This window comes from Pseudomonas sp. CFBP 13711, from assembly GCF_014842265.1.
GTDB lineage: Bacteria > Pseudomonadota > Gammaproteobacteria > Pseudomonadales > Pseudomonadaceae > Aquipseudomonas.
The window spans coordinates 1-55,558 of the sequence record NZ_JACYVI010000020.1 but is presented as its reverse complement, the minus strand read 5'-3'; the positions used below and the strand labels follow the sequence as shown (position 1 = coordinate 55,558).

Genomic DNA, 55,558 nt, shown 5'->3' with positions numbered 1-55,558 from the left:
GCCGCCACTCGGGTTGCTGACCGCTTGATGGGTCTGGTTCAGCACCTTCAACGCCAGGCTGTAGACGAGCTCCTGAAAACTCGGATCGTCTTTATAGCTGGAGAGAATCCGGCTGATCGGAAACTTCGCGCTCAGGTCTTCCAGCGCGGCCATGTCAGCGGCTTCGGCGTCCTTGAGCTGTTTAAGCTGACCCATCAGTTCGTAGGCTTGGTCGTCGTCGAATCGGTCATGGGCGGCGCGTATGGCCAGGCGCAGATCGCGAATCTGGTCGCTTTCCTTCGCGCTCTGGAAGGCGTCGAGCACCATCTCGCTGATGGTTTTGGCCTGTGGCACGTGTTGTGAAAGGTTGATGGCTTCTTCGTAGGCTTGCTTCGACGACACGGCGTTTGCCGCCGGATCGGTATGGGAATCAGACATTGAACATCCACTGCTTCGTTAACTGGGGTTGAGGCGCGAAAAGCTCGGGGCGTTTCGAGGGGCGTAATCTATTGGACGAGGGCGCGGTTGTCACGGATTGCCGCTTGTGCCCGGACCACAGGAAGATTGGCGTTGGACGCCTCAGACCAGACCACAGCATCAAAAAGCCCGGCAATTGCCGGGCTGGTCTTATACGCAGGTCCCGCCTTTGTGGTGAGAGCCCGTCCCGCCTGTCGGATGGGTGCCTTTCGGACACGCCGACGCGGAGAGTGAAACGATGGAAAGCAGAGCGACCAGTCCAGCGATAGCGATCTTCTTCATATTGCCTCCGTGCACTGCGAGATGCAGTACAGGGCTATCGGCGTATTGGGATCCCACTTTAGCCACGGAAAGCCAGAAACAACAAAGCCCGCACAAGGCGGGCTTTGTTGAGGTACTTGGTGGCTACACAGGGACTTGAACCCCGGACCCCAGCATTATGAATGCTATGCTCTAACCAACTGAGCTATGTAGCCAAGTGGCGCGCATTATTCGCTCAGACGGGATATGTGTCAAGCGTCTCTTTGAAAAAATTTATCCACACGATCAATCGGTTAGCCTCGCGGCCCTTCAGCCATTCCTCATCCCTGCACGTCGGTGACAGTTTCTGACTCGGCGCTGAGTGCTTTTGCCCCACTTTCGCGCACCTATCCTGCACCGTCCCCGGGCTCGTGCCCGGTTTGATGGCTTCGTGCTATCGGTCCGGTTCTTGCTTATGCCTGCCGCAACGCTGCCGTTATAGATGAAAGCGGCAGCAGATTTCGATAGGCCCCAACGCTTCCCTTGTTCAAAAGATGGGCGGTTATCGTTTTCAAAACAAAGACATGGCATTTTGCCGGTAAGAATGTAAGGCAGCGCAGCGACGATCATTTGTCATGCAGCGTTTGTCGGTGAGGAGTAGTCGGCTATGCAGAGTCTTTTGTCGCCAGGCATCCGCCTGCTCGGACGTCTCGGGTTCGCACGCAAGTTTCAGGTGCTCTTCTTTCTGTTTATTTTGCCGCTTGCCGGCAGCCTGTGGATGATTGGCCAGGATTACCGCAGCAAGCTGGCGGTGATTTCTCAGGAGCAAGCCGGCGTGCGCCAGCTCATGGCGCTTGATGCGCTGGATGTGCAGCTGACGGCCCAGCGCAACCGCGCCGCGCGCTGGAAGGCCGCTGACATTCTTCATGATCCAACGCCGGCCGCGAAGGCAGCCATGGGCGCGCTGGATGCTGCGAACCCTGACCTGAGCCGATCCCTGGCGTCCCTTGGCGATGAGCTCAAGGCACAGAATGCCAGCGCGGACATCATGACCCGCTATCAAGCGCTGCAGGCGTTGGTCAAAGGCATGGATTCGGAATCCTTGCGGACGGTCGGCTGGTGGCCGGACGGCTACGACCGTTTTACCTCCGCCCTCACGGCGCTGCAGAGTCTGCGTGAACAGATCGCCATGGACAGCGGCTTGATCCTAGACCCCTGGCTTGAAACCTACTTGCTGATGCAGATCGCGACGCAGCAGGCGCCGGACCTTGTCGAGCGGGTAGGGCGCATGGCGAGTATCGGCCAGTCGTCGATCGCGTCCGGACAGTTCTCGTTGCAAAGCCGTCTTCAGATGCGCGACCTGCGCAGTCGCATCGGCGACGCCCGCGATCAGTTGGTCAAAGCAGTAGGCTCGCTAAAAGCAAAGGCTTACCCGGGTATGGAGGTCTGGACGCGTCAGTATGAAGACAGTCTTCAGCGCCTCGATACCGAACTGAAAGTGCTCGACGACGGTGTGTTCGGCGGCAGCATCAAGCTCGACCCGGCCGGTTTCGAACGCAGCGTCGATAACGTCAGCGACGGACTGGCGGCCCTGCGCAAGCAGTCACTGTCTTCACTCACCGGCCGGCTCGATTATTACCATGAACAGGCTACTCAGCAGTTTGTGCCGGTGGCCGCGATATTCAGCATTCTCGCGCTCGCGGCGCTGTACCTCTTCATGTGCCTCCAGGCGTCGATTCAGCGCAGCGCCAAAGGCATCACGACCTTGGCCGAGTCCCTGCGTGACGGCAACTTGTGCGTCGAGGTCGCCGTTGAAGGGCGTGACGAACTGGCTGCGATTAGCACCGCGCTCAACGTTGCCGTGGTGCAACTGCGCACCAGTCTGCTAGGCGTCAACCACGAAACCCAGCAATTGGGCTCTGCGGTGCTGACCCTTAATGCGCAGTCCGGCAGCACGCTCAACGAAGTCGAAGATCAACAACAGCAGATCAGCCAGATTGCAGCGGCGGCTACTGAGCTCGCCGCGACGTCCATGGGCGTCGCCCGCAGCTGTGAAGCCGCATCCGGCAGCGCCCAGGCCACCCGACGCATCGCTGAGGACAGCAGTCGCGACAGCCAGCGCACCACCGCGAGCATTCAGCAACTGAACCAGAAACTGACCGATACCGCCAACGCGCTGGGCAAGGTCAGTGAGCAGGGGCAGCAGATCCAGTCTGTGGTCGACACCATTCGCGGCATCGCCGAACAGACCAACCTGCTGGCGCTCAATGCCGCCATCGAGGCGGCGCGTGCGGGCGAGCAGGGCCGTGGCTTCGCCGTGGTCGCTGACGAAGTGCGCAGTTTGTCCCAGCGGACCCAGGCGTCGACCGCGCAAATTGCCGGGACCGTGGACAGCTTGCGCTCGACCGTCAGCCAAGCCGTCAGCCTGATGGAAGCGGCGTGTGGCCAGGCGGTGAGTGATGCGCAGTCGGTGACCGGGCTGGGCGAGCGGCTGGAAGAGATTGCCAGCGCCGTGCAGATCGTCACCGACACGCTGGCGCAGATCGCCACCGCGGTTGAAGAGCAGGCCGCAACAGCGGACGAGGTCAGTGGCAACATCCAACAGGTGGATCAGGCTGCAGGCCGTCTGCTGGACGGCGCGCGTGCGGTCAATCAGGCTGCAGACACGTTGACCAAAGGCAGCCGGGCCTTGAGCGACAACACCGCGAGATTCCAGCTGGGGTAAGCCGAGCAAGCAAGGCACGAGGGCGATCAGCGAGCACGTTTTCACGGGTGCGCATGGGGTGTGGGTTGAAAGACGAAAGCCAGGCGACGTATAAGATTTGTCGCTTTCTCACCGTATTTCGATACCCATCGCCGTAGGGATTTTTCCATGACCGACAGCAGTGCCGCGGGTGCGGCGGTTTATTCGCCCCTGACGTTAGCGTTGTACGACGCGTGGGTGCTGGGCATTTCCAACCGGTATGCCTGGCGTTGCCCGACCGATGACGTGCTGTTGCCGTTCTTCCGCGCCAACGTACGTGCTCATCATCTGGATATTGGCGTCGGCACGGGTTACTACCTGGCGAAAGCCAAGCTGCCGCCGAACACCCGAATCACCCTGATGGACCTCAACCCGAGCAGCCTCGCCGCCGCCAAGCGCAGGATCGGCCGGCCAGACACGCGCACCCTCCAGCATGACGTGATGACGCCGATACCCGGAAACGAGCGCTTCGATTCGATATCGCTGTTTTACCTGCTGCATTGCCTGCCGGGCCCGCTGGACGCCAAGGCGGCGATCTTCGCTCACCTCAAGCACAACCTGAACCCGGACGGCGTGTTGTTTGGCGCGACTATTCTGGGGGACGAGGCGGGTCACAATGGCTTTGGCCGCAAGCTGATGGCGGTCTACAACAAGAAAGGCATCTTCGGAAACAGCCACGACACCCAGGCCGGTTTCGAAGCGCATTTGCGCATGCATTTTCGCGATGTGACGCTCAGGCTCGAAGGCGTCGTTCTGCTGTTCCGCGCAGCACAGCCGATTGTCTGAGCTGCACCGAGGCAGGCGGGCGTTGCTGACAGATACAAAGCGCTGAAAGCAAAAAGCCCGCGAATCACTGAGTGATACGCGGGCTTTGATGTTCAACGGGGGTCGTGGAGGTCCACGCGCGCGTTAGACGTTGAAACGGAAGTGCAGAACGTCACCGTCCTTGACGATGTAATCCTTGCCTTCCAGGCGCCATTTGCCCGCTTCCTTGGCACCGGCCTCACCCTTGTACTGGATGAAGTCGTTGTAGGCGATGCACTCGGCGCGGATGAAGCCTTTTTCGAAATCGGTGTGGATCACACCCGCAGCCTGTGGCGCGGTAGCGCCGACGCGGACGGTCCATGCACGCACTTCTTCGACGCCGGCCGTGAAGTAGGTCTGCAGGTGCAGCATCTCGTAGCCGGCACGGATCACGCGGTTCAGGCCAGGCTCTTCAAGGCCCAGGGCCTCCAGGAACATGTCCTTTTCTTCGCCGTCGTCGAGTTCGGCGATTTCCGCTTCGATCTTGTTGCAGACCGGCACCAGCATGGCGCCTTCTTCTTCAGCGATGGCGCGAACCACGTCCAGGTGCGGGTTGTTGTCGAAACCGTCTTCAGCGACGTTGGCGATGTACATGACCGGTTTGGTGGTCAGCAGATGAAAGCCCTTGATGACGGCTTTCTCATCGGCGCTCATGCTCTTCATCAGGCTGCGCGCAGGTTTGCCCAGTGTGAAGTGAGCGATGAGTTGCTCCAGCAAGCCTTTCTGGACCACTGCGTCCTTGTCGCCGCCCTTGGCGTTGCGCGTGACTTTCTGCAGTTGTTTCTCGCAGCTGTCGAGGTCAGCGAAAATCAGTTCCAGATCAATGATCTCGATGTCGCGTTTCGGGTCGACGCTGTTGGAGACGTGAATCACGTTCTCGTCTTCGAAGCAGCGCACGACGTGAGCAATGGCGTCAGTCTCGCGGATGTTGGCGAGGAACTTGTTGCCCAGGCCTTCACCTTTGGAGGCACCGGCTACCAGCCCGGCGATGTCGACGAACTCCATCGTGGTCGGCAGGATGCGCTTCGGGTTGACGATGTCGGCCAGGGCCTGCAGGCGCGGATCCGGCATGGGCACGATGCCGGTGTTCGGTTCGATGGTGCAGAAGGGAAAGTTCTCCGCCGCAATACCTGATTTGGTCAGGGCGTTGAACAGGGTGGACTTGCCGACGTTGGGCAGGCCGACGATGCCGCAGTTGAATCCCATGGTGTTTCCCCTCGAGTGATGTCAGGCCTTCTGGCTGTGCAGGACGCGCATCGCCTTGGCGAAGTCGCCAGCGAGTACATCCGGCAGCACGCCGAGGGCAAAGTCGATGCTGGCGTCCAGTTTTTCCTGCTCGGCGCGTGGCGCACGACCCAGTACGAAATTGGATACCAGACTGGCGTCGCCCGGGTGGCCGATGCCAAGCCGCAGGCGGTGGAAGCCGTTCTGGTTGCCGAGCTGCGCAATAATGTCGCGCAGCCCGTTATGCCCGCCGTGCCCGCCACCCAGTTTGAGTTTGGCGACGCCCGGAGGCAGGTCGAGTTCGTCGTGGGCCACCAGAATGGCTTGCGGAGGAATCCGGAAGAAACCCGCCAGAGCTGCGACGGACTGGCCGCTGCGGTTCATGTAGGTGGTGGGAATCAGCAGACGAACGTCCTGGCCTTGATGACTGAACTTAGCCGTCAGGCCGAAATATTTGCGGTCAGCGGTCAGATTGACACGCTGTGCGCTGGCAATGCGCTCAACGAAAAGAGCCCCTGCGTTATGCCGGGTCTGTTCGTATTCGGGGCCTGGATTTCCCAGGCCGACGATCAGTTGGATGGCGGTCACGTCAGGGGCTCTTCCTTGGGTCGAGTGTGATGATGGCGAGCATCATCACGGGTTCAACCGGCTAGCGAGTAATGATTACTCTGCTTCGCCTTCTGCGGTGCCTTCTTCTTCGTCCTGGACGATGCGAGGAGCGTGGACGTTTGCGATGTCCAGGTCCTTGCCGTGCGCCAGAGCAACGAATTCAACACCTTTAGGTGCTTTAACGTCGGACAGGTGAACGTTGTCGCCGATTTCCAGCGCGCCCAGGTCAACTTCGATGAACTCAGGCAGGTCTTTCGGCAGGCAGGTCACTTCCAGCTCAGTGGTGGTGTGCGAGATCTCGCCGCCTTTCTTGACCGGTGCTTCTTCGTTGATGAAGTGCACTGGAACGATAGCGGTCAGTTTCTGGCCAGCCACGACGCGGATGAAGTCGGCGTGCATGATGAACTGCTTGGCAGGGTGACGCTGCATCGCTTTAACGATGACGTTCTGCTTGGCGCCAGCAATGTTCAGCTCGATAACGTGGCTGTAGGCAGCTTCGTTTTCAAACATCTTGGCCAGTTCTTTGGCTTCGATGGTGATCGAAGTTGCTTCCTGGCCACCACCGTAGACAACGGCTGGGACGGAGGCGGCGAGACGACGCAGGCGGCGGCTCGCACCTTTCCCCAGGTCAGTACGCGCTTGGGCGTTCAGAGTAAATTCGTTCATTTTGTATCTCCAAAATAGCCATGACCGAGCGGCGTTTGCGACCAGCGCCTGACACGGTATGGGCAAAAAAGCCCCGCCCCGGCATTGAGTGTCGGGGCGGGGCGCTTTTCGTCAACGGATGGTTCGGCAGGGCAGGACCCTTATCGGAACATCGCGCTGATCGATTCTTCGTTGCTGATGCGACGCATCGCCTCAGCGACTACCGGTGCGATATCCAGTTGGCGGATACGGTCACAGGCCTGTGCAGCAGCGGACAACGGGATGGTGTTCGTCACCACCAGTTCGTCCAGCACGGAATTTTCGATGTTCTCGATCGCACGGCCCGACAGAACAGGGTGCGTGCAGTACGCGAAGACCTTGGCAGCGCCGTGTTCTTTCAGCGCCTTGGCCGCATGGCACAGAGTGCCCGCGGTATCGACCATGTCGTCGACGAGAATACAGGTACGGCCTTCAACGTCACCGATGATGTGCATCACTTCGGAGTGGTTGGCCTTCTCGCGGCGCTTGTCGATGATGCCCAGATCGACGCCCAGGGATTTGGCAACAGCACGTGCACGCACGACGCCGCCGATATCCGGGGAGACAATCATCAAGTTTTCGAAGCGTTGGTCTTCGATGTCATCCACCAGAACCGGGGAGCCGTAGATGTTATCTACCGGAATATCGAAGAAGCCTTGAATCTGGTCAGCGTGCAGGTCGACAGTCAGCACACGGTCGATACCGACGACGGTGAGCATGTCCGCAACCACTTTAGCGCTGATAGCCACACGGGCAGAACGCGGACGGCGATCCTGGCGGGCATAACCAAAGTAAGGGATCACAGCAGTGATACGAGTGGCCGAGGAGCGACGGAAGGCGTCTGCCATCACGACGAGTTCCATCAGGTTATCGTTGGTCGGAGCGCAGGTCGGCTGAATAATGAAGACGTCTTTACCGCGAACGTTTTCATTGATCTCAGCGGTAATCTCACCGTCGGAGAACTTTCCAACAGAGATGTCACCGAGAGGGATATGCAGCTGACGTACGACACGCCGAGCCAGATCGGGGTTGGCGTTCCCCGTAAAGACCATCATCTTGGACACGCGCAGTACCTGGAGGCTTAGGGTATGCCTGGATGACTATAGGAAAATGGCAGGGGCGGCTGGATTCGAACCAACGCATGGCAGGATCAAAACCTGCTGCCTTACCGCTTGGCGACGCCCCTGTATCTGTTGCACGAGTGCCTGGCACTCGGTTCCTTTTAGAGCAGCGCCTGTAACTTCCGGTGCAACATCGAGATGTTTGCGCCTTTTGCTACAAACCCTGTAAGGGTCTCTGTAAGAAGGGCCGAGACTTTATCAGCTTCAGCTTTGCTTGGGAAGGCCCCAAACACACAACTTCCAGTTCCGGTTAATTTTGCTTCGGTAAATTTACCTAACAAATTCAAAGCGTTACCAACTTTTGGATACCGCCTCGTTACAACCGGTAAGCAGTCATTTCGACTGTTTCCCTTGGGAACGGGGCGCACTTTAATGGGAGGAGTGTCACGTGTCAACAGTGGATCTGAAAAAATTTCTGCTGTACTTACAGATACTTGCGGCACTAGCACCAGATACCAAGGTTCTTCGGGGGTTACGGGGGTCAGGATCTCGCCGATGCCTTCGGCAAAAGCAGCATGTCCGCGCACGAAAACCGGCACGTCAGCCCCAAGCAGCAGGCCCAGCGCCGCCAGCCGATCCTCATCCCAACCCAGTTGCCAAAGGTGATTCAGGCCCAGCAGTGTGGTTGCCGCGTCGGAACTTCCGCCGCCGATGCCGCCACCCATGGGCAGGACTTTTTTCAGCCAGATATCAACGCCAAGCGGGCAACCCGATTGTTGCTTGAGGGCGCGAGCCGCTCTGACAATCAGATTACTGTCGTGGGGGACGTCGGCAATTTCCGTCTGCAGTCGCACTTCGCCGTCGTCACGAAGCGCGAAGCTGAGCTCGTCGCCGTAATCGAGAAACTGGAACAGCGTCTGCAGTTCGTGATAACCGTCGGCGCGGCGTCCGGTGATGTGCAGCATCAGATTCAGTTTGGCAGGGGCGGGCAGTGTCAGTCGTGGTTGCGACATGCTCATTGCCCCAGTTTGCGTGGTTGCCAGTCCTTGATGACCAGCGTGACGTCCAGATCCTGCCCGTGCAGCTTCATGCGTTCAGGTAGCCAGAAACCTTTTTGCTGGGTGTAGCTCAGGTATTCGATCTGCCAGCCATCCTGCGCAAGACTGGCCAGGCGACTGTCACCGTCAAGGGTCAGGTTGCTTTTGCTGTCCGGCGCGGGCAAACCGCGCACCCACCAGACCAGATGCGACACCGGCAATTTCCAGCCGAGCTGATCCTTAAGCAGGGTTTCCGGGTCCGGCGCGTCGTAGCGGCCCTGATTGGCGACTTCCAGCGACACAGCGCCAGGTCGACCCGTCAGGCGGGCAGCACCGCGACCGAGCGGGCCCGACAGGCGAATGTCGTAGTAATCCTGGCGTTGCAGCCAGAACAGCGTGCCGCTGCCGGAATCCTTTGGCGCGCGGATGCCGACCTTGCCGTTGATCTGCCAGCCATCGAGGCTGCTGAGTTGTTCTTTGTTCACACGCCATTGATTGGCGTCCCCCTTGCCTTGCACGGCTTCGCGGGAGGACATGCCGGCACAGCCGGCGAGCACGGCGATCAGACTGAATACGAGTACGTGGCGCAATTGCATAAATTCAAAGGGTCTCGGCGCCGGTCAGGCGTTTGATGGTGCTGCGCAGAACCGGGCTGTCAGGTTGTTGTTCAAGGGCCTTGCCCCATACTTTGCGAGCTTCACGCTGCTCGCCTTTGGCCCACAGGACTTCGCCCAGGTGCGCGGCAACTTCGTGATCCGGGAAGCGCTCCAGCGCCTGGCGCAGCAGACGCTCGGCTTCATCCAGATTGCCCAGGCGGTAGTTGACCCAGCCGAGGCTGTCGAGCACCGCCGGGTCTTCCGGATTGAGCTGGTGCGCGCGCTCGATCAATTCCTTGGCCTCGGCGTAGCGTGTGGTGCGGTCCGAGAGGGTATAGCCCAAAGCGTTCAGCGCCATGGCGTTGTCCGGCTCGCGCTTGAGAATGGCCCGCAGGTCACTCTCCATCTGTTTCAGATCGTTGCGTTTCTCGGCCAGCATTGAGCGGGTGTAGAGCAGATTCAGATCATCCGGGTACTGCTTGAGCGCTTGACTCAACACTTGCCAGCCGCGGTCGCTCTGGTTGTTGTTGGCCAGGGTCTCGGCTTCGATCAGGTACAGCTGAATGGCGTAATCGGGTTGATCGGCACGTGCCTGGGCCAGCCGCTTCGACGCTTCTGCAGTGTTGCCGTTGCTCATCAGGATATCGGCCTGACGCAGCTGCGCAGGCAGGAAGTCGTTGCCGGGGCCCACTTGAGCGTATTCGGCGAGCGCGGTTTGCGGATCGTCGCGCTCTTCGTAGATGCGGCCGAGGTTTACGTGGGCCGAGTCGACGTGACTGCCGCGTGCAACGAGGTCTTCGAGATAACCCTGCGCTTCATCCCATGCCTTGTTTTCCAGGCAGACGAGGGCAAGCGAATAACGCAGCTCGTCGTCATCCGGGTACTGCTGAACCAGGCTGGAGAACTGCACTTTGGCGTCTTCCATGCGGTTCTGTTCCACTAGCATGCGCGCATAGGTCAGGCGCAGGCGCTTGTCATCCGGGTATTTTTTGATGCTTTTTTCGAGCAGCGGGATCGCTTCCTTGCCGCGGTTCATGCTTTGCAGCAGTCGGGCACGCAACAGGATCGGCGCCACCTCACCTTCACCCGGCGGATTGTCTTCGAGCAGTTTCAGCGAGGCGGCGCTGTCGCCTTCCTGCTGAAGCAACAGCGCCTTGCCGAAGATCAGTTGGCCGTTTTTCGGATACTTCATCAGAAGGCGATCGAAGCTGGTGATGAGCCCTTTGCGCGTATTGGAATCGGTTTCCGACGCAGACAACGCGAGGAAATCAAAATGCGTGTCGCCCTGGCCCTGAAGAACCTTCTCCATATAGCGCATGGAATCGTCGTAGCGCCCGGCCCGCGCCAGCTGGATGGCTGCCGCGCGCTGTGCCTCGAGATTGCTCGGGTCGTTTTTCGCCCAGATCATTGAGGTGTCGAGGGCGGCCTGATCGGCCCCCAGGTATTCGGCGATGCGGAAGGCGCGCTCGGAAATCCCCGGATCCTGGGTCTGGATCGCCTGGGTCACGTAGTTGTCCAGCGCGATGTCGAAGCGGTTGCGCTGGCCGGCAAGCTCGGCGGTCAGCAGGCTGACGACGGTTTCCTGAGTAAACGAGCCGTACACCTGAGGTTTGGCCTCGGGTGCGGGCGGCGCTTCTTTCGCGGGAGCAGAAGGCTCCGTAGAAACGGAGGCCGTAGACTGGCAGCCACTCAGAGCGACAAGGGCAAGGAACAACGCGGAGGATTTATTCATATAGAGGAGGGGCGGCTTACCTGCGGTTTGGAAGCATCATGACACAAGGCCGGGAGCAAACCCACAGCCCGCGCGAAATCTGGATATGCTTAATCTACAGCCTGTGCGTGGACATTTTGTCGCAGGCCAGAGGCGGTGATAAGCAACCTGTATAGGGACAATAGTGTGCTGCGGACGTTCTGAATGTATTGCGGTGGTTGTCCTGACTCTATCGAAGTAGGACAATTGCCGGCTTCACGTCACCATCAGCGACCTTGAATGGCCTTTCTTGCTCTGGGTATCAACCATAAGACTGCATCAGTTGATGTCCGCGAGCGCGTGGCATTTACGCCTGAGCAGCTGGTTGAGGCGCTACAGCAGCTCTGCCGCCTGACCCGCAGCCGGGAAGCGGCCATTCTCTCCACCTGCAATCGCAGCGAACTTTATATCGAACAGGATCAGCTGACCGCCGACGTCGTGTTGCGCTGGCTGGCGGATTATCACCACCTGAATGTCGATGAGCTGCGCGCCAGTGCCTATGTGCATGAAGACGACGCGGCAGTGCGACACATGATGCGCGTGGCGTCGGGCCTGGACTCACTGGTGCTCGGCGAGCCGCAGATCCTGGGTCAGATGAAATCGGCCTATGCCGTTGCCCGGGAGGCCGGCACCGTCGGCCCACTGCTCGGGCGTCTTTTTCAGGCCACTTTCAGCGCTGCCAAACAGGTACGCACCGACACCGCCATCGGCGAGAACCCGGTGTCCGTCGCCTTTGCCGCCGTCAGCCTGGCCAAGCAGATTTTCAGCGACCTGCAGCGCAGCCAGGCGCTGTTGATCGGGGCGGGGGAGACCATCACGCTTGTCGCGCGTCACCTGCATGATCTCGGGGTCAAGCGTATCGTTGTTGCCAACCGCACCCTCGAACGCGCGAATATTCTGGCCGAGCAGTTCGGGGCTCATGCGGTGCTGTTGGCCGACATCCCGGCCGAGCTGGTCAACAGCGACATCGTCATCAGCTCCACGGCCAGTCAGTTGCCGATTCTGGGCAAGGGCGCCGTGGAAAGCGCGCTGAAACTGCGCAAGCACAAGCCGATCTTCATGGTCGACATCGCCGTGCCGCGCGACATCGAGCCTGAGGTCGGCGAGCTGGACGACGTCTACCTCTACACCGTCGACGATTTGCACGAAGTCGTCGCTGAAAACCTCAAAAGCCGCCAGGGCGCGGCGCAGGCGGCCGAAGAACTGGTCAGCATGGGCGTCGACGATTTCATGTCGCGGCTGCGCGAACTGGCGGCGGTCGACGTGCTCAAGGCGTATCGTCAGCAGAGCGAACGCCTGCGTGACGAAGAATTGCAGAAAGCCCAGCGCATGCTGGCCAATGGCAGCAACGCCGAAGATGTATTGATGGCGCTGGCACGTGGCCTGACGAACAAAATGATGCACGCCCCCAGCGTGCAGCTCAAAAAGCTCTCCGCTGAAGGCCGCGTCGATGCGCTGGCCATGGCCCAGGAACTCTTTGCCCTCAACGAGGGCTCCACGGATAAATCCCCGCAATGAAAGCTTCACTGCTTAATAAGCTGGACGTGCTCAGCGACCGTTTCGAGGAATTGACCGCGCTGCTCGGCGATGGCGAAGTCATCTCCGACCAGACCAAATTTCGCGCGTATTCCCGTGAGTACGCCGAAGTCGAGCCAGTGATTCAGGTGTACCGGCAGCTGCAGAAAGTGCAGAGCGACCTCGAAGGCGCGCAGGCGCTGCTCAAGGACAGCGACCCCGACATGCGCGAAATGGCAGTCGAGGAAGTGCGCGAAGCCAAGGATCAGTTGCTGGTCCTTGAAGCTGACCTGCAAAAAATGCTGCTGCCCAAAGACCCGAACGATGGCCGTAACGTGTTTCTGGAAATCCGCGCCGGCACGGGCGGTGACGAAGCCGCGATCTTTGCCGGCGACCTTTTCCGCATGTATTCCCGTTATGCCGAGCGGCGTGGCTGGCGTGTCGAGATCCTGTCGGAGAACGTGGGCGAGCATGGCGGCTACAAGGAAGTCATTGCGCGGGTCGAAGGCGAGCACGTCTACGGCAAGCTGAAATTCGAGTCGGGTGTGCATCGCGTTCAGCGCGTGCCGGAAACCGAATCCCAGGGCCGCATTCATACGTCTGCGTGTACCGTCGCGGTGTTGCCAGAGCCTGACGAACAGCAGACCATCGAGATCAACCCGTCCGACTTGCGCGTTGACACCTATCGCTCGTCCGGCGCCGGTGGTCAGCACGTCAACAAGACCGATTCGGCCATCCGCATTACGCACTTGCCGTCCGGCATTGTGGTGGAGTGTCAGGAAGAACGCTCGCAGCACAAGAACCGTGCGCGGGCCATGTCCTGGCTGTCGGCCAAGCTCAACGATCAGCAGACCGCTGCGGCGGCCAACGCCATCGCCAGTGAGCGTAAATTGCTGGTCGGTTCCGGGGATCGCTCGGAACGCATTCGTACTTACAATTTCCCACAGGGGCGAGTCACGGATCACCGCGTGAACCTGACGCTCTACTCCCTTGATGAAGTTCTGGCCGGCGGGGTCGATGCAGTGATAGAACCGTTACTTGCCGAGTATCAGGCAGACCAACTTGCGGCACTGGGTGATTAAATGACCATCATCGCCAGCTTGTTAAGAAGCGCCGAGTTGCCGGATTCTCCGACAGCGCGTCTGGATGCAGAATTGTTGCTGGCCGCTGCCCTGGGCAAGCCACGTAGCTTTTTGCATACCTGGCCCGAGCGTATTGTCAGCACCGAAGCGGCGCACGCTTTCGACGGCTATCTCAAGCGTCGTCGAACCGGCGAACCCGTCGCGTACATCCTGGGCCTGCAAGGGTTCTGGAACATCGACCTGGAAGTCGCTCCCCATACGCTGATCCCTCGGCCCGAAACCGAGATGTTGGTGGAAACAGCGCTGGAGCTTCTGCCTGGTGCGATTCCTCACACGCTGCTCGACCTCGGCACGGGCACCGGCGCCATTGCTCTGTCGCTGGCCAAGGATCGTCCGCAGTGGAGCGTCACGGCGGTGGATCGCGTTGAAGAGGCGGTCGAGCTTGCCGAACGCAATCGTCAGCGCCTGCATCTGGACAACGCGAAGGTCTTGCACAGCCACTGGTTCAGTGCCGTCGAAGGTCAGCGTTTTGACCTGATCCTGAGCAACCCGCCCTACATTGCCTCCAATGACCCGCATCTGGTCGAAGGCGATGTGCGCTTCGAGCCAAGCAGTGCGCTGGTCTCCGGCGCCGATGGCCTGGACGACCTGCGCCTGATTGTGTCGCAAGCGCCCGCGTACCTTGAAGCTGGCGGCTGGCTGTTGCTGGAGCATGGCTACGATCAAGGCGCAGCGGTTCGCGAGTTGTTGCTTGCGCACGGATTCGAAGAGATCAAGACCCGCCGCGACCTGGGCGACCACGAGCGCATTACCTTCGGGCGAGTGCCGTGCTGACGGACGAAGAGCTGCTGCGCTATAGCCGGCAGATCCTTCTTCAACAGGTCGACATCGACGGTCAGTTGCGCCTCAAGCAGAGCCGCGTGTTGATCGTCGGCCTCGGCGGGCTGGGTTCGCCGGTGGCGTTGTACCTGGCGGCGGCCGGCGTCGGCGAACTGCATCTGGCGGATTTCGACAGCGTCGATCTCACCAACCTGCAACGCCAGATCATTCACGACACCCAGAGCGTGGGGCTGAGTAAGGTTGATTCAGCCATTGCGCGGCTGACTGCGATCAATCCGTTGATCACACTGGTGCCCCATCGCGCCGCCCTTGATGTTGACTCCCTGGCCGCAGCAGTTGCCGGAGTAGACCTCGTGCTGGACTGCTCGGACAATTTTACGACGCGTGAAGCCGTCAATGCCGCCTGCGTCGCCGCCTGCAAACCATTGGTTAGCGGCGCTGCGATTCGCCTGGAGGCGCAGTTGTCGGTGTTCGATCCGCGTCGTCCGGAGAGCCCTTGTTACCACTGCCTGTACGGGCACGGCAGCGAGACCGAACTGACCTGCAGCGAGGCCGGCGTGATCGGCCCGTTGGTAGGATTGGTTGGCAGTTTGCAGGCCCTCGAAGCCCTGAAGCTGCTGGCCGGATTTGGCGAGCCGATGGTAGGGCGACTGCTGCTGATTGATGTCATGAGCACGCGATTCCGCGAATTGAAAGTCAAACGCGACCCTGGCTGCAGTGTGTGCGGTACCGGGCCCCGAGTTACCGCCGAGCATGAATAGAGACAGCGATGCGCCGGTGGCGGTGTTTGATTCCGGCGTCGGCGGGTTGTCGGTGCTGGCGGAAATACAGCAGTTGCTGCCACGGGAATCGTTGCTCTACGTCGCCGATTGCGGCCACATTCCCTACGGCGAGAAAACCCCGGAATTCATTCGCGAACGTTGCGCGACGATTGCCGAGTTTTTCCACAGCCAGCGCGCCAAGGCCCTGGTGATCGCCTGCAATACGGCAACAGTGGCCGGCATCGCCGACTTACGCGTCCGCTACCCTGACTGGCCACTTGTGGGCATGGAGCCGGCGGTCAAGCCTGCAGCTGCGGCGACGCGGACCGGCGTCGTCGGCGTGCTGGCGACCACCGGCACTTTGCAAAGCGCCAAGTTCGCCGCGTTGCTCGATCGCTTTGCGGCAGATGTGCAAGTCATCACGCAGCCGTGTCCGGGCCTGGTGGAGCTGATCGAAACGGGCGATCTGGTTAGCCCGGCGATTCGCCAGTTGCTTCAGGGTTACGTCGCGCCGTTACTCGCGGCGGGTTGCGACACCATCATTCTGGGCTGCACCCATTACCCGTTTCTCAAGCCATTGCTGCGGGAAATGATCCCTGCCTCCATCACGCTGATCGACACCGGTGCCGCTGTAGCCCGGCAGTTGCAGCGGTTACTGGGCGAGCGCGAGCTGCTGGCGAGCGGTCATCCTCGGACTGCTCAGTTCTGGACGACCGGTGATCCAGAAGATTTCAGAAACGTCCTACGCGTGCTTTGTATCAACTCCGACAATGTGCGAAGCTTCGTTTCGTGAAAAAAACGTGAATCGCTTCGGCTGTGGGTGAACTAAAGTTCAGCCGCCGGCTTCTACAGCACTTCTGTCGATATAAAAAATTTTTAACTGCTTTCGAAAATAGGATGTTTCAGATGAAGCGACTGTTTTGTTTGGCTGCGATTGCGGCTGCGTTGTTGGGGCAAAGCGCAATTGCTCAAGCTGATGGGGTCGAGTTTTCCGTAGGACACACTGGCGAATCCACGATGACTTATCGTCTGGGCGCGCAATTTGATTGGGATCAAAGCTGGTGGCAAACCGGTGTCGGTCGCCTGACCGGTTACTGGAGCGGCGCTTACACCTACTGGGAAGGCGACAAGAGCTCCAGCAACAACAGCCTGTCGTTCTCTCCGGTATTCGTTTATGAGTTTTCGGGTGAGAGCGTCAAGCCTTACATTGAAGCCGGTATCGGCGCCGCTGTATTCCAGCGCACCGAAGTGGAAGGCAACAAGCTGGGCAGCGCGTTCCAGTTTGAAGACCGTCTGGGTTTCGGTCTGCGCTTTGCCGGTGGACATGAAGTTGGCCTGCGCGCCACTCACTACTCCAACGGCGGCATGACCACCAATAACGACGGTATCGAAAGCTACGCGATTCACTACACGATGCCGTTCTAAGCGTTTGATTGCGTTATTGCACAAGCGGATTTAACCGCACCTGCAATGCACTACCCGCTTCTTCCCGGCTAAAGCCGGTCCTACTGAAAAACCACCTCGTAGGACCGGCTTTAGCCGGGAACGTGTCAGCCAAAGCAGCTGATCCAGGCAAACATTAAATCCCGTGCTTCCTGCTTGCCGCGACCATCACAGATAAGCGGTCGCGATTCCTTCTCGCTCGGCAATACACTCCGGCGCACCCATTTCGAACTCCCTGCAAATCAACGGTCGACGGTCGTAGATCGTGCACATCATCGTGTCGCGATCCAGTGCCGCGCACCAGCCATCGTCCAGGCGCAGCATCACTTCGCCGCCCCAGTCATCGGTGTCGATGTAACGTTCGGGCACGCCGGTGTCGGTAATCAACATGACTTCCAGCTGACAGCAGCAGGCCGCGCAGGTGGAACACGTGATTGCGGGTTCGTCAGGGAGTTGCAGCGAAGGGATCACAGTCGTCATGGGCGGCAGTTTAAATCACCGCGCAGTAGACCGCTAACCGGCGTGACGAATGCTCACCCATTCTCCTGCGTCTCGGCTTGCCGCTGGGGCAGCGACTTGAACGCTTGCAGGGCGCGTTCGCGGCTGGCTTTCAAATCGACGATGGGCGCGGGGTAACCTTCCACGCCGAACAGCCCGCCCAGCGCGGACGGGTTATGAATGTCGCGCTTGTTCAACTCAGCCAGTTCAGGCACCCATTGCTTGATGAATCGACCTTCAGGGTCGAAGCGCTCCGACTGACTTTGCGGATTGAAAATCCGGAAGTAGGGCGATGCGTCGGTACCGGTCGATGAGCTCCACTGCCAGCCGCCATTGTTCGACGCAAGATCGCCGTCGATCAGGTGCTGCATGAAATAGCGTTCACCCTCGCGCCAGTCGATCAGCAGATTCTTGGTCAGGAACATCGCCGAGATCATCCGCAGGCGGTTGTGCATCCAGCCGTTTTCAAGCAGCTGGCGCATGGCTGCATCGACAATCGGCAGCCCGGTACGACCCTGTTGCCAGGCTTCCAGATCCTTCGGCGCATTGCGCCATTTCAGCGCTTCGGTTTCCGGGCGGAAGGCGCGGTGACGGGAGACACGGGGGAAGCCCACCAGCACGTGCTTGTAGAATTCACGCCAGAGCAGCTCGTTGATCCAGGTGACTGAGCCCGGATTACCGGTCTCGAATTCGCCGTTGTTGCTGCGCAGTGCTGAATGCAGGCATTGGCGGGGCGAGATCACCCCGGCCGCCAGGTACGCAGACAGCTGGCTGGTCCCGGGCTTGGCGGGGAAGTCGCGCTCTTGATCGTAGTAATGCACTTGCTCGTCGGTGAAGTGTTGCAAGCGATCACGCGCCTCATCTTCGCCGGCCGGCCAGAGCGAGCGCAGGGTCTCGGTCGGCGCGGCGAAACCCTTGACCGCATCCGGCACGACATCGCTTTTGACGGACAACTTCTGTTGTGGCTTGGGCAGCGCAACCAGGGCCGGCATCGAGTAATGCAAGCGTGCGTAACAGACCTTGCGGAATTGCGTGAAGACCTTGAAATAGCCGCCGCTTTTGGTCAGCACGCTGCCCGGCTGGAAGAACAGCTGGTCGAGGTGACGACGAAACAGAATGCCGGCGCCGTCGAGAGCCGCCTCCACTTCACGGTCTCGTTTGGTCTCGTTGATGCCGTACTCGTCGTTAACGTGTATGCCTTCGATCCCGTGTTGCTGACACAGCTTCAGGATCGCCTTGGGTGCCTGCGCCCATGTGTCCGCATGGACAATCAGCAAAGGGACGTTGAGCGCCGCAAGTGACTTGCTCAATTCGCGAAGGTTGCGCAGCCAGAAATCGACTTTGCATGGGGCATCGTCATGGCTCTGCCACTGGCCCGGGCTGATCATGTACACGGCCAGAGTCGGGCCCTGCTCCATGGCAGCGCTCAGCGCGGTGTTGTCGTGCACACGCAGATCACTGCGCAGCCATATCAATTGCATAGTTATTCCTTAGATAAGCCCCAGCCGCTGCAAGGCAGCCTGGGCGGTCAAAGGGTCTTCGGCGAGGGACAGGCCCGAGACTTCACCCTCGGCTGCGGATAATTCCGTCGAATGAATGCGCACCGCAGGCCCGACGATCAGCTTCGGGCACTCGATGTTGTGCAGCAGGCGAGGCAACTGGCCGACGTTCAGTGACTTGCTGGAATACAACAGCACTGCGCGCGGCTTGAGGTATTCGCAGGCCAGGGCCAGCTCGCCGGCCGGCAATGGCCAGTCGAACACTTCCACCGGGCAATCGGCGCTGCTGAGCAGCCACGCGGTCAGCCACAGATGCGGCTCGAGCGGGAGGTCGGACTGATTGACCAGCAGCAAGGGCGCGCCGCTGACCTGACGGTTGTTGTGGTAAAGCCGGGCGCCGAACTTGCTGCGCAGCCACGAATAGAAAAACACCCGCTCAAGCTGCGCGCCGAACTGGCCTTGCCAGCGCTGCTCAAGTGACGCCAGCAGCGGCAGCAACAGTTGTTCGCAAAGCGTGCGCGGCGGATACAGCGACATCGCGCGGTTGAGGGAATCATCGAGTCGCCGCTCGGCCAGGGCGCCGATGGCTTCCTGCAGAGTCTGGCGAAGAATGTCCCAGTCATTCTCGACACTGGGCGCTGGCGCCTGCTGATCGTCGATCAACTGCTTGACCTGACTGACCGACACGCCGCGATTCAGCCACGTGAGGATGGTCAGCACGCGGTCGACATGTTCGTTGCTGTAAAGACGATGGCCCTTGGCTGTACGGTGCGGAACGATGAGGCCATATCGACGTTCCCAGGCGCGCAGGGTCACTGCGTTCACACCGGTCAGTCGGGCGATTTCGCGAATCGGCAGCCAGCCGTTTTCAAAGGCGTTCGCGGGGTCCTGCGGGTCGCCTTCCGGCGGTTCTTGCTCGGTAGTTGTCATGTTCAAATCGCGTTGCGCAGACTGAGGTTTTCCGGATGCGGCTGCAGATAAACCTGCAGCGCAATGTACGGATCGGGGTGTCGGCGGAAATGGTGTTTGAGCAGCGTCAGCGGCACAACCAGCGGCACGATGCCCTGGTGGTACTGATTGATGACGCCCTGGATTTCTTTCTTGTCGGATGCGCTGAGGGTCTGGCGCAGATAACCGCACAGATGCTGCAGCACATTGGTGTGGGTGCGCCGGGTCGCCGGTTTTTTCAGCGCGCTCATCAATTGACTGAAGTAGCGCGGGGCGATCTCGGCAGGGTCATTCCGGCCCATGGTGCCCAGCAGATTCCCTAGCGCCTTGTACTGGACGGGATCGTTGGCCATCAACTGGTATTTATAGCGGGCGTGAAACTCAGTGAGCGCACGGCGGGTGATGCCGCTTTTCAGCAGCTCTTGCCACGCGGCATAGGCAAACACACGGGTGATGAAATTCTCCCGCAGCACCGGGTCGTTCAAACGGCCGTCTTCTTCAACCGGCAGATCAGGATGACGCGCGCAGAACGCCTGGGCATAAATGCCACGTCCGCCGGTTTCGAATGGCACGCCGTTATCGCGGTACACCTTGACGCGCTCCAGGCCACACGACGGCGATTTCTGCATGAAGATATAGCCGCAGATGTCGCTCATCTCAGTAGCCATGTGCTCGCCGTAATCAGCCAGTTGCTCGGTAACATCCATGGCGTGATGAACCGTGCCGATCGCCCGAGGGTGATCTGTGTCCCCCACCAAACGAATGGCTTCGCGAGGGATGCCCATACCGATGGCGACCTCGGGGCACGCCGGCACGAAATCGAAGTATTCGTTGAGGGCCCGGGTCAGAAGGTGCGATTCCTTGTGCCCGCCATTGAACCTGACCTCCACACCCATCAGGCAGGCGCTGACGCCCAGCTTGGGTTTGGAGGCTTGCTCTGATGAATGATCGAGTACAGCAGACATGACAAACCCTCGATGAACTTCTTATACATATCCGTTTCTCTGTACAACATTTGCCCATCATAGGTTTGTAGCAGTGCAAGTCAAATAATTTGTACAAGATCGGTGAATGAAACGACAAGGTGCGGGAATTCAGCCGTAATGACGGGCTGAAGCGGCAGTTGGGAAGGGTTTACTTCCAACCCATCTGCCAGCTCTGGTCATTCTGCAGGGTCTGCCAAGCCAGCGTCTGGCTGCGCTTGGTCATGACGGCTTGCAGTTCGATCTCCAGCACCGTCCCTTCTTCATCACAAAACAACTCGGTGACCAAAAAGTGCTTTTCACGGTTTTGAGGAGACGCTGCCGTCCATTTCGACAGCAGCAGCTTGCGCGGGTTGATTCGATTCATTTGAGGTGTTCCAGCAGACGTCGCGCGGCTTCCTGACCACTCAGCCAGGCGCCTTCGACTCGGCCCGACAGGCACCAGTCGCCGCAGACGTACAGACCCAGATCTGCATCGGACAACGCGCCGACTTCGCGTCCGCCAGCCGGCCTTGCGTACAGCCAGCGGTGGGCGAGGGTGAATGCCGGGGCCGGCATCGCGCAATTCATCAGCTCGGCGAACGCGCCGTGCAAGTGATCGATGACGTCCTCCCTGGCCATGTCCACATGCTGGCGACTCCAGGCGCTGGTGGCGTGCAGAATCCAGGTGTCCATCTGGCTGTCGCGCCCGGGTTTGCTGCGATTGCGAGCCAGCCAGTCGATGGCACTGTCCTGCACGAAGCAGCCTTCGAGGGGCGTGTCCAGCGGGGTATCGAAAGCCAGCGCGACCGCCCAGGTCGGCTCCATCTTCACGCCCGCGACAACGCTCGCCAGTTTCGGCGCGTCGGCCAGCAGGGTCGTGGCCTGGGGCGCAGGGATGGCTATCACGACCTGACTGAACGGGCCGTGGCTTTGGCCTTCGGCGTCCAGCAGATTCCAGTGTTGTTCGCCACGGAAGACTTCGGTGATGCGGCAGGAAAAGGTCACCGGCATGTCGCCGAGCATGGCCCGGGTGATTGCACTCATGCGCGGCGCGCCGACCCAGCGCACTTGCTCGTCGGGCGACAGGCTGAGTTTTCCGCCGTGATAGTTGTAGAGCAGCGGCTTCCACTCGGCCACGTGGCCCTCGGCTTGCCACTGCTGGACGGCGGCGGCGAAGCGACGGTCGCGGGCGGTGAAGTATTGCGCGCCCATGTCCAGTGCGCCGGCATCGCTGCGTTTGCTGGACATCCGGCCGCCACTGCCGCGGCTCTTGTCAAAGAGATGAATGCTATGCCCGGCGGCTTGCAACGCCTGGGCGGCGGAGAGTCCGGCGATGCCGGTACCGATGATTGCAATGGGGACAGTCATAGGGGCCTCGTTACCTTGTCTGCACAGACTACGCCTCAGGCAAAAGCTGTACAATGCCGTTTTTCGGTATAAGTTGTCGCCCTGCACATGCAGGACGCGGACCTTTCCAAGGGCTCGCTGACAAGTCTGACGCTTTGCTTCAATCGTTCAACTGCACGATCGTGCTGTCCTAAAGAACAGCAGTGAAGTGGATCGCTCTAACCTGACCTAAAGTTGAGTGATCACTCCGCGCACGAGCTCATGGCTTGTGAAGAAATAGACTCCGCAATTGCGATGAACGCCACGTAAGGAACTCAGTCATGCACATCTTGCTGACCGGCGGTACAGGCTTGATAGGGCGTCGTTTGTGTAAACACTGGCTCGCGCAGGGCCATCAGCTGACGGTCTTGAGTCGCAAACCCGATGACGTTGCGCGGCTCTGCGGCGCCAACGTTCGCGGGATAGCTCACTTCGACGACATAGGCAGCCAGCACGTCGACGCGGTGATCAATCTGGCCGGCGCACCCATCGCCGACCGTCCGTGGACCCGCAAACGCAAAATACTGCTGTGGGACAGCCGCATCACCCTGACTGAGCAATTGGTCACGTGGCTTGAGCGCCGCGAGCAGAAACCCGACGTGTTGATATCCGGCTCGGCGGTAGGCTGGTATGGCGACGGCGGTGAGCGCGAGCTCGACGAAAATGCGCAACCGGTCAGCGAAGACTTCGCCAGCCGTCTGTGCATTGCCTGGGAAGAGACCGCGCAACGTGCCGAGACCCTGGGCATTCGCGTGGTGCTGGTGCGCACCGGACTGGTGTTGGCCGACGAAGGCGGCATGCTGCAGCGCCTGTTGCCGCCGTTCAAGATGGGCATGGGCGGGCCAATCGGCAACGGACGCCAATGGATGCCGTGGGTTCATATAGAAGATCAAATCGCCCTGATTGATTTTCTGATGAACCGGGACGATGCCCGAGGTCCTTATAATGCCTGCGCGCCATCACCGGCCCGCAACCGGGATTTCGCCAAGACCCTCGCGTCCGTGCTGCACCGACCATCCTTCATGCCGATGCCGGCCGTTGCGCTTCGAGTGTTGCTGGGCGAACTATCGATCCTGTTGCTGGGCGGTCAACGCGCCCGGCCAGACCGCCTGCAAGAGGCGGGTTTCACTTTCCGATTCACTGATCTGCGCGCGGCCCTGGAAAACCTTTTGGGCCGCCACTGACATCAAGGTGTTGCATGACCGATCACGCTTTATTGCTGGTTAATCTGGGTTCACCGGCGTCCACGTCGGTCGCTGACGTGCGCCGCTACCTCAATCAGTTCCTGATGGACCCTTACGTTATTGACGTGCCGTGGCCAGTGCGTCGCCTGATCGTGTCGCTGATTCTGATCAAGCGCCCGGAGCAGTCGGCCCATGCGTACGCGTCAATCTGGTGGGACGAGGGTTCGCCGCTGGTGGTGCTGAGCAAGCGACTTCAGCAGGCCATGGTCAAGGAATGGAAACACGGCCCGGTCGAACTGGCGATGCGTTACGGCGAGCCGTCGATCGAGACCGTGCTCACGCGCCTGGCAGCCCAGGGCATCAAAAAGGTCACGTTGGCGCCGCTGTATCCGCAGTTTGCGGACAGTACCGTGACCACGGTGATTGAAGAAGCCAAGCGCGTAGTGCGTGAGAAAAAGCTGAATTTTGACTTCTCGCTGCTGACGCCGTTCTTCAATCACCAGGAATACCTCGACGCCCTGGTGGCGAGCGTGCGGCCGCATCTGCAGCAGGATTACGATCACCTGCTGCTGAGTTTTCACGGTCTGCCCGAGCGGCATCTCACCAAGCTCGACCCGACCGGCAATCACTGTTTCAAGAGCGGCAACTGCTGTGAGACGGCGTCGCCTGAGGTCCTGGCGGTCTGCTACCGCGCCCAGTGCATGCGCTCAGCGGCAGAGTTCGCCAAGCTGATGGGGATTGCCGATGGCAAGTGGTCAGTGTCGTTTCAGTCGCGCCTGGGCCGCGCCAAGTGGATCGAACCCTACACCGAACCGCATCTGGAGGAGCTTGCTGCTCAAGGCGTGAAGCGACTGCTGGTCATGTGCCCGGCGTTTGTCGCGGACTGCATCGAAACGCTGGAAGAAATTGGTGATCGCGGGGCTGAAGTGTTCAGGGAAGCCGGGGGCGAGGAGCTGGTGCTGATTCCGTGTCTGAACGACGATCCAAACTGGGCGAAAGCGCTGAACACGCTGTGCGAAAAGGCACCGGCGATGGTGGTGTAATAACCTGAAATTAGGTGTTGTGTTCATTCCCCGTGGGATCGAGCTTGCTCGCGAATGCGTCTGTTCAAGCGGCATTGATGAACCTGATGCGCCGCCTTCGTGAGCAAGCTCACTCCCACAGTTTCGGTGTACGCCGCAAATCTAAGCTACTCCTACAGAATCCCAAAAAAAGGGGGCATCACGTGTGTGATGCCCCCTCTCTCATAACGCTTGCGAACTACGGCAACTGATCATCCAGGTGCTTGTTCTTCCACGCGTCATTCCCCGGCAGGATCAGGTTCAGCACGATGGCGGTCACGGCGCACAGCGCGATGCCTTTCATGCCGAAATCATCAGGGCCGTTGCCGGTGCCGATCAGCACGCCGCCGATGCCGAACACCAGCGTGACGGACACGATCACCAGATTGCGCGCTTCGGCCAGGTCGACCTTGTGGCGAATCAGCGTGTTCATGCCCACCGCCGCGATCGAGCCGAACAGCAGGCACAGAATCCCGCCCATGACCGGCACCGGAATACTTTGCAGCAACGCGCCGAACTTGCCGATGAAGGCCAGGGTAATGGCGAAAATGGCCGCCCAGGTCATGATCTTCGGGTTGTAGTTTTTGGTCAGCATCACTGCGCCGGTCACTTCGGCGTAGGTGGTGTTGGGCGGGCCACCGAAAGCGCCAGCCACGGTCGTCGCGATGCCGTCACCCAGCAAGGTGCGGTGCAGGCCGGGCTTCTTCAGGTAATCACGGCCCGTCACGCTGCCGACCGCAATCACGCCGCCGATGTGCTCGATGGCCGGAGCCAGTGCCACCGGTACGATGAACAGGATCGCCTGCCAGTTGAATTCCGGTGCCGTGAAGTGCGGCAAGGCCAGCCAGGGCGCGGCAGCAATTTTCGCCACATCGACCACGCCGAAATAGAACGACAGCGCAAAACCCACCAGCACGCCCGAGATGATCGGCACCAGACGGAAGATGCCTTTGCCAAACACGGCAACGATCAACGTCGTCAGCAGCGCCGCCATCGAAATGATGATGGCGGTGTTGTACGGGATCAGCTCTGCGGCGCCGTCACCCGTCCGCCCCATTGCCATGTTGGCGGCAATGGGTGCCATCGCCAGACCAATGGAAATGATCACCGGCCCAATGACCACCGGCGGCAGCAGGCGGTCGATGAAACCGGTGCCTTTGATCTTCACGGCCAGGCCGAGGAAGGTGTAGACGAAGCCTGCTGCCATGACCCCGCCCATGGTCGCGGCCAGGCCGAACTGGCCCTTGGCGAGAATGATCGGGGTAATGAAAGCAAAGCTCGACGCGAGGAAGACCGGCACCTGACGGCCTGTCACCACCTGGAAGCACAGGGTGCCCAGGCCTGCCGTGAACAGCGCAACGTTGGGATCGAGGCCAGTGATCAGCGGCATCAATACCAGCGCGCCGAATGCCACGAACAGCATCTGCGCGCCCGACAAGATGGTGCGCCAGAGTGGATCGTTGAACTCATCCGGCTTCATCAGGCGTCCTTCTGCTTGGTGCCGAAAATCTTGTCGCCGGCATCGCCCAGGCCCGGAATGATGTAACCGTGTTCGTTCAGTTTCTGATCGATGGACGCGGTGTAGATGTTGACGTCCGGGTGGGCCTTCTCGACGGTGGCGATGCCTTCCGGCGCGGCAACCAGCACCATCGCGCGGATGTCGCGGCAGCCGGCTTTTTTCAGCAGGTCGATGGTGGCAACCATGGAGGCGCCGGTGGCGAGCATCGGGTCGATGATCAGCGCCAGACGCTGGTCAATCTCGGGGGCGAGTTTTTCCAGGTACGTGTGGGCTTCGAGGGTTTCTTCATTGCGCGCGACGCCCACGGCACTGACCTTGGCGCCCGGGATCAGGCTGAGCACGCCTTCAAGCATGCCGATGCCGGCCCGCAGGATCGGCACCACGGTGATCTTCTTGCCGGCGATCTTCTCGACCTGAACCGTGCCGGCCCAGCCCTGAATCTCGTAGGTTTCCAGCGGCAGATCCTTGGTCGCTTCATACGTCAGCAGCGCGCCGACTTCCTGAGCCAGTTCACGAAAATTCTTGGTGCTGATATCGGCACGGCGCATCAGGCCGAGCTTGTGGCGGATCAGCGGATGGCGGATCTCACGAATGGGCATAGGGGAAAGGCTCCAGCGGGCGGGCAAAAAAAACGGCTTAGATTAATCTATTCAGCTGTAACTTGTCCTGACGGTTAGGTTCGCGTGTCGAGATTTCTGGAACGGCAGTGCAACGTTAGTCCAGAAACACTTGCCCTGATGTCGGCGGATGCGTACCTTTGCCCGCTTTTCCTTACACAGCCCCCTTGGAGAGCGTCATGTCCGCTGATCTCGAGCATATCCGTCAAGTCATGCGCGAGGCTGACTGCCTTTACAGCGAGGCCGAAGTCGAAGCCTCCATCACCCGCGTCGGCGAGCAAATCAATGGCGTGCTGGCCGACCGTAACCCGGTGGTATTTTGCGTCATGAACGGCGGCCTGATCTTCGCTGGCAAGCTGCTCACTCATCTGAATTTCCCGCTGGAAGCGTCCTACCTGCACGCTACCCGCTATCGCAACGAAACCAGCGGTGGCGACCTGTTCTGGAAAGCCAAACCTGAAGTTTCGTTCATCGACCGTGACGTGCTGATCATTGACGACATCCTTGACGAAGGTCACTCCCTCGGGGCGATCATCGACTTCTGCAAACATGCCGGTGCAAGCGCTGTTCATACCGCTGTGCTGATCGACAAGGACCACGACCGCAAGGCGCGCCCTGACCTGAAAGCAGACTTCGTCGGTCTGCCTTGCATTGACCGCTACATCTTCGGGTACGGCATGGACTACAAAGGCTACTGGCGCAACGCGGCCGGGATCTATGCCGTGAAGGGGATGTAACAGCAAGCACCGCTTTATTGTGGGAGCACCACCCCGGCCGCTCCCACAGGATCTGCCTGATCCGGGCATAGCCCATGCTAGAGTGCCTCCCACTTTTTCGGGAGGCGCCCATGCCGTTATCGTTTCGAAGTACCGCCGCGTTGATGTTGCTGTTGACGCTGCCGCTCCCCGCACTCGCCGAACCCATGCACGCGCAGTACCTGCCGCCGGACGAGTTGTCCGTGCGCGAGGGCGAACCCGAGCAGCAGCAATTGCTGCAGATCACTGAGTATTCGGTGGTGGTCGGCAGCCAGCGTCAGTCCAATCAGCAACCGATCCCGGTCACCTCGCCGCTGATTCTGCGCCTGAAAGGCAAGCCCATGAACAAGGGAGCGACCATTGCCGACGTGCTGATCCACTTCGACGGCGAAAGCAAAAGCCTGAAAAAACCGACGTACGACGAGCCGTCGCGCACGCTGACGCTCTATTACCCGGCGACGCAATACCGCGTGCTCGTGGACTTGCTGCGTAACGAAAAGGTCTACTGCCAATTCCTGAGCTATGCCAACGGTCACGTCTGGGCCGACCTGCACACCGGCAGCGTACGCGCGCGTTGAGCCGGCGACCGGGCGGGGGGTAAACTGCCCGCCCGTGAAATGTCCCGCAAGTCAGTTGGAGTCAGCAATGCGTAAAGATAAAAAGCAGGTGATTGGCGATGAAATCGGCGACGCCCAGATCAAGCTGTTCCTGGATTTCGAGCCGGTTGACGCGACTTCGCCGTCGCTGCACAAGCTGATCAAGGCTTATCGAGGCCTGCGCGTTGACGATTTCGCGCGGTTTCTGACGTTCTTCAAGGAAGCCGGTTACGACCTCGACGGCAAAGACGAACACGGCAATGACTTCGTGGCGCTGATCAAGGATCAACGCAATGCCGAGGAATACATCGAACTGATCGACAGGGCGAAAGGCTGATTCGACCCGCTTCCCGGGCGCCGTCCCTCGGCGCCTGATGCTTCCCTCCGGTAATCAGATTCCTGCTTACGCGCTCTCACTACAGAACCGAAAGACCCTTCCTACCTCCTCCTTCGGCGTTTGCGACTATCGAAAGCGGCACGCTGATTCATACTCAGCCCTGTGACAACGCTCACAGGAATGCGAGCAGGACGCTCGCATCATCAAGCGAAAAGGAATTCATGACATGAACAACGTAAAGACTTGCTTCACACGCACAATCGCCGCCATCGCAATGATGGTCGCGGCAGCATCCGCTCAGGCGGCTTACCCCAATAAAATCCAGCTCAACATGGAAATGTGGAATCAGACAGGCATCGACCTCGCGCTGGTATGGTCCAGCTGGGCCAAACCCAATGCTGATTACACCGGTTACGGCTTTTCGGCTGACGCACCCACTGCATCTGTGTCCATCCCGCTGAAGAATCCTCGCAATGATTCTGCGAGCTTCCGCGTGAGCGGCGAAGGCAAGACCTGCGAGTTCACGGCAGCCCACTCGGTGACGTTCAGTTGGGTCTCGATCACACCGGCGCCGGAGAAGTCGGCAACGGGCAGGTCGCTCGGAACAGTACCGGCGGAATGCATCGCATCGGTGACCAAAGGGACGAACTCGATGCAGGCGTACTCCGTCAGATTTGTGATGAAGTAGCGTTGAAGCTGCAGCCCGGATCTTCCGGTTAAAGCGGCTGCCATTGAGTGCAAAAACAGAAAACCCCGCCTGGTTTGGCGGGGTTTTCTTTTACAGCTTTTTGAAGCAACCCAACGATCAGGCGAAAGTGGCTGCTTCGCTGTTCTGCACCAGATCCAGGCTGGCATCGCTCTGAGCACTGACACGCTGATAAAGCTGCGCATCGGTTTCCAGTGCCTTTTCGCGAGCCGGGAAGATCTCGTTCAGCTTGGTGGCCCACTCGGTGCGCGCCTTGTCCGGGAAGCAACGCTCGATCAGGTCCAGCATGATCGAAACGGTCACTGAAGCGCCCGGCGAGGCGCCCAACAGTGCGGCAAGGGAGCCGTCCTTCGCCGACACCAGCTCGGTACCGAACTGCAAAACGCCGCCTTTTTTCGGGTCCTTCTTGATGATCTGTACCCGTTGACCGGCCACTTCCAGGCGCCAGTCTTCGGCTTTGGCTTCCGGGTAGAAACGGCGCAGTGCATCGAGCCGCTGTTCCATCGACTGCCGCACTTCACTGATCAGGTACTTGGTCAGGTCCATGTTGTCGCGGGCCACTGCCAGCATCGGCGCGATGTTGGCTGCGCGGATCGACAGCGGCAGGTCCAGCAGCGAACCGTGCTTGAGGAACTTGGTGGTAAAGCCGGCGTAAGGTCCGAACAGCAGGGACTTCTTGCCGTCGACAACGCGGGTGTCCAGGTGTGGCACCGACATTGGTGGCGACCCCACTGCCGCCTGGCTGTACACCTTGGCCTGATGATGCTTCACCACTTCAGGGTTATCGCAACGCAGCCACTGGCCGCTCACCGGGAAGCCGCCGAAACCCTTGCCCTCCTCAATGCCGGACATCTGCAGCAATGGCAACGCCGCGCCGCCTGCGCCCAGGAACACGAATTTGGCGTCGATGTTGCGAGTCTCGCCGCTGTTCACGTCCTTGATGGTGACGGTCCAGCCGTCACCCTGGCGGCTCAGATCGGTGACGCGTTTGCAGTATTTGACCTGCGCATCGGGCGCGCTGGCCAAGTGCTTGAGCAGCATGTTGGTCAGGTTGCCGAAGTTGACGTCGGTGCCGTGCATGACTCGCGTCGCCGCGATAGGCTCATCGGCTGGACGGCCGGGCATCATCAGCGGCATCCACTCTGCCAGCTTGCTTTTGTCTTCGGTGTATTCCATCGAGGAAAAGGCGTGGTGCGGACGCAGTGCTTCGTAGCGTTTTTTCAGGTACGCCATGCCTTTTTCGCCCTGAACGAAACTCAGGTGCGGAACCGGCGTGATGAACGAGCGCGAGGAGCCGAACGTGCCTTTGCGAGCCAGGTAGGCCCAGAACTGTTTGGAGACTTCGAACTGGGTGTTGATGTGAATCGCTTTCTTGGTGTCGATCGAGCCGTCGGCCGCTTCCGGCGTGTAGTTCAGCTCGCACAGCCCGGCGTGGCCGGTACCTGCGTTGTTCCAGGGGTTGGAGCTCTCTGCAGCACCGGAATCCATCAGCTCGACGACTTCAACCTTGAGGCTCGGGTCTAGCTCTTTGAGCAGCACGGCGAGGGTGGCACTCATGATGCCTGCCCCGACCAGCACTACGTCGACTGCTTCGTTATGCGCCATTAACGCGTCTCCAAAATCTGCAGCACCAAATTGACGGCATGCGTTCCCGTGGTCAGTCGCCAGGTTCGGGCGGCGCGGTGTTCGCGCAGTGCCTCGTTCAACCTGGCCGGGATCGCCATGTCCGATTCTTCGCAATTTTTTGCATCTTCAGCGGACGCCACCGAACGAGCCTGGTTGATGCTTTTATAAGGCAAGCATGAACGCATTTTTCGGCCCGTACAGCCATTCGACTATCGTCAAGGCGTCCGGTTGTGCAACCAAATCCGTAGCGGACAGGCTTCAGGCTCTTTTGACGGAGACTGCGGTGCGGTCGGTCCTTTGCAAGGGGGCTGGGTCAGACGCTAACGGTGCATTTACAAACGCGAAACTATTCATTTGCTTGCCACACTCTTGTGAAGTTGTGAAAACCCGTTTTTTTCACGCTCTTTTGGAGACGCGAACCTCAAAAAGGGCTGCGCGATGGCAGCTCTGCAGATCAGGTTCATACGCGATGTGAGGCAGGAACTGGCGAAGGACGTTCGGATTAATCGACGATCCGGCGTCTGCGCTGCGGCCACATCGGGCTGCACATGTCTGTGTGGAAGGCTCTCTGTGGGCGTTACGAAGGAGTCGATAATGGCTATCGACGATGCTGCGAGGCCCGATCAGGAGACGTCCTTATAATCGGGGGAAGATTATAGCGATGAAACGGGCAGAAATGATCCAGGAAAAATGACTTTTATTCGTCTTTTGGTCAGATGCTGAGCATATGCCGGGCGGTAATCGCACGTGACCGAGAAGTCACGCGGGCGCTGGAGGGGAGTGGGCGCTGCAGCCAGCACAGGTTTGCTTCGTGGACTTCGACCCAGCCCTGACCAAAGGGCGTTTCCGCGCAGTGCTTGAATGCCAGGCAAATGCCGTGCTGGTCCAGACGGGCATAGTGACGATGACGGCGGCGCAACGAGAACAACGACCAAAGAAAGTCCATGGCAGGACTCCTTGCTGGAGAGTTGAAAAAAGTATGGCCGGCAGGCATGACACCGCTGTGACGTTGCGATTGCGCAATTGTGTTGATTTTGATCCTGTGGACAACGTCGTCTGCCCGGAACCGGTGGGATGGCACTTTGTCGTATCTTTACCCTAGTGAGCGGCCTTGGGAGGTCGCTATACTGCGGCACATTTTGTGCCTTGGCCCATGGAGAAATGAGCATGTTGCGTCGCGTTCTGTTCGGTTTGCTTGCCGCTGGCAGTCTGACCCTGGCGGGCTGTGCCCACAGCCCGCAATCCCTTACCCCGGAACCCAAGCTGAACGCTCAACTGGCGCCGGTCGGCCACGGCCAGCAAGTGGTCGTGCGCGTGGTTGACGGTCGTCAGTCGCAGCAACTGGGCACTCGTGGTGGCCTGTACCCGGAAACCAGTTCGATCACCGTCAATGGTCAGCAGTTGCTGCCGCAGCTGCAGGCTCAGGCTGAAGCCGGCGTGCGGTTGCTGGGTTTCACGCCCGTGCAGAATGGTAATGGTCCGCAGCTGACCGTCACCCTGGCAGACCTGAAGTATCAATCGCCGAAAGAAGGCCTGTACGTCACCGAAGCCAACATCAGCTCTACGTTCCGCGCTGACGTTCAGAACGCCGGCCGTAACTACAGCGGTCGCTACGCGGCCTCACTGGATCAACGCTTCGGCATGGCGCCAAACGAAGAGACCAACACCAAGCTGATCAGCGACGTGCTCAGTGACGCACTGACCCGCCTGTTCCAGGATCAGACGATTGGCCGCACCCTCGGCCAGTAAGTTCAGCGCCTGATTCTGACGTACAAAAAAGCCCCGGTTTCGCGAGAAGCCGGGGCTTTTTGTTTGTTCAGCGGCGTCACCTGGGGCTCGCAGCGCGGGGGTCAAGCTGCCTGATAAAAGTCCAGAAAACTGAAACCGGTCTGCAGATCCACTTCTGGCAGATCGTTGTGCGCATGGCCGCCGAGCGCGCAGTACACCAGCCAGTGCCTGTCCTGAACGTTGAACGCCAGTGCGTCGATCAATGCTTCCTGTTCGTCGCTGGGGGCGATGAGGTAAAGGCGGTCCTGGTTGTGGGCGTGCAGCATGACGCTCTCCGTGGCGGTGGGTCGATTTGAGGTCCCACACAGTGCCCGGTTCAGGTGACGTTAAGGTGACAGCGACTAGTGTGAGCGACAGATCCAAACAGAGTCTGCGGCGCCCATTAATCCGGCGTCATCGAGGCACCATGTCGCTTATCCATCACGCCCCCGGTCTCGCCATCAACCTCTGCGCCTTGCTCGCCGCCGGCCCCGGCATCTGGCTGCTGCACACCACCCGTACTCGCGAGCAGCGGGAGATGGCCCATCTGCACCATCTCACCGAACAAGCCCCAATCGACGAACCCATGCACCTGATGGATGTGCCCACCTTGCGCATGATCCGCCTGAGCTATCGGTTCGGCACGGCGTGCCTCGCGTTCGCGCTGCTGTTGTCGTGGGTGAGCACCAAGCTGTGATCGCTTAAAAGGCCAGCGTCACCCTGGCGTTCAGGGTTTGATCCGACGCATCGCTGCTCACTTGTCCGTTGTAACTCAGCCCGACGCTCAGCGTGTCGCTCAAGCCCAGATCGACCCCCGCACCAAGCACTGCTGCGTTGCGGGCAATCGGTGCGCCGGAGAGATCGAAGGTGTCGCCGCCGCTGAAGGCCGCGCGGTTCTCTGGCGTCACGTCGCCGTAGGCACGACGCCAGCCCAGTGTCGCGTTGGGCTTGATCGCGACGCTGCCCGCATTCAAGCGAGTGGCGGCGCGCAGGCCGAGGGTGCTGAAGGTGATGTTGTTGTCCTGAGACTTGTTCTCCAGTCTGATCGCGTTGCTGTTTTCATCGAAGGAATCCGTGTCCAGTCGCACATGGGCGAGGTTGGCGAAGGGCTCAAGTTGCGCATTGCCCAGCTCGATGGCGTAACCCAGTTCGCCAAATACCTGATTGGTCGCCGCGTTGTAATCTTCCTTGAAGTGCTCGGAAGCCCCTGGCAAGTCCAGCGTGCGCTTGGCCGTCAGATCGTGCCAGGTGCGTATTGCGCCAAGGCGCAGGCCCAGTTGACCCCACTTGGCGCCGGCATAGACGCCCAGATGGTAGTTGTCGCTGTCGGTCGAGCCGGAGGCATGGCGCAGGTCGAAGCTGCTGTTGCTGAAACCGGCCATGGCACCCACGCGCCAGGTGTCGTCGAGTGGCACGTCTGCGCCGAACAATATGCCGCTGCTGTGCGTGTCGAGACCCGAGACATCACTGGTGCTGTCGGTTTTGCCGGTCGCGCCGATGGCCTGAGTCCAAACCACGCCACGGGAGTCGTCACCGACGTGGGTTTGCGTCGTGCCGCGAAGTGCCGGTGCTGACTGCGCTTGTTGCAAGCGATCGTTCACGGCGTTGCGCACCAGACGGCTGTCCTCGATCAGCGCGGACTGCGTCGACGCATGCGGCTCATTGGACAGTGCCTTGAACGTGGCCTGGGCGGTCGACGTATCGTCCTGCACCACTTCACGCCAAAGCGCGTTGCCAGCGCCCGCGCTGTCCAACCCTTGGGCGACGGCTCGGGCATTGCGGGTCGTCGCCAGGCTGGCGAACGTTTGTGCGTTACGGTCCAGCGTCAGCCCGACATCGGTTGCCGTGTAGTTCAGCGTCGGGGTGAGGAAGGCGAAGTTGGTTTGCACATTGGCAAACGTACCGCTGACGCCACCGGCTGCCGAGAGAATCGAGTAACGGCTCGCGGCCAGCCAGTTACCGCCTTCAACCAGCGACAGCGTGCTGTTATTGAGGGTTGCACGGCCGCTGGCGACGATGCGGTCGGCATTGCCATTGGCGTCCGATTCGACCTGGTAGACCGAGCCCTGAGCAAGGTTCACATCACCGTTGACGTTCAGTTGCCCGACCGAATTACCCGGTGCAACCACGCCACCCCGAGCGACATTGATGCCCCCGACGGTGCCATTGCCACCCAGCGTTGCGCCTTGCTGCACGCTGACGATGGAGTTGCCCAGGTCACCGTTGACCGCCAGCCGACCCGCTTGCACCGTCGTTGCACCGGACAGGCTGTTGTTGCCCGTCAGGTTAAGCGAGCCGACGCCACGTTTGATCAACGCACCGTTGCCCGTCAGGGTGTTGGCGAGGGTGTCGTTGGTCGACTGATCGACGACCAGCGTCGCGTTGTCGGTGATCGTCCCGCTGCCGAACGCCTTGGCATGGCCGGTCAGCACGCCGCCGTTGATCACGGTGCCGCCCGAGTAAGTGTTATTGCCGGTCAGCATCAGATTGCCGCTGCCGTTTTTGATCAGCCCGCCGTTGCCGCTGATGTCGTTGCGCCAGGCGTCGATGGCGTTATAGCCGCCGAGGCTGGCGTCCATGTTGACCGTGACGTTGGAATTGAATGCCGCATAACCGTCGCCCGCAGCGTACAGGTTCAGGCGGCCGTAGCCACCTGACTGATCGATCACCGCATAGCCTGAGGAGATTTCAGTGGTCGCCAGAATCTCGCGCCGCTGACTGGCGTCCAGGTAAGGGAAGCGGGTTTCCAGCAACACGTCGGCGTTGGTTGGCACCACGGCGGCCAGGTTAGTCGGGCCCACCGGATCGAAGCCGTAGGTCATGCGCGAGGTGAACAGCGCCTTGTCCTGAGCGTGTTGAGACGTGCGATCGGTCGCCGGGTCAATGCTCGCCATGCAGTTGTTGACGTCGCCGCCGCATTGCGTCGTGAAATAACTCAGTGCCTGAGCACGCGCATCGGCGCGCAGTTGGGCGTTGGCCGGATTGGAGAGGTTGTCGATGGCGAAGTACGTTGCGGTGATGCGTCCACCCATCACGTCGAACGGCGAGTGCATGCCGGCTTCAATGCGGTTGTCGCCAATTTCCGAGGCGCGCAGCATCAACTCGCTGAAACGCTCGGGAATGGCATAGGCCAGTGCGTATGAAGACAGGTACGCGGCATTGGTATGGCCGCTGGGAAAACCCGAGTCGCTGGCGGGCGTGGTGCTTTCCGCCGGGCGCAGGGAGGGCGCGACCACGAAGTCCAGGCTCTGACCATCCAGGCTTTGACGCCATGGCCGCGGATACAAATAGTGGGATTTGGCGGGCGTTGTCGAGGCGTCGTTGCGTACAGCGCTGACCAGGTCGACGACTTTGCCCAGCGCCGAAGACGAACTGCCTGCGCCATTGCCTTTGTCGTCGTATCTGACGGTTTTGTTGCTGTCGTCGAATTGCGTGATGGTCGTGAAGGCGCCAGCGCCTGCCTTGTAGGCAGCGCTCAACGAGCCGAGGCCGCTGATGGCGCTGTAGCTCTGGTCACGGCGGTCATCGAAGTAGGCGGCGGTTTCCTGGGCGAGGGTGCGGGCGTTGGCGCGGTCGACCACGATTTGCAGGTTGCGCCGTAGCAAGCTCTGACCCAGGGCGGTCGGTGTACCCGTGTCCCAGGTCGCGCCGGTCGTCCATAAGGTATTGAATCCGGAAAGCAGGTCGACACCGTTGATGGTGTCGTCTCCCGCCCTGCTCGCGGCCTGGACCGATACGGCGAGCACTGAAAGTACCAGGGAAGACACCATTACCTGGGCAACCGGTTTGCTGGATCGCATAGCGTACGCCTTCACTCATTTGGATAGGCGACGACCTTAGCGAGCCAGTCTTACGCTTGAGTGTGTCAGCGGTGACACATTTGTGAAGGCTGATATCGCCAAGGCAACGGAGGCGCACAACGAAAAACGGCGCCTTGAGGGCGCCGTTTATTCGGGGGAGGGAAGGGGGCTTAAAGCGGCAACCCGGCCTTCACCCGGTACTGATTGCGCACCGGCATGGCGTATTGCTGAATCAGAAACGGACGGTGCTCGGCAGGGCAGCCATTGAGTCGGCGCTGCCATTCCTCTTGAGCGCGTTCCAGTTCGTCTACCGGGAACACTTGAGCCGCGTTCGGCACTTGGAGCGCCGGCTCGGCGTTGGCCCATTGCGCGTACGCGAGGTAGTGCACCGGGAACAGCCGATAGCCGCCGAGAATCTGCCGGTCCATTTCGATGGCCAGCAGTTTGGTGTCCTCGAACAGCTCGGTGATCGGCGGGGCAAAGTTCACGTGCACGCGGCCTTTGTAGCCGGTGATCCCCAGCGCGATGCTGACGTCGTCCTCGCCCGGCACTTTGGTGTAACTGCCTGTGGTGGCGCGGATGTACAGCTCCCGCGCCTTGGCGTGATCGCACGGGTCGTATTCGTAGCTGATCGACACCGGCGTCAGGTTCAACGACTGGATGACTTCGCCGAACGGCTCGTCCTTGCGGCTCATGTGGAACATCTTGAGGATGGCCGACTCGGTGCGGTCGTCGCCGTCTTTGGCGCGGCCTTCAGCCTGGGCGATCCAGATCGACTGGCAGTCATTGCGGATCGAATGATTGATGTACGCCGACAGCAACTGGTAAGCCGCCATCTTCTCGCGACGTCCGGTGATCGAGCGGTGCACGATGAAGCTCTTGTTCAGGCGCATCAGGTCGCTGACGAAGGGCTTTTGCAGCAGGTTGTCGCCAATGGCGATGCGCGGCGTTGGCAGGCCCGCGTGGTAGACCGCGTAATTGACGAAAGCCGGGTCCATCACGATGTCGCGGTGGTTGGCCAGAAACAGGTACGCAACCCCTGACTTGAACTGCTCGACGCCGGTGTAGGTCACACCGTCAGTGGCGCGTTCGATTGTGTGATCGACGTAATGCTCGACCTTGTCCTGCAGGGCCGCGACGGTGTCGATGCCGGCGAACTGGCGACGCAACTTGCGCGCGATGGCCGGTTGCAGAATCCAGCCGAGGGAGCCGGCCAGACGCGGAAATCGGAAATGCGTGAGGATCGCGAGGAACGCCTTATCACCCAGCAGCCGATCAAGTACGGCTTTTACTTCGGTGTCGTCGTACGGTCGGATGGCATCGAATTCGCCCATCATGCTCTCTTGTCGGAAACGGCTAAGGTAATGGAGGTCGAGTCCGGTGCAGCAGCGAGTCACGACACCACAGGCTTGATGCCTGGGCGGCGGCCGCACAACAAGGCGGCTTCGCTCAAGGTGTCGACTCAGGCTGATGCCCGGATGCTGAGGAATAAAGCTCGACCCGCAAACAAGTCGGCGATTATACGCAAAACTGGGCCCGGAGACTGCGATGCAGGAAATACAGGATTACGACTGCCCTTATTGTGGCGAACCGGTGGAGGCGGCGCTGGATCTGTCCGGCGGCGATCAGACCTACATTGAAGATTGCCCCGTCTGCTGCCGGCCGATCATCTTCAGCCTGCAAACCGATGGGGAAGAGTGGACGCTGGACGTCCGCAGCGAGAACGAGTGATGCGCAAGATTTATGAGCCCGAACACCTGATGGAAGGTGAGCTGCTGCACGCCATGCTCGCCAGCGAAGGCATCGAGTCCCACATCACCGGGCGTCATTTACTGGGCGCCGTTGGGGATTTGCCGGCGTTCGGGTTGTTGGGCCTGACGGTCGAGGATGACCAGGCCGAGCGGGCGCGTCTGTTGATCACCGAGTACAATGCCGCCTTTCCGCTGTCCGGTGACGAGCCGGACAGCTATCCCGATGTGTTGCTGTGCTGAATCCGGTTCGCGCGCGCCTCATTCGCTTTCAAAAAGAGTTGTGCTGAACCCATGTGTGGACGTTATGCGCTGTTTCGTTGGTCGCCTGCCTTTGCGGCCCTGCCCGGATTTCCGAGCGACCAGCAAGCGCAGTGGAATATTTCTCCTGCCGCTTCTGTCTTGATGGTTCGGGCAGCGCCAGGCGAGGTCGAGGAGGGCGCCGAGCGCGGACGCGAAGTGGCGCGGGCACGTTGGGGGCTGACGCCGCCCTGGCTGACCGACATGTCGCGCACGCCGGCCCATGCTCGCGCTGAAACCGTAGCGGAGCAGCCGATGTTCAAACAGGCGTTTCGTGAGCGACGTTGCCTGCTGCCGGCCAACGGCTTTTATGAGTGGCGTGGCAGCGTGCGCAAGCGGCCGTTCTGGCTCACGCCGGCCGAAGGATCGACGCTGTATTTCGCGGCGATCTGGGAGGCCTATCCCGTTGAAGGCCACACCTACCTGAGCGTTGCTGTGGTCACGCAGTCGGCCATGAGCCAGCGTCGACCGTTGATTCTCGACGAAGAAGGGCAGCGCGCCTGGCTTGATCCGGACTGCCCGCTGATCACTTTGCAGGCCATGCTCGCCGCCCCGCAGATGCAACTGCGCGAACGGCCTTTGGCCAATCTGGTGAACGATCCGAAGCTCAACGCGCCGGAATGCCTGACGCCGTTGTAGTGCTGTCTCACGGTGTGAATCGCGATCCCGTGTTTCTTTCCTGTTACACAGCCGCGTTTTCCTGCGCCTTTTCACATGGCAGACGGCTGGCATCTGGTGCTCGGCCCGCGTATTGCCTAGGATGGCGCGATTGTTTCAATGGAGATACGAAATGCGCAGGATTTTTGCTCTTTGTGGCGTAACGGCAGCGTTGCTGGTGGCTGGGTGTCAGGCGGTCAATACCACCACCGGCGATTCGGTGGGTGTCGAGCGCAAACAATACATGTTCAGCATGCTGTCGACGGACGAAGTCAACAAGATGTACGCCCAGTCCTATCAGCAGACGGTCAGCGAAGCCACGTCCAAAGGCGTGCTCGACAACAGCAGCGCCGAGGGCAAGCGCGTCCAGGCCATCGCCAAGCGTCTGATTGCCCAGGCACCGAAATTGCGGCCCGACGCGGCGCAGTGGCAGTGGGATGTGAACCTGATCAAAAGCGATGAGCTGAACGCCAACTGCGGTCCCGGCGGCAAGATCATCGTTTACAGCGGCCTGATCGATACGCTCAAGCTTAGCGATGACGAACTGGCGGCGGTCATGGGCCACGAAATTGCGCACGCCTTGCGCGAACACGGCCGTGAAGCCATGTCCAAGGCCTACGGTGTGCAGATGGCGAAGCAGGGCGCCGGTGCATTGTTGGGGTTGGGGCAGGACAGTCTGGCGCTGGCCGACACCGTGGTCGATTACAGCCTGACGCTGCCGAACAGCCGCGCCAATGAAAACGAAGCGGACTTGCTGGGCCTCGAGCTGGCTGCTCGCGCCGGTTACAACCCGAATGCCGCGATCACGCTGTGGCAGAAGATGGAAGCTCAAGGCGGCGCGTCGCAGCCGGAGTTCATGAGCACCCACCCGGCTTCGTCCAACCGGATCGCCTCGCTGCAGGCGGCGATTCCGAAAGTGATGCCGTTGTATCAGCAGGCGCCGAAGGGCTGATCAACGCCTGATCCCGGTAGCAGACACGGTCATGTGGAAGCGAGCTTGCTCGCGAAGAGGTCGGGACATCCGCTGCATCTTCAGCGACTGGAAGGCCGTCTTCGTGAGCGAGCTCACTCCTACAGGGGGCTGGTGTCTGCGGCTACGCCCAGCCGCTGATCTGCATCGCCTTGTACACCGCAACGATCGCCAGAACGAAAAATGCACCCGCTGCCAGACGACGAATCAGCGTCAGTGGCAGTTTCTCCGCAGCAAAATTACCCGCCAGCACCACCGGCACATTGGCCAGCAACATGCCCAGCGTCGTGCCGAGGATCACCAGCCACAAGCTTGGGTATTGCGCCGCCAGCATGACGGTCGCGATCTGCGTCTTGTCGCCGATTTCCGCGATGAAGAACGCGATCAGCGTGGTCAGGAAGGGGCCGAACTTGCGACTGGTGCTGGCTTCGTCGTCGTCCAGTTTGTCCGGAACCAGCGTCCACAGCGCCGTGGCGGTAAAGCTGGCGGCCAGGATCCAGTGCAGGACGGCGTCGGAGAGATAGCTGCTGAACCATGCGCCAACGGCACCGGCCGCAGCATGGTTGGCCAGCGTGGCTGCGACAATCCCGGCAATGATGGGCCAGGGTTTGCGGAAGCGAGCGGCAAGAACGAGCGCGAGGAGTTGGGTCTTGTCACCGATTTCAGCCAGTGCGACGACAGCGGTGGGGACCAACAGGGATTCCAGCATCAGGGTTTTCCTAAGGGGCGGGTCAACACGGCTATGACACGTACAACCTCCCCGCCCCGGGTCAGGATGTTCGTGTCATAGGTCTTGTCAAACCACCGATCCGTCTGAGCGGATCTGGGGTCGCACGCACCATGGTCTGTGGACCAAGTATGTTGATGCGTGCCGGACGAGCATGGCGCTCGTGGGAGACTACTCCCCTAGGACGGTGCGGATTCTGCCTACACGTCTCGTGTTCGGCAAGCGCTAATTATCACGCACGTTTCGCACGGTAAACCCGGAAACCCTGGCCCTCGGCCATGATTGCGCACGGCCCCAGATGCGACTCGATGATCGGCTGGTAGCGCAGGAAGCTGTTTGCAACCAGGCGCAGTTCGCCTCCTTTTCTCAGATGTTCTCGTGCTTTTTTCAGCAGATTTTCAGTCGCGGCGTAATCAGTGTGGACGCCGGTATGGAACGGCGGATTGGTCAGAATCACATCCAGATCCTTCGGTGCGGCATCGATTCCGTTGCCCGTCAGCACGTCGGCTTTAAGGCCATTGGCGGCTAGCGTCAGACGGCTGCTGGCGGTGGCGAACGCATCGACATCCAGCATGGTCACGCGGGTTTCGGGGTAGCGGCGTTTCACCGCAGCACCGAGAACGCCCGCGCCGCAGCCGAAATCGAGCAAATGGCCGGCGGGAAGTCGATCAATGTTTTCCAGCAACAGGGCCGAACCCCGGTCCAGACGGCCGTGGCTGAACACGCCCGGCAGACTCACCACCTTCAACGCGCCGCCTTCGATTTCGATGTCGAAACGTTTGGCCAGGCTGTCGAGCTCGACGGCTTGCGGAGGCGTTTCGACGGTGACTTGCCAGAGCTGGCAATGCCGGGCGCTGTCGAGTTTGCGCGTACGCCCGAAGGGGCTCAGCTGGCGGGCAGCGGCTTCAATGCCACCGCGTTTTTCGCCCACCAGAAACAGCTCACGTCCGGCCAGACGCGACGCGAGCGCGTTGATGAGGTAATCAGCGAGGTCGCGGGCCTTGGGCAAAAACACCATCGCGGCTTCAAAGGGTTCGCCCGGGGCCTCGGTGCCGAAGTGCACGCGCTCGGGAAATCGTGTACCGAGGGTGTCGAAGTCGCCAGCGTGCCAGCTCCAGCCGCGCGCGTTGGGCAGCTTGCTCAGCAAGTCGTCGGCAGGGAGGCCGGTCAGCAGCAAGGAACCCTGAAACAAATCGGCCTGCCGGAGTAACACTTCACTGCGCGGGTCCATCATCGGCTCCTCGAAAAAAGGGCGAAGTTTAACAGGCCTGCCACGCCGCGCACGCGCTGTGCGGCCGAGTGGCGAGCCTGCGAAAAGCTCCGTGTCAGCTGACGACGCGGACCGGCTTGCCCTCATAGAACGCCAGAGCGTTTTCGTTGATCTGGCCGACGATGCGCTGCCGCGCTTCCTGGCTGCCCCATGCGCTGTGGGGCGTGATAATCAGGCGCGGAATATCGCCCGACAGCAGCGGATTGCCATTAACCGGGGGCTCGACCGTCAGCACGTCGGTGGCCGCGCCGCCGAGATGGCCGTTGCGCAGGGCATCGGCCAGTGCCTGCTCGTTGATCAAGCCGCCGCGCGCGGTATTGACGATGAAGGCTTTGGGTTTCAGCAGGCTCAACTCATGGGCGCCAATCATGTCCCGAGTGCGCTCGTTGAGCGGGCAATGCAGGGTGAGGGCATCGACCTGGGGCAGTAGCTCATGCAGCGGCACGCGATCAGGGCGCGCAGGACGACCGGGAATCTGACCCGACAGCACGCGCATGCCGAAAGCTTCGGCCAGCTTCGCGACCGCGCCGCCCAGCTCGCCATGGCCCAGCAGCCCCAATGTTTTGCCTTCCAGCTCGACAATGGGGAAGTCCAGCAAGCAAAACTGCTTCGATTTCTGCCACTGGCCTTGATGAATCGCTTGTTGATAGTCAGGCAAGCGGGTGGCCATCGCCAACAGCAACATCAGCGTGTGCTGAGCCACGGAAGGGGTGCCGTAGCCCTGACAATTGCTGACCACCACGCCATGCTTACGCGCGGCGTCGAGGTCGACATTGTTGACGCCGGTGGCGGTCACCAGCACCAGTTTCAGCTTCGGGCAGGCGGCGAACGTGGCGGCATCGATCATGATCTTGTTGGAAATCGCCACATCGGCGTCCTTCAAACGCTCGGCCACCTGATCGGGTGTGGTGCTGCCATGCAGCACCAGTTCGCTGAAGGTTTCACGCCACGGCGCGAGGTCGAGATCCCCCAGATCCAGAGAGGTGTGATCCAGGAAAACTGCTCGGCGTTGACTGGGCATCAGCTGTACCTTTTGCTCGGTGGGTGGGAGGCGTAATGTGACGAGCCTACCAGAGCCTGCCGCTCGCCATAACGCCTGGAGAACTTCGATGTACTGGACCGAATTTTTAACCGTTGCGCTGATTCACCTGCTGGCCGTCGCCAGCCCCGGTCCGGATTTCGCCGTCGTCGTGCGCGAAAGCGTGACCCACGGTCGCAAGGCCGGCACCTACACCGCCATGGGCGTCGGCACCGCGATCTTCCTGCACGTCGGCTATTCGCTGCTGGGCATTGGCTTGATCGTTTCGCAGTCCATCGTCCTGTTCAATGCCTTGAAATGGGCGGCAGCGGCGTACCTGATTTACATCGGCATCAAAGCACCGCGCGCCAAACCTGCAAACGCATCGGATGCGCCCGTGGACATCGCCAAAGGCGAGCGCACCGCGCGGGGCGCCTTCACGGCAGGGTTCGTCACCAACGGGCTGAACCCGAAAGCGACGCTGTTTTTCCTGTCGCTGTTCACCGTCGTGATCAACCCGCACACGCCGATGCTGGTTCAGGCGGGCTATGGCGTTTACCTGGCATTCGCGACCGGCGCATGGTTCTGCCTGGTGGCACGCCTGTTCAGCCAGCCTCGCGTGCGTGCGGGCTTTGCGCGGATGGGCCATTGGTTTGATCGGGCGATGGGTGGGGTACTTGTTGCGCTGGGTTTGAAGCTGGCGTTGACGGAGATGCATTGATGTTGGGTTTAGTGAAGTACCACTGTTTAAGGAATTAGGTTGGGTACTACCGCCTTTAGACGGCAGGGATGAGTAAATGGATTTTCTAACCGATGTTCCCAGTTGGGATGATGTAGCGCGTAATCTTGAAGAAAAGTTCGGTAATTTAAACCAGTCGTTAGATCAGGGCTGGGAAAGCACGCTCGGCAGTTGGAATGGCTTCACTCGACGCGTGAGCACCGAGGCCACTCTGGCCTACGGCAGTGTAGGGGGAAGCCGCATCGAATCGGTCAGGTCGGCGATGGCCAAGTCCTATCCCATTATCCAACTAGATCTGACGCGCAAATGGGCATCCATCAACATCGCCGATATCCTGCCCACGTTGCTGCAATTGGTTAAAGAGGTCGCCATGATCATGGGCGGCAGCGTAGCTGTAGGGGCCGTTGCCGGTGGGGCGGCTGGATCGCTAGCGTTTGGAGCGGGTGCGTTACCGGGAGCTGTGGTGGGTGGGGGCATAGGCGCGCAAGTTGGCAACTTGATTCTGCTGGGGATGGGGCTTTCAGCCATCGCCGATTATTTCTACCAGGGGCTACCTCCTTGTCTCGCAAGCATTTATGAGGGCATCGTTACCGCATGGAACGCTGAAGATGGCGTCAGACCTGCCGGACTTGACCCTACAGGCGCGTCCGCATGGATAGTGGACGAGCGTATAGACGCAGCAGCGAGGAAGCTTGCCAGAGGTCAGGAGCAGTTGGTAATGCTGTTGCTGACAGCCATTGTTACTTATATCTCTAGAGGACAGATTAAGGCTGGAGTCGTGAGCAGCCTGGACAGCATTGCCGCGCGTAGCGCAAAGCTTCAAGCAGACATGACTAACAAAGAGATTGCTGGTTGGTTAGCTCGAAATGAACAAGGCTTGTTGGCACTTCCTGAATTGCGAGTACGCGAGCCGATACCGTTGGCTAAACAAGAACTTGAAGCCGAGATTAAAAAGCAGACAGAAAGGCCAGAAATTACTAAAAAAGAGCAAGAAACTAGCGCCCCGATACAGCCAGAAAAACCAAAAACTGATAAAAAAGACGACGAACCACCTCCTAAAGGAAATCCCGTTTTAGGTGTATTGGAAGACAGTGTGTTCGCACAAAAAATGTCTAAGCCGACCAAGGCGTTTAGCAAAGACGGACAAAATATTTATTCTATGGCTGCAGGGCAGCCCATAAATACAGTGTCCGATCTCACGAGTGCCTTGGAGACTGGCGCCATAACCCCTAGGCAAGTACCTCTTGATTACGTTGTTGTTGATGGGCACAATGTCATAGCAAATACCCGAAGCTCAACAGCGCTTATAAATGCTGGTATACCCAAGAGTCAGTGGTATGGGGCTAATAAAACAGGTGTTGTAGCTTTTGAGAATACAACTTTCGACGAGCTTGTCAAAGAGCAGCTTAGAAAGAATTACGGCGGCTCCGTACTTAATGCAAGAAGGTAATAATTAATGAAGCTATCTCAACCCCAAAAGCTTTTAGATCTTGATACCTTTCTACCTTCAGATGGTGAAGATGATTTTTCAATGTCTTATGCTGAGAACTATCTTACACTCGATATATATTACGATCCGGAGCTTTCTGCGCCTACACGCGTAAAGAAAAGCCTTCGATTTTTCTGGCCTAGCTATTTTGTAAAGACTCCGTTCCCGGGTCATAGCTTTTTTAGTTGCCCTGACGACCGGGATTTATCGTTGCTGAGTTGCTTGGTTGAGTATAAAAGCTCAGAAATCGTGGATATCGCTAATAAAATGTCTAGCTCGGCCAATTTTAGGCACTTTCGGTTGTATCTTCAATCTGAAGGGGCAGCACTTCACATCGTAGCGCAGTCATTCGAAGTTATAGACCAGTCTTGAGAGGAAGCCACTCCGCAGGGACTTTATCGATTAGCCACACTTCGTTTTCGGCCTTATAAAACTTGAAGCCCATTTCATGCATTCGAAGGGCTTCAATTTTCAGGACAACTGGCTTGCCATAGCGAAGCCCTACGGAATGTGCAGTTTCTGGGCTTTCCGACAAGTGCACATGATGACGTATTCCCGGAATGAGTCCTTTCTCATAGATTGATTCCAAGAATCTGGTGGCCGTACCATGGTAGAGGAGTGTGGGCGGTATCGTCTGCGTGTGTTGAAGATTTACTGTGCGAGTTGAATGACCTTGCGCGGCTCGGATAAGTTGTCGGCTTTCTGAAATAATAAATCTTTTCTTCTCGCTTTCGTTAACCACCTTCTCCAACAGGTCTCGGTCAATAACGCGATTATTTCTCGAGGCGCACAGGATTAGCGCATCGATATCGGCCCATCCATCTGAATCCAGCTCCAAGCCGATGGCTTCTGGTTCATGCCTTAAGACATAACTTAAAAACTTGCTGCTTTCGTCAAGTAATTTCTTGTCCACACCGATTCCTCATAATGGCCAGCATTGAACGTGAAAGCTAAAGCTTCATCCGAAGAAAATCAATCCTGACCGCTGCTGCATCGTTATTCAGCAACGTTGGAACATTCTTGAGCGGTTAGGTATTCCAATGACACCTTTCTTATGATCTCGGCGGCACCGAAAAAATTCTTTATACCGGTCCAGAATTTCCTAGGCCAAGTTGGTATTTTTTAGGCACCTCAGACCAACAATTCATCCCTTCGGCTGATCCGATCGACGCGCCCAGGCCCTACAGTGCATATTTTCAGCCCCCGCACCTGCACCGTGAAAAGGGATTCCTATGCTGCACACCCGCGTGATTCCGCCCGCCGAAGGGGCGTACCAGTATCCTCTGTTGATCAAGCGACTGCTGCTGTCAGGCGTGCGCTACGAAAAAAACCGTGAAATCGTTTACCGGGACCATTCGCGCTATTCGTATCAAATGCTCAACGAGCGCATCTGCAGGCTGGCCGGTGCGCTGACGGCGGCCGGGGTCAAGGCGGGTGACACCGTGGCGGTGATGGACTGGGACAGCCATCGTTACCTGGAGTGCATGTTCGCGATTCCGATGATTGGCGCGGTGATCCACACCATCAACGTCCGGCTTTCGCCCGAGCAGATCCTGTTCACCATGAACCATGCCGAAGACAAGCTCGTGCTGGTGAACAGCGAATTCGTACCCCTCTACAACGCCATCGCCGGGCAACTGACGACGGTCGAAAAAACACTGTTACTGACCGACACCGATGGCGCGACCGCCGACCTGCCCAATCTTTTGGGCGAGTACGAAGCGTTGCTGGCCGCGGCGAATCCGCACTATCAATTCGAGGATTTCGACGAGAACTCGGTGGCGACTACGTTCTACACCACCGGCACGACGGGCAACCCAAAGGGGGTGTATTTCACCCATCGCCAGCTCGTGCTGCACACCATGGCCGTCGCGACGATCATGGGCAGCGTCGAAGGCATTCTGGGCGGCGACAAGGTTTACATGCCAATCACGCCGATGTTCCACGTTCATGCGTGGGGCGTGCCGTATGCCGCGACCATGCTGGGCGCGAAACAGGTGTATCCCGGCCGTTACGACCCCGAGTTGCTGGTGCAGCTCTGGCAGAAGGAAAAGGTCACGTTTTCCCACTGCGTGCCCACCATCATGCAAATGGTCCTCAACGCCAAAGCCGCCCAGAACATGGATTTCACCGGCTGGCACATCATTATCGGCGGCAGCTCGCTCAATCGTTCGCTGTACGAGGCAGCCAAGGCCAAAGGCATTCAGCTGTCTGCCGCCTACGGCATGTCCGAGACCGGGCCATTGGTGTCGGTTGCGCACCTGAATGACGACTTGATGGCCGCCAGTGAAGACGAACGGACCGCCTACCGAATCAAGGCCGGCGCGCCGGGCGTGCTGGTTGAGGCGGCGATTGTCGATGGTGAGGGCAATTTCCTGCCTTCCGACGGCGAGACCCAGGGCGAACTGGTGCTGCGCGCACCGTGGCTGAGTGAAGGTTATTACCGCGAGCCGGAGAAGGGCGCCGAACTGTGGGCTGGGGGCTGGCTGCACACCGGAGACGTGGCGACGCTGGACAGCATGTGCGGGATCGACATACGCGACCGCATCAAAGACGTGATCAAGACCGGCGGCGAGTGGGTATCGTCGCTGCAGCTGGAGGATCTCTGCAGTCGTCATCCCGGTGTGCGCGAAGTGGCTGTGGTGGGCATCGCCGACCCCCAGTGGGGCGAGCGCCCGTTTGCGCTGCTGGTCGCTCGCGAGGGTCACGTCCTGGATGCCAAGACCCTTAAGGAACATCTCAAGCCATTTGTGGAACAGGGGCACATTAACAAGTGGGCGATCCCCAGCCAGATCGCCCTTGTTACCGAAATTCCCAAGACCAGCGTCGGCAAGCTCGACAAGAAGCAAATACGTCAGAACATCCTTGAGTGGCAGGGCAGTAACAGCGCTTTCCTCTCCACACTCTGACGCTTTCCTTCGCGGCCATTTCATCGGTTCATCCCCGTGAAAATGTGCCGCGAAGGCTCTAATCCGGCGTCTTCCTTGCCAATTCTCTTTTTTCAGCCATGCTCCCCCTGCGTTGTGATTTGCCACTCTGGAGTCGGCGTGCCAGAGGTGTTGGCGCTGCAAATCACACTTTAGAGGGATCAAGCAGCAGCACCTGCTGGCTATAGTCGGCAGTAGGTAGGTACCGGAGAAAAAGCGCACTGATCGTTTCGCAGTTGTTTGGCTGCCCGATCGGCGTTGACACCCAGGCACTGCGGCCCGTCCGCCTGAGTCGTTTCTGGAAGCACCCACTGCCATAAAAATAAAAGCACATGGAGTAGCGTCGATGACATCAGCTAACCAGTTCTGGCGCCGGGCTAAATTGCCCCTGGCCGTCAGCCTCGCTTCCACGCTCGCCGGCCCTGCATTCGGCGTCAGTTTCAATATCGGAGAAATCGAAGGCAACTTCGACTCGTCGCTCTCAATAGGGGCAAGCTGGTCCACCCAGAACGCCAACAAGAACCTGATCGGCTCCAACAACGGCGGTCACGGTCTTTCGCAAACCTCCGACGACGGTCACTTGAACTTCAAAAGCGGCGAAACGTTTTCGAAGATCTTCAAGGGCATCCACGATCTTGAACTGAAATACGGCGACACCGGTGTGTTCCTGCGGGGCAAGTACTGGTATGACTTCGAGCTCAAGGACGAAAGCCGCGACTTCAAGGACATCAGCGATTCCGGCCGCAAGGAAGGCGCCAAATCCTCAGGTTTCGAGCTGCTCGACGCATTCGTCTATCACAACTACTCCATTGCCGATGAGCCGGGCTCGGTGCGTCTGGGCAAGCAAGTCGTCAGTTGGGGTGAAAGTACCTTCATCCAGGGCGGCATCAACAGCATCAACCCGGTCGACGTGTCCGCGTTCCGTCGCCCTGGCTCGGAAATCAAGGAAGGTCTGATTCCGGTCAACATGTTCTACCTGTCGCAAAGCCTGACCGAAAACCTGTCGGCTGAAGGCTTTTACCAGCTGGAATGGGACCAGACCGTCGTCGACAACTGCGGCACCTTCTTCTCGCAACCGGACGTGATCGCGGACGGCTGCAACAGCAACCTGGCCGTACTGCGTACCCGCAACAGCCTCAATGCGGCTCTGCCTGCCGCGTTGCGTGGCCCCGTTCAGAACACGCTGGCTGCGCGCGGCGTGAACTTTGGTAATCCTGACGAGGGCGCAGTGGTCGCCCGCGGCCCTGATCGCGATGCCCGAGACAGTGGCCAGTACGGCCTGGCCATGCACTACAACTTCGAGCCGCTGGACACCGAGTTCGGCGCCTATTACATGAACTACCACAGCCGTCTGCCGATCTTCAGCGGCAAGGGCGGGCCGGCAAGCGCCTACAGCGCAGCGGGCCTGGTTGGCGGTCTGGCGGCCAACGGCGTTCCTCGAGGCGTCGCGGCGGCCCTCGCGCCAACCCTGTTGCCCGTCGTGGTCGCTGCCAACTCCAGCTACTACGTTGAATACCCGGAAGACATTCACCTGTTCGGCCTGAGCTTCTCCACCACCTTGCCCACCGGCACGGCGTGGAGCGGCGAAGTCAGCTATCGCCCTAACGCACCGGTGCAGTTGAACACTACCGACATCCTGTATTCCGGCCTGTCGCCGCTGAACTCGAACGTGTCGCTGCTGCAGGGCGCACCCGGCCAGGACCAGAAAGGCTATCGCCGCAAGGAAATCAGCCAGGCGCAGACCACCTTCACGCACTTCTTCGACCAGGTGATGGGCGCCGAACGTCTGACCGTAGTGGGTGAGGTGGGCTGGACCCACGTCGGCGGGCTGGAAAGTACATCGAAACTGCGTTATGGCCGCGACCCGAGCTATGGGCCGGGCCCGCTGCCAGGCGGTCAATGTCAGACCCTCAACGCCAGCACCCTGGGCACTGCCGCGCAGAACAACCTCAGCCGCTACTGCGAAAACGATGGCTTCACCACCACCGATTCGTGGGGTTACCGCGCTCGCGCCATCTGGGATTACAACAACGTCTTCGCCGGGGTGAACCTGCGTCCGAGCGTGGCCTGGTCCCACGACGTCGACGGCTACTCGCCAGGTCCTGGCGGCAACTTCGAGGAAGGTCGCAAGGCCGTGAGTCTGGGCCTCGACGCCGAGTACCAGAACACCTACACCGCCAACCTTTCCTACACCAACTTCTTCGACGGCAAGTACACCACCGTGGACGATCGCGACTTCGTAGCGCTCAGCTTCGGCATGAACTTCTAAGGACAATAATGAAAATGAAAATCACGAAGGGTCTGTTGCAGGTTGGCGTGTTGGGTCTGTCGTTGTTGGCGACCAGCGTGATGGCTGCGGTGTCCGACGCCGAAGCCGCCAAGCTGGGCACCACGCTGACGCCGATGGGCGCGGAAAAAGCCGGCAACGCTGCCAACACCATTCCGGCCTGGAGCCCGATGCCGACCAATGCTGGCGCCGTGGACGACAAAGGCTTCCTGGCCAACCCGTACGCCAATGAAAAAGCGCAGTTCACCATCACTGCGCAGAACGTGGATCAGTACAAGGACAAACTCGCCCCGGGCCAGTACGCGATGTTCAAGCGTTACCCGGACACCTACAAGATGCCGGTCTACCCGTCCCATCGTGGCGCGACTGTGCCCGCTGACGTATTCGCCGCCATCAAGAAAAACGCCACCAACACCAAGCTGGTGGGTGGCGGCAACGGCCTGGAGAATTTCGAAACCGCAGTGCCGTTCCCGATTCCGAAGGATGGCCTTGAGGTCATCTGGAACCACATCACCCGTTATCGCGGCGGCAGCGTCTCGCGTCTGGTTACCCAGGCCACGCCGCAGACCAACGGCTCGTTCAACCCGGTGTACTTCCACGACGAGTTCGTCTTCCGCGACAAGATGAAGGATTTCGATCCGAAGAACCCGGGCAACATCCTGTTCTACTTCAAACAGGAAGTGACGGCGCCGGCGCGTCTGGCAGGTTCCGTACTACTGGTGCACGAAACCCTCGATCAGGTCAAAGAGCCGCGCGCGGCGTGGGTTTATAACGCGGGTCAACGTCGCGTACGCCGTGCGCCGCAAGTGTCCTATGACGGGCCGGGCACCGCCGCCGATGGCCTGCGAACCTCCGACAACCTCGACATGTTCAACGGCGCGCCAGACCGCTACGACTGGAAGCTGATTGGCAAACAAGAAATGTACATCGCCTCTGATAGCTACAAGCTCGACGATCCGAAGCTGAAATACACCGACATCATCAAGGCCGGCCACATCAATCAGGACCTGGCGCGCTATGAACTGCGTCGCGTCTGGCACGTGACTGCCACGCTGAAAGAAGGCCAGCGTCACATCTACGCCAAACGTGACTTCTTCATCGACGAAGACACCTGGCAGGCCGCGGTCATCGATCACTATGACGGCCGTGGTCAACTGTGGCGCGTGGCTGAAGCCCACGCCGAAAACTACTACGACAAACAAGTGCCGTGGTATGCCCTCGAAGCTCTGTACGACCTGCAATCAGGCCGCTACCTGGCGCTGGGCATGAAGAACGAAGAGAAAAAAGCCTATGACTTCGGCTTTACCGCCACTGTCAGCGACTTCCAGCCCAACGCGCTGCGTCAGGAAGGCGTGCGCTAACGGCTGACCGAACAAGCGGGGAGCGTGCAACGTTGATCACAGCTACAGCGCACTGAAGTCCTCCGCGTTTTACCCTATGGCTGAACCCCATAGCGCAGAAAGTAAACACCCCGAGTGGTCGGGGTGTTTTTTTTTTGACCAAGGTTTGCGTCCACAGGACACTGTTCCTCTTTATGCGTGGATCACGGCGGAAATGAAAAATGCTGTGCTCGAACCGAGCCGTCATCCAGCTCCTTTATCGCAACATTCTTCAGATGCTCCGAGCCGAACGAGTTCGCGGTGCAGGTTTTGCTCATGATGGTTTTGTTGAGCTTGAGTACCTCTAGAAACGCTTTGGCACCGAAGGTTTGTTGAGGCACACCTACGACATATCCGTAATCACCCGTGCGAAATCCAAAATAGGTGGTGTATGTCGCCTTATCTACCCACCGAAAAAGCGGGCGGGTTGCTCGGAATGTTTGCGTCATCTCATCCTTTTCAGGCGTCCCGAATCGATAGGTGATGGTTTCTTTGTTGGCACTGCTGCACAGAGAGACTGACCGCTGCTTTTGCTCATCAAGACGGCAACCGGCAATGGGGGTTTCGTTTTTGACGCAACTGACGTCTTCACTGGCAGATACGGTTCCACTTGTGAAAGATATACAGACGAATGCCAGGCTTAAAAAGTTTGTCTTATCACGCCTCTCCATCATCTGTAACTTAGCGCTTTCAGATTGTCGGGGGCCGCATAACCATCGTTATACTTCAACGTATAGGAATTGACCCTCCGCTTTATGAAGTTGGTTTTACAGCTCTCATCTGTTTCTTGTGAAGTCGTATTAATCACGGTCTCCCTAACAACTATGTCAGCATTAGGAGTGTGGGCATGCTTCATTCGCAGTGTCATAGTTCTGTCTTGGAAACTTCCGGCGCAGCGCATGTCCCATTCACCGATACGCTCCTGGACGGCCAGCCCTTTCAATATATTAATTAGCATTTTGTCGAGTAGGATGTATAAGTTGAGCGAGGTGGAGCTGTAGGGGTTCGGCTGTGACGATCCTGTCCACAAGATTCGGATCCCGAACGCAGTATGACTTTCATTCAGTTGATAAGGGGCAGTATCGATTATCACTTCATGACTATGAATAGCGCCGGCGTCAAGCACTCCCGATTCGCGATTTTCACCCATAACGTTTCTTGTAAGCGGATCCAGGACTACCATCTCCAAATCAGCATTTTCGCCAAAGATGATCGATGTAGCGAAAATCATTAGACCCGTAGCGGGCCACATTTTGCAAGTCGTTATATGGTAGGTGCGCTCATAGTCTTTATATCTATCCGAGATAAAGCTCTGATACTCCTCCATGCAGTCAGGCCTTTTAGCATGGCCCAGCTTCTCCCCAGCTCCAAATACGGTTGCGCTTGTGAGCTCCAGCCATAAAAAGACGATGTTCCATATCGCCTTCATAACCTGGTCCCGCCATTGCGGGTTAGTGATCTCATCCACCGTGCCGCTTGCTTACCCGTGGAAACACCAATCCGTTGATATCAGCATGTGCTCCACAAATACCCAAACCCAACGCAGTTGGGTCAACATTGTAGGAAATAATGGTTAAACCTGCTTTCTTTCTCGTCACGAGGATCCGCCCATACGCAGTTTCATGAACCAAGCTCCGGCCTGTTACTTTCATCTGGAATGAAAACGCACAGACATGCTGATTCGCTTGGGTGCTTTCTAGCGTCACTTGGTAGTCGTTACCTTTCTTCCGGATTTGCAGACTGTCGCTAAAAATCTTTGAGCAGTTTGAGCCGTCCTCTGGCGAGGTGCAAAGCAAGCTGCTTACGGTGTAGGTACCCTCCCAAGACGCATCAGGAACGACAATGGAATGTGAATTGTCCTCCGCTACAGGTGCGGATCGTGCCGGATTCGATACAGCAACTTGTAACGCGAGGCACATGGTCAATGCAATGCGTTTCATCTCAGTCTCCAGCTCTTAAGTAACGCGCACGATTTCGCCCTCGCTCATATCTCAAGAGCTCTGGAGTGCTTTCAATGTAGTTTGCGAGACGTTGTTTATCGTTAGCTGAAATGTGTGGCAGTTGCCGTTTCCAAATGCTGCCCTGCTGGTAAGTCAAATCCACGGCAATATCTCTTACCCGACTATCAAGATCCTCCCATAGTGGAGTACCCGGCGCTGCAACTGACTCGTATTGCTGCTGAGCGGCGATTGCATACCGGGGGTAGACCACCGTCTCGAACAAAACGCGCTGTGAACGTGTGGAAATAACCCCATATGCAGCCTTGTTCGCCGTCACAAAGTCACGAGCGGCGTCACTGAAGAGCTCGGCACCCTGCGAGAATTTTCGGGATGTCTCCACATCCAGACCCGCCTGCATCAGGTCTGCACACACGGATGCTTTTGTCCTGTGGCGCATGTCGTAACCGCGCCCAAGGGTGACGCCCGAGGCACCGCCTGGCCAATGCAACTGTCGGCTAAAGTAATAGCTTGATGGATTGTCGTTCCCTTCGGCGTCGAAAGTGACTTGTCCTCGCTCTACTACTAAATCGTTACGCGGCTCCTCGGAGCACAACCAACCTAACAACCCCAGCGGATGCAGATGGTGCACCTTCCCATCTACAGGCAACCCAAGCCGCCCGGCCACCTCTGCCCACCAACTCATCGCCTTGATCCGCTCCTTCTCCGCCAACCAGTTCAGGTTAGGCGTCGAGCCGCCGTGCCCCAGCAAGTCGTCCAGCGCATCCCACTTGCCCGGGACGTGATGCCATTCGCTTTGGTAGCGAACTATCAACTGCGAAATCGACTGCGCGTGGGCTGGCAGTCTTAGCGCGGCTTGTATCTCGCTACCGCTCAGTTTGCCGTCACGGTTGCGGTCAATGATGTCGAACAGGCGCTTTTTGATCGNTGAATCGTAGTCTGCCAAGGTCTCGTAACCCTCCCACGACCAAGGACTGAGCCACGGCGTCACGCCCACTTCTTCACGCACCCAACCGTCGAGCAGGTTGTTGTCGGCGTCGTGCAGCAGCCCGTCCAGGCGATACCAGTTGCACGCTTTACTGTCACCACTGGCAGGCACCGCGATTTTTCGTTCGGCCGGCAAGCCGTCGATCAGACTTTTGGGAAGCAACAACTGCGCGGCGCTGGGCGTGCCAGCCCCCTTCAACGTCGGCGGTTTTTTGCTGCTGAACGTGCCCTGATGCGCGATTACGCGAGTGCCTTTGACGAGCTTCAGCCAGGTCCTGCTGCTGGCGGGCAGTTTGTCTGCCCAAAGGCGGCTCAGGCGCAGGAACGTTTTCACGTCGCCCGCGCTGAATACCTCCAGGTGCAGACGATTCTCCGGGTAATCGACGGCGCCTTCGTGATATCGGCCCATGTGCCCGATCAGTTCACCGGCCTTGATCGCAACCGGCCTATCCAGAACGACAACGCTGCCCCGCGCTTCCGGCTCGACCGCGCCGCTCTGCAACGAAGCGAAGTGCACGTATTGATTGACCCGCTCCAGCTTGCGAAACCGGCCTGTGCCACCGACCGTCACTTCGGTGCCTGGATACAGCGTGCCGATCTCGTTGCCTTTGCGAACCATTGGCTGAGCACGGACGTTCAGGGGCGTCTCGGAAACGACCCGATGCTGCTCGCCCGCCAGGGGCCGCAGGAAGTCGGTGCAGACATAACCTCGCAACCCGCCGCTGGCGTCTTTCAGGTGATCGGGGCCGGGGGTGTTTTCAAGCTTGCGATAAGTGCCTTCGCCGCTGACCTGGACTTCCGCACCACGCGGCAGCCAGCCGATGATCGCGCCCTTGCTAGCCTTGTTGCGCACGTTCAGTCCGCGTTGCCCGGGGTAGTCCCCATGGATGTCGTTAACGTCGACGCGAACTTGAAGGGTCGATCCGGATTTCCAAAATCCTGGCCTGACGACAGCCGAGTCTTTTTCGTACGCCGCCCAATCCCGCAAATGCA

At 59.3% G+C, this 55,558-nt stretch carries 55 protein-coding genes, 2 tRNA genes, 1 pseudogene and 1 riboswitch (1 of these 59 cut by a window edge); of the genes and pseudogenes, 26 read left to right on the top strand and 32 right to left on the bottom strand.

Annotation, left to right across the window (positions count from 1 at the left end):
* Positions 1–417 carry the 5' portion of a hypothetical protein gene (locus IFT47_RS25720; protein ID WP_192174956.1) on the bottom strand. The gene continues 288 nt to the left of window position 1, outside the view, so the window shows 417 of its 705 coding nt (coding positions 1–417); it begins with the start codon at positions 415–417; the stop codon falls past the left edge of the window.
* A 438-nt stretch (positions 418–855) separates the two neighbouring features.
* Positions 856–932: transfer RNA gene (locus IFT47_RS25715), tRNA-Met, on the bottom strand.
* 431 nt (positions 933–1,363) lie between these two features.
* On the opposite strand from IFT47_RS25715, the gene IFT47_RS25710 reads away from it, so the two are divergent.
* Positions 1,364–3,421, top strand: coding sequence for a methyl-accepting chemotaxis protein (locus IFT47_RS25710; RefSeq protein ID WP_192174955.1), 2,058 nt, complete (start codon positions 1,364–1,366; stop codon positions 3,419–3,421).
* Positions 3,422–3,568: 147 nt separating this feature from the next.
* Positions 3,569–4,225, top strand: a complete 657-nt coding sequence (locus tag IFT47_RS25705; RefSeq protein ID WP_192174954.1) for a class I SAM-dependent methyltransferase — start codon at positions 3,569–3,571, stop codon at positions 4,223–4,225.
* Between the two features lie 123 nt (positions 4,226–4,348).
* On the opposite strand, the gene ychF is transcribed toward IFT47_RS25705, so the two are convergent.
* The 8 genes from ychF to IFT47_RS25665 form a co-directional block, all read right to left on the bottom strand.
* Positions 4,349–5,449: a redox-regulated ATPase YchF gene (ychF, locus tag IFT47_RS25700; RefSeq protein ID WP_192174953.1), complete on the bottom strand. Its 1,101-nt coding sequence runs from the start codon at positions 5,447–5,449 to the stop codon at positions 4,349–4,351.
* A 21-nt stretch (positions 5,450–5,470) separates the two neighbouring features.
* The gene (gene pth / locus IFT47_RS25695; RefSeq protein ID WP_108120616.1) at positions 5,471–6,055 is read right to left on the bottom strand and encodes an aminoacyl-tRNA hydrolase; all 585 of its coding nucleotides are present in this window, start codon (positions 6,053–6,055) and stop codon (positions 5,471–5,473) included.
* 75 nt (positions 6,056–6,130) lie between these two features.
* Positions 6,131–6,742, bottom strand: coding sequence for a 50S ribosomal protein L25/general stress protein Ctc (locus IFT47_RS25690; RefSeq protein ID WP_065991778.1), 612 nt, complete (start codon positions 6,740–6,742; stop codon positions 6,131–6,133).
* 140 nt (positions 6,743–6,882) lie between these two features.
* Positions 6,883–7,824, bottom strand: a complete 942-nt coding sequence (locus tag IFT47_RS25685; protein ID WP_037018241.1) for a ribose-phosphate pyrophosphokinase — start codon at positions 7,822–7,824, stop codon at positions 6,883–6,885.
* Between the two features lie 47 nt (positions 7,825–7,871).
* Positions 7,872–7,946: transfer RNA gene (locus tag IFT47_RS25680), tRNA-Gln, on the bottom strand.
* A 36-nt stretch (positions 7,947–7,982) separates the two neighbouring features.
* Positions 7,983–8,834, bottom strand: a complete 852-nt coding sequence (ispE, locus tag IFT47_RS25675) for a 4-(cytidine 5'-diphospho)-2-C-methyl-D-erythritol kinase (RefSeq protein WP_192174952.1) — start codon at positions 8,832–8,834, stop codon at positions 7,983–7,985.
* A 2-nt stretch (positions 8,835–8,836) separates the two neighbouring features.
* Positions 8,837–9,454 (bottom strand): lipoprotein insertase outer membrane protein LolB, encoded by a 618-nt coding sequence (gene lolB / locus IFT47_RS25670; protein ID WP_192174951.1) that lies wholly within the window; start codon positions 9,452–9,454, stop codon positions 8,837–8,839.
* Positions 9,455–9,458: 4 nt separating this feature from the next.
* Entirely contained in the window at positions 9,459–11,186 is a 1,728-nt protein-coding gene (locus IFT47_RS25665; RefSeq protein WP_192174950.1) for a tetratricopeptide repeat protein, read from the bottom strand.
* 258 nt (positions 11,187–11,444) lie between these two features.
* Between IFT47_RS25665 and hemA the strand changes: the two genes are divergently transcribed.
* The 6 genes from hemA to IFT47_RS25635 all read left to right on the top strand — a co-directional run bounded on the left by hemA (position 11,445) and on the right by IFT47_RS25635 (position 16,827).
* Entirely contained in the window at positions 11,445–12,722 is a 1,278-nt protein-coding gene (gene hemA, locus IFT47_RS25660; protein WP_192174949.1) for a glutamyl-tRNA reductase, read from the top strand.
* Positions 12,719–13,801, top strand: a complete 1,083-nt coding sequence (gene prfA / locus IFT47_RS25655) for a peptide chain release factor 1 (RefSeq protein WP_192174948.1) — start codon at positions 12,719–12,721, stop codon at positions 13,799–13,801. Before hemA ends, prfA begins: the two co-directional genes overlap by 4 nt.
* Positions 13,802–14,635 carry a peptide chain release factor N(5)-glutamine methyltransferase gene (gene prmC, locus IFT47_RS25650; protein ID WP_192174947.1) on the top strand — a complete coding sequence of 278 codons (834 nt, stop codon included), beginning with the start codon at positions 13,802–13,804 and terminating at the stop codon, positions 14,633–14,635.
* Complete coding sequence (locus IFT47_RS25645; protein ID WP_192174946.1) at positions 14,629–15,402, top strand: molybdopterin-synthase adenylyltransferase MoeB; 774 nt, start codon at positions 14,629–14,631, stop codon at positions 15,400–15,402. The genes prmC and IFT47_RS25645 overlap by 7 nt, the downstream gene beginning before the upstream one ends.
* Positions 15,395–16,195 carry a glutamate racemase gene (murI, locus tag IFT47_RS25640; RefSeq protein WP_192174945.1) on the top strand — a complete coding sequence of 267 codons (801 nt, stop codon included), beginning with the start codon at positions 15,395–15,397 and terminating at the stop codon, positions 16,193–16,195. Before IFT47_RS25645 ends, murI begins: the two co-directional genes overlap by 8 nt.
* A 113-nt stretch (positions 16,196–16,308) precedes the next feature.
* A complete protein-coding gene (locus IFT47_RS25635; protein ID WP_192174944.1) occupies positions 16,309–16,827 on the top strand; it encodes an acyloxyacyl hydrolase in 519 nt (172 codons plus the stop codon).
* Between the two features lie 186 nt (positions 16,828–17,013).
* On the opposite strand, the gene IFT47_RS25630 is transcribed toward IFT47_RS25635, so the two are convergent.
* From IFT47_RS25630 to IFT47_RS25605, 6 genes are all read right to left on the bottom strand, one after another.
* Positions 17,014–17,325 (bottom strand): YkgJ family cysteine cluster protein, encoded by a 312-nt coding sequence (locus IFT47_RS25630; protein ID WP_122536194.1) that lies wholly within the window; start codon positions 17,323–17,325, stop codon positions 17,014–17,016.
* 53 nt (positions 17,326–17,378) lie between these two features.
* Positions 17,379–18,824, bottom strand: a complete 1,446-nt coding sequence (gene phrB, locus IFT47_RS25625; protein WP_192174943.1) for a deoxyribodipyrimidine photo-lyase — start codon at positions 18,822–18,824, stop codon at positions 17,379–17,381.
* A gap of 9 nt (positions 18,825–18,833) precedes the next feature.
* Positions 18,834–19,772 carry a MerR family transcriptional regulator gene (locus IFT47_RS25620; RefSeq protein WP_192174942.1) on the bottom strand — a complete coding sequence of 313 codons (939 nt, stop codon included), beginning with the start codon at positions 19,770–19,772 and terminating at the stop codon, positions 18,834–18,836.
* A gap of 2 nt (positions 19,773–19,774) precedes the next feature.
* Positions 19,775–20,755 (bottom strand): YbgA family protein, encoded by a 981-nt coding sequence (locus IFT47_RS25615; RefSeq protein ID WP_192174941.1) that lies wholly within the window; start codon positions 20,753–20,755, stop codon positions 19,775–19,777.
* Between the two features lie 169 nt (positions 20,756–20,924).
* Complete coding sequence (locus IFT47_RS25610; RefSeq protein WP_192174940.1) at positions 20,925–21,140, bottom strand: TIGR02450 family Trp-rich protein; 216 nt, start codon at positions 21,138–21,140, stop codon at positions 20,925–20,927.
* Complete coding sequence (locus IFT47_RS25605) at positions 21,137–22,123, bottom strand: NAD(P)/FAD-dependent oxidoreductase (protein ID WP_192174939.1); 987 nt, start codon at positions 22,121–22,123, stop codon at positions 21,137–21,139. The genes IFT47_RS25610 and IFT47_RS25605 overlap by 4 nt, the downstream gene beginning before the upstream one ends.
* 299 nt (positions 22,124–22,422) lie before the next feature.
* On the opposite strand from IFT47_RS25605, the gene IFT47_RS25600 reads away from it, so the two are divergent.
* Both IFT47_RS25600 and hemH read left to right on the top strand, forming a co-directional pair.
* Positions 22,423–23,325 carry a TIGR01777 family oxidoreductase gene (locus IFT47_RS25600; RefSeq protein WP_192174938.1) on the top strand — a complete coding sequence of 301 codons (903 nt, stop codon included), beginning with the start codon at positions 22,423–22,425 and terminating at the stop codon, positions 23,323–23,325.
* A 14-nt stretch (positions 23,326–23,339) separates the two neighbouring features.
* The gene (hemH, locus tag IFT47_RS25595) at positions 23,340–24,368 is read left to right on the top strand and encodes a ferrochelatase (protein WP_192174937.1); all 1,029 of its coding nucleotides are present in this window, start codon (positions 23,340–23,342) and stop codon (positions 24,366–24,368) included.
* A gap of 217 nt (positions 24,369–24,585) precedes the next feature.
* On the opposite strand, the gene IFT47_RS25590 is transcribed toward hemH, so the two are convergent.
* Together IFT47_RS25590 and upp are read right to left on the bottom strand one after the other, a co-directional pair.
* Positions 24,586–25,866 carry a uracil-xanthine permease family protein gene (locus IFT47_RS25590; protein WP_037018282.1) on the bottom strand — a complete coding sequence of 427 codons (1,281 nt, stop codon included), beginning with the start codon at positions 25,864–25,866 and terminating at the stop codon, positions 24,586–24,588.
* A complete protein-coding gene (gene upp, locus IFT47_RS25585; protein WP_192174936.1) occupies positions 25,866–26,504 on the bottom strand; it encodes a uracil phosphoribosyltransferase in 639 nt (212 codons plus the stop codon). The genes IFT47_RS25590 and upp overlap by 1 nt, the downstream gene beginning before the upstream one ends.
* 197 nt (positions 26,505–26,701) lie before the next feature.
* On the opposite strand from upp, the gene IFT47_RS25580 reads away from it, so the two are divergent.
* The 4 genes from IFT47_RS25580 to IFT47_RS25565 all read left to right on the top strand — a co-directional run bounded on the left by IFT47_RS25580 (position 26,702) and on the right by IFT47_RS25565 (position 28,898).
* Positions 26,702–27,259: a hypoxanthine-guanine phosphoribosyltransferase gene (locus tag IFT47_RS25580; protein ID WP_192174935.1), complete on the top strand. Its 558-nt coding sequence runs from the start codon at positions 26,702–26,704 to the stop codon at positions 27,257–27,259.
* A gap of 110 nt (positions 27,260–27,369) precedes the next feature.
* Entirely contained in the window at positions 27,370–27,855 is a 486-nt protein-coding gene (locus IFT47_RS25575) for a hypothetical protein (protein WP_192174934.1), read from the top strand.
* A gap of 67 nt (positions 27,856–27,922) precedes the next feature.
* The gene (locus tag IFT47_RS25570; protein ID WP_192174933.1) at positions 27,923–28,210 is read left to right on the top strand and encodes a PA4642 family protein; all 288 of its coding nucleotides are present in this window, start codon (positions 27,923–27,925) and stop codon (positions 28,208–28,210) included.
* Positions 28,211–28,436: 226 nt separating this feature from the next.
* On the top strand, positions 28,437–28,898 hold the full coding sequence (locus tag IFT47_RS25565) for a hypothetical protein (RefSeq protein WP_192174932.1): 462 nt from the start codon (positions 28,437–28,439) through the stop codon (positions 28,896–28,898).
* Between the two features lie 117 nt (positions 28,899–29,015).
* Here IFT47_RS25565 and mqo read toward each other — a convergent pair whose 3' ends face one another.
* From mqo to IFT47_RS25550, 3 genes are all read right to left on the bottom strand, one after another.
* Positions 29,016–30,521: a malate dehydrogenase (quinone) gene (mqo, locus tag IFT47_RS25560; RefSeq protein WP_192174931.1), complete on the bottom strand. Its 1,506-nt coding sequence runs from the start codon at positions 30,519–30,521 to the stop codon at positions 29,016–29,018.
* Positions 30,521–30,715, bottom strand: coding sequence for a hypothetical protein (locus tag IFT47_RS25555; RefSeq protein WP_133771915.1), 195 nt, complete (start codon positions 30,713–30,715; stop codon positions 30,521–30,523). The genes mqo and IFT47_RS25555 overlap by 1 nt, the downstream gene beginning before the upstream one ends.
* Positions 30,716–31,254: 539 nt before the next feature.
* A complete protein-coding gene (locus IFT47_RS25550; protein WP_192174930.1) occupies positions 31,255–31,488 on the bottom strand; it encodes a hypothetical protein in 234 nt (77 codons plus the stop codon).
* Positions 31,489–31,709: 221 nt separating this feature from the next.
* On the opposite strand from IFT47_RS25550, the gene IFT47_RS25545 reads away from it, so the two are divergent.
* Positions 31,710–32,291 carry a YajG family lipoprotein gene (locus IFT47_RS25545; protein ID WP_192174929.1) on the top strand — a complete coding sequence of 194 codons (582 nt, stop codon included), beginning with the start codon at positions 31,710–31,712 and terminating at the stop codon, positions 32,289–32,291.
* A 101-nt stretch (positions 32,292–32,392) separates the two neighbouring features.
* On the opposite strand, the gene IFT47_RS25540 is transcribed toward IFT47_RS25545, so the two are convergent.
* Entirely contained in the window at positions 32,393–32,596 is a 204-nt protein-coding gene (locus IFT47_RS25540; protein ID WP_065991803.1) for a hypothetical protein, read from the bottom strand.
* Positions 32,597–32,736: 140 nt separating this feature from the next.
* Here IFT47_RS25540 and IFT47_RS25535 point away from each other — a divergent pair, with 140 nt between their 5' ends.
* On the top strand, positions 32,737–33,006 hold the full coding sequence (locus IFT47_RS25535; RefSeq protein WP_172609708.1) for a hypothetical protein: 270 nt from the start codon (positions 32,737–32,739) through the stop codon (positions 33,004–33,006).
* Between the two features lie 4 nt (positions 33,007–33,010).
* Here the strand turns inward: IFT47_RS25535 and IFT47_RS25530 are convergent, their stop codons facing one another.
* Both IFT47_RS25530 and IFT47_RS25525 read right to left on the bottom strand, forming a co-directional pair.
* On the bottom strand, positions 33,011–36,109 hold the full coding sequence (locus IFT47_RS25530) for an autotransporter domain-containing protein (RefSeq protein WP_192174928.1): 3,099 nt from the start codon (positions 36,107–36,109) through the stop codon (positions 33,011–33,013).
* Between the two features lie 170 nt (positions 36,110–36,279).
* A complete protein-coding gene (locus IFT47_RS25525; protein WP_192174927.1) occupies positions 36,280–37,443 on the bottom strand; it encodes a 1-acyl-sn-glycerol-3-phosphate acyltransferase in 1,164 nt (387 codons plus the stop codon).
* 214 nt (positions 37,444–37,657) lie between these two features.
* Between IFT47_RS25525 and IFT47_RS25520 the strand changes: the two genes are divergently transcribed.
* The 4 genes from IFT47_RS25520 (at position 37,658) to IFT47_RS25505 (ending at position 39,766) form a co-directional block, all read left to right on the top strand.
* A complete protein-coding gene (locus IFT47_RS25520) occupies positions 37,658–37,840 on the top strand; it encodes a CPXCG motif-containing cysteine-rich protein (protein ID WP_192174926.1) in 183 nt (60 codons plus the stop codon).
* Entirely contained in the window at positions 37,840–38,100 is a 261-nt protein-coding gene (locus IFT47_RS25515) for a putative signal transducing protein (protein ID WP_192174925.1), read from the top strand. The genes IFT47_RS25520 and IFT47_RS25515 overlap by 1 nt, the downstream gene beginning before the upstream one ends.
* Before the next feature lie 51 nt (positions 38,101–38,151).
* Positions 38,152–38,796 carry an SOS response-associated peptidase gene (locus IFT47_RS25510; protein WP_192174924.1) on the top strand — a complete coding sequence of 215 codons (645 nt, stop codon included), beginning with the start codon at positions 38,152–38,154 and terminating at the stop codon, positions 38,794–38,796.
* A 151-nt stretch (positions 38,797–38,947) separates the two neighbouring features.
* Complete coding sequence (locus IFT47_RS25505) at positions 38,948–39,766, top strand: M48 family metallopeptidase (protein ID WP_192174923.1); 819 nt, start codon at positions 38,948–38,950, stop codon at positions 39,764–39,766.
* 142 nt (positions 39,767–39,908) lie between these two features.
* On the opposite strand, the gene IFT47_RS25500 is transcribed toward IFT47_RS25505, so the two are convergent.
* From IFT47_RS25500 to IFT47_RS25490, 3 genes are all read right to left on the bottom strand, one after another.
* Positions 39,909–40,493, bottom strand: coding sequence for a TMEM165/GDT1 family protein (locus IFT47_RS25500; RefSeq protein WP_192174922.1), 585 nt, complete (start codon positions 40,491–40,493; stop codon positions 39,909–39,911).
* A gap of 89 nt (positions 40,494–40,582) precedes the next feature.
* A riboswitch (yybP-ykoY riboswitch) is annotated at positions 40,583–40,703 on the bottom strand.
* A 40-nt stretch (positions 40,704–40,743) separates the two neighbouring features.
* Positions 40,744–41,742, bottom strand: a complete 999-nt coding sequence (locus IFT47_RS25495; RefSeq protein WP_192174921.1) for a class I SAM-dependent methyltransferase — start codon at positions 41,740–41,742, stop codon at positions 40,744–40,746.
* A gap of 94 nt (positions 41,743–41,836) precedes the next feature.
* On the bottom strand, positions 41,837–42,802 hold the full coding sequence (locus IFT47_RS25490) for a 2-hydroxyacid dehydrogenase (protein ID WP_192174920.1): 966 nt from the start codon (positions 42,800–42,802) through the stop codon (positions 41,837–41,839).
* A gap of 88 nt (positions 42,803–42,890) precedes the next feature.
* On the opposite strand from IFT47_RS25490, the gene IFT47_RS25485 reads away from it, so the two are divergent.
* From IFT47_RS25485 to IFT47_RS25475, 3 genes are all read left to right on the top strand, one after another.
* The gene (locus IFT47_RS25485) at positions 42,891–43,520 is read left to right on the top strand and encodes a LysE family translocator (protein ID WP_192174919.1); all 630 of its coding nucleotides are present in this window, start codon (positions 42,891–42,893) and stop codon (positions 43,518–43,520) included.
* Between the two features lie 76 nt (positions 43,521–43,596).
* The gene (locus tag IFT47_RS25480; RefSeq protein WP_192174918.1) at positions 43,597–44,988 is read left to right on the top strand and encodes a DUF6861 domain-containing protein; all 1,392 of its coding nucleotides are present in this window, start codon (positions 43,597–43,599) and stop codon (positions 44,986–44,988) included.
* A 6-nt stretch (positions 44,989–44,994) separates the two neighbouring features.
* On the top strand, positions 44,995–45,399 hold the full coding sequence (locus IFT47_RS25475) for a hypothetical protein (protein ID WP_192174917.1): 405 nt from the start codon (positions 44,995–44,997) through the stop codon (positions 45,397–45,399).
* Here the strand turns inward: IFT47_RS25475 and IFT47_RS25470 are convergent.
* Positions 45,383–45,940 (bottom strand): RNA 2'-phosphotransferase, encoded by a 558-nt coding sequence (locus IFT47_RS25470; RefSeq protein WP_192174916.1) that lies wholly within the window; start codon positions 45,938–45,940, stop codon positions 45,383–45,385. The genes IFT47_RS25475 and IFT47_RS25470 overlap by 17 nt on opposite strands.
* A 319-nt stretch (positions 45,941–46,259) precedes the next feature.
* Between IFT47_RS25470 and IFT47_RS25465 the strand changes: the two genes are divergently transcribed.
* The 3 genes from IFT47_RS25465 (at position 46,260) to IFT47_RS25455 (ending at position 51,602) form a co-directional block, all read left to right on the top strand.
* Positions 46,260–47,936, top strand: a complete 1,677-nt coding sequence (locus tag IFT47_RS25465) for a fatty acid--CoA ligase (RefSeq protein WP_192174915.1) — start codon at positions 46,260–46,262, stop codon at positions 47,934–47,936.
* A gap of 364 nt (positions 47,937–48,300) precedes the next feature.
* The gene (locus tag IFT47_RS25460) at positions 48,301–50,223 is read left to right on the top strand and encodes a DUF1302 domain-containing protein (protein WP_192174914.1); all 1,923 of its coding nucleotides are present in this window, start codon (positions 48,301–48,303) and stop codon (positions 50,221–50,223) included.
* Positions 50,224–50,237: 14 nt separating this feature from the next.
* Complete coding sequence (locus IFT47_RS25455; protein ID WP_192174913.1) at positions 50,238–51,602, top strand: DUF1329 domain-containing protein; 1,365 nt, start codon at positions 50,238–50,240, stop codon at positions 51,600–51,602.
* 182 nt (positions 51,603–51,784) lie between these two features.
* Here IFT47_RS25455 and IFT47_RS25450 read toward each other — a convergent pair whose 3' ends face one another.
* The 4 genes and pseudogenes from IFT47_RS25450 to IFT47_RS27450 all read right to left on the bottom strand — a co-directional run.
* Positions 51,785–52,294, bottom strand: a complete 510-nt coding sequence (locus tag IFT47_RS25450) for a hypothetical protein (RefSeq protein WP_192174912.1) — start codon at positions 52,292–52,294, stop codon at positions 51,785–51,787.
* On the bottom strand, positions 52,291–53,088 hold the full coding sequence (locus tag IFT47_RS25445; protein ID WP_192174911.1) for a hypothetical protein: 798 nt from the start codon (positions 53,086–53,088) through the stop codon (positions 52,291–52,293). The genes IFT47_RS25450 and IFT47_RS25445 overlap by 4 nt, the downstream gene beginning before the upstream one ends.
* Positions 53,081–53,560, bottom strand: a complete 480-nt coding sequence (locus IFT47_RS25440) for a hypothetical protein (protein ID WP_192174910.1) — start codon at positions 53,558–53,560, stop codon at positions 53,081–53,083. Before IFT47_RS25440 ends, IFT47_RS25445 begins: the two co-directional genes overlap by 8 nt.
* 946 nt (positions 53,561–54,506) lie before the next feature.
* Positions 54,507–55,418 (bottom strand): annotated as a pseudogene (locus IFT47_RS27450) (hypothetical protein); the annotation flags it as partial.
* Positions 55,419–55,558 lie beyond the last annotated feature (140 nt).

Bases quoted from the DNA above. Each gene is read 5' to 3' on its own strand.
- IFT47_RS25530 (WP_192174928.1), bottom strand. From the start codon at position 36,109: ATGCGATCCAGCAAACCGGTTGCCCAGGTAATGGTGTCTTCCCTGGTA.
- IFT47_RS25535 (WP_172609708.1), top strand. From the start codon at position 32,737: ATGTCGCTTATCCATCACGCCCCCGGTCTCGCCATCAACCTCTGCGCC.
- IFT47_RS25450 (WP_192174912.1), bottom strand. From the start codon at position 52,294: ATGATGGAGAGGCGTGATAAGACAAACTTTTTAAGCCTGGCATTCGTC.
- IFT47_RS25505 (WP_192174923.1), top strand. From the start codon at position 38,948: ATGCGCAGGATTTTTGCTCTTTGTGGCGTAACGGCAGCGTTGCTGGTG.
- IFT47_RS25475 (WP_192174917.1), top strand. From the start codon at position 44,995: ATGAAGCTATCTCAACCCCAAAAGCTTTTAGATCTTGATACCTTTCTA.
- IFT47_RS25480 (WP_192174918.1), top strand. From the start codon at position 43,597: ATGGATTTTCTAACCGATGTTCCCAGTTGGGATGATGTAGCGCGTAAT.
- IFT47_RS25570 (WP_192174933.1), top strand. From the start codon at position 27,923: ATGCGTAAAGATAAAAAGCAGGTGATTGGCGATGAAATCGGCGACGCC.
- IFT47_RS25540 (WP_065991803.1), bottom strand. From the start codon at position 32,596: ATGCTGCACGCCCACAACCAGGACCGCCTTTACCTCATCGCCCCCAGC.
- IFT47_RS25705 (WP_192174954.1), top strand. From the start codon at position 3,569: ATGACCGACAGCAGTGCCGCGGGTGCGGCGGTTTATTCGCCCCTGACG.
- lolB (WP_192174951.1), bottom strand. From the start codon at position 9,454: ATGCAATTGCGCCACGTACTCGTATTCAGTCTGATCGCCGTGCTCGCC.
- IFT47_RS25690 (WP_065991778.1), bottom strand. From the start codon at position 6,742: ATGAACGAATTTACTCTGAACGCCCAAGCGCGTACTGACCTGGGGAAA.
- IFT47_RS25550 (WP_192174930.1), bottom strand. From the start codon at position 31,488: ATGGACTTTCTTTGGTCGTTGTTCTCGTTGCGCCGCCGTCATCGTCAC.
- IFT47_RS25620 (WP_192174942.1), bottom strand. From the start codon at position 19,772: ATGACAACTACCGAGCAAGAACCGCCGGAAGGCGACCCGCAGGACCCC.
- IFT47_RS25455 (WP_192174913.1), top strand. From the start codon at position 50,238: ATGAAAATCACGAAGGGTCTGTTGCAGGTTGGCGTGTTGGGTCTGTCG.
- IFT47_RS25520 (WP_192174926.1), top strand. From the start codon at position 37,658: ATGCAGGAAATACAGGATTACGACTGCCCTTATTGTGGCGAACCGGTG.
- ispE (WP_192174952.1), bottom strand. From the start codon at position 8,834: ATGTCGCAACCACGACTGACACTGCCCGCCCCTGCCAAACTGAATCTG.
- mqo (WP_192174931.1), bottom strand. From the start codon at position 30,521: ATGGCGCATAACGAAGCAGTCGACGTAGTGCTGGTCGGGGCAGGCATC.
- IFT47_RS25545 (WP_192174929.1), top strand. From the start codon at position 31,710: ATGTTGCGTCGCGTTCTGTTCGGTTTGCTTGCCGCTGGCAGTCTGACC.
- IFT47_RS25615 (WP_192174941.1), bottom strand. From the start codon at position 20,755: ATGTCTGCTGTACTCGATCATTCATCAGAGCAAGCCTCCAAACCCAAG.
- IFT47_RS25605 (WP_192174939.1), bottom strand. From the start codon at position 22,123: ATGACTGTCCCCATTGCAATCATCGGTACCGGCATCGCCGGACTCTCC.
- IFT47_RS25665 (WP_192174950.1), bottom strand. From the start codon at position 11,186: ATGAATAAATCCTCCGCGTTGTTCCTTGCCCTTGTCGCTCTGAGTGGC.
- prfA (WP_192174948.1), top strand. From the start codon at position 12,719: ATGAAAGCTTCACTGCTTAATAAGCTGGACGTGCTCAGCGACCGTTTC.
- IFT47_RS25600 (WP_192174938.1), top strand. From the start codon at position 22,423: ATGCACATCTTGCTGACCGGCGGTACAGGCTTGATAGGGCGTCGTTTG.
- phrB (WP_192174943.1), bottom strand. From the start codon at position 18,824: ATGCAATTGATATGGCTGCGCAGTGATCTGCGTGTGCACGACAACACC.
- IFT47_RS25460 (WP_192174914.1), top strand. From the start codon at position 48,301: ATGACATCAGCTAACCAGTTCTGGCGCCGGGCTAAATTGCCCCTGGCC.
- IFT47_RS25590 (WP_037018282.1), bottom strand. From the start codon at position 25,866: ATGAAGCCGGATGAGTTCAACGATCCACTCTGGCGCACCATCTTGTCG.
- prmC (WP_192174947.1), top strand. From the start codon at position 13,802: ATGACCATCATCGCCAGCTTGTTAAGAAGCGCCGAGTTGCCGGATTCT.
- IFT47_RS25485 (WP_192174919.1), top strand. From the start codon at position 42,891: ATGTACTGGACCGAATTTTTAACCGTTGCGCTGATTCACCTGCTGGCC.
- IFT47_RS25635 (WP_192174944.1), top strand. From the start codon at position 16,309: ATGAAGCGACTGTTTTGTTTGGCTGCGATTGCGGCTGCGTTGTTGGGG.
- IFT47_RS25575 (WP_192174934.1), top strand. From the start codon at position 27,370: ATGCCGTTATCGTTTCGAAGTACCGCCGCGTTGATGTTGCTGTTGACG.
- IFT47_RS25630 (WP_122536194.1), bottom strand. From the start codon at position 17,325: ATGACGACTGTGATCCCTTCGCTGCAACTCCCTGACGAACCCGCAATC.
- IFT47_RS25565 (WP_192174932.1), top strand. From the start codon at position 28,437: ATGAACAACGTAAAGACTTGCTTCACACGCACAATCGCCGCCATCGCA.
- murI (WP_192174945.1), top strand. From the start codon at position 15,395: ATGAATAGAGACAGCGATGCGCCGGTGGCGGTGTTTGATTCCGGCGTC.
- IFT47_RS25525 (WP_192174927.1), bottom strand. From the start codon at position 37,443: ATGGGCGAATTCGATGCCATCCGACCGTACGACGACACCGAAGTAAAA.
- IFT47_RS25465 (WP_192174915.1), top strand. From the start codon at position 46,260: ATGCTGCACACCCGCGTGATTCCGCCCGCCGAAGGGGCGTACCAGTAT.
- IFT47_RS25580 (WP_192174935.1), top strand. From the start codon at position 26,702: ATGTCCGCTGATCTCGAGCATATCCGTCAAGTCATGCGCGAGGCTGAC.
- IFT47_RS25710 (WP_192174955.1), top strand. From the start codon at position 1,364: ATGCAGAGTCTTTTGTCGCCAGGCATCCGCCTGCTCGGACGTCTCGGG.
- IFT47_RS25500 (WP_192174922.1), bottom strand. From the start codon at position 40,493: ATGCTGGAATCCCTGTTGGTCCCCACCGCTGTCGTCGCACTGGCTGAA.
- upp (WP_192174936.1), bottom strand. From the start codon at position 26,504: ATGCCCATTCGTGAGATCCGCCATCCGCTGATCCGCCACAAGCTCGGC.
- hemA (WP_192174949.1), top strand. From the start codon at position 11,445: ATGGCCTTTCTTGCTCTGGGTATCAACCATAAGACTGCATCAGTTGAT.
- IFT47_RS25495 (WP_192174921.1), bottom strand. From the start codon at position 41,742: ATGGACCCGCGCAGTGAAGTGTTACTCCGGCAGGCCGATTTGTTTCAG.
- IFT47_RS25440 (WP_192174910.1), bottom strand. From the start codon at position 53,560: ATGAAACGCATTGCATTGACCATGTGCCTCGCGTTACAAGTTGCTGTA.
- IFT47_RS25490 (WP_192174920.1), bottom strand. From the start codon at position 42,802: ATGCCCAGTCAACGCCGAGCAGTTTTCCTGGATCACACCTCTCTGGAT.
- ychF (WP_192174953.1), bottom strand. From the start codon at position 5,449: ATGGGATTCAACTGCGGCATCGTCGGCCTGCCCAACGTCGGCAAGTCC.
- IFT47_RS25610 (WP_192174940.1), bottom strand. From the start codon at position 21,140: ATGAATCGAATCAACCCGCGCAAGCTGCTGCTGTCGAAATGGACGGCA.
- IFT47_RS25510 (WP_192174924.1), top strand. From the start codon at position 38,152: ATGTGTGGACGTTATGCGCTGTTTCGTTGGTCGCCTGCCTTTGCGGCC.
- IFT47_RS25515 (WP_192174925.1), top strand. From the start codon at position 37,840: ATGCGCAAGATTTATGAGCCCGAACACCTGATGGAAGGTGAGCTGCTG.
- hemH (WP_192174937.1), top strand. From the start codon at position 23,340: ATGACCGATCACGCTTTATTGCTGGTTAATCTGGGTTCACCGGCGTCC.